Origin of the sequence: Croceibacterium mercuriale, from assembly GCF_000802385.1 — a bacterium.
Lineage (GTDB): Bacteria > Pseudomonadota > Alphaproteobacteria > Sphingomonadales > Sphingomonadaceae > Croceibacterium > Croceibacterium mercuriale.
The window spans coordinates 1,872,705-1,930,375 of the sequence record NZ_JTDN01000001.1 but is presented as its reverse complement, the minus strand read 5'-3'; the positions used below and the strand labels follow the sequence as shown (position 1 = coordinate 1,930,375).

Annotated in this window: 50 protein-coding genes (2 of these 50 cut by a window edge); 24 read left to right on the top strand and 26 right to left on the bottom strand. The window is 65.0% G+C overall.

All coding sequences use genetic code 11. The features are described 5' to 3' along the window. A protein-coding gene (locus PK98_RS09055) for a DUF2491 family protein (protein ID WP_039095891.1) crosses the window boundary here: on the bottom strand, positions 1 to 30 show its 5' end (the start). It extends 630 nt beyond the left edge of the window; 30 of the gene's 660 nt are visible here — the first part of the coding sequence; its start codon is at positions 28 to 30; its stop codon lies beyond the left edge, outside the window. A 230-nt stretch (positions 31 to 260) separates the two neighbouring features. Here PK98_RS09055 and PK98_RS09050 point away from each other — a divergent pair, with 230 nt between their 5' ends. Further along, positions 261 to 746, top strand: a complete 486-nt coding sequence (locus tag PK98_RS09050) for a DUF2170 family protein (RefSeq protein ID WP_052208250.1) — start codon at positions 261 to 263, stop codon at positions 744 to 746. Beyond that, positions 743 to 1,453, top strand: coding sequence for a PspA/IM30 family protein (locus PK98_RS09045; RefSeq protein ID WP_039095887.1), 711 nt, complete (start codon positions 743 to 745; stop codon positions 1,451 to 1,453). Before PK98_RS09050 ends, PK98_RS09045 begins: the two co-directional genes overlap by 4 nt. A 48-nt stretch (positions 1,454 to 1,501) precedes the next feature. Here the strand turns inward: PK98_RS09045 and PK98_RS09040 are convergent, their stop codons facing one another. Next, a complete protein-coding gene (locus PK98_RS09040; RefSeq protein WP_039095885.1) occupies positions 1,502 to 2,041 on the bottom strand; it encodes a hypothetical protein in 540 nt (179 codons plus the stop codon). 153 nt (positions 2,042 to 2,194) lie between these two features. Between PK98_RS09040 and PK98_RS09035 the strand changes: the two genes are divergently transcribed. Further along, the gene (locus PK98_RS09035; protein WP_039095883.1) at positions 2,195 to 3,058 is read left to right on the top strand and encodes an NmrA family NAD(P)-binding protein; all 864 of its coding nucleotides are present in this window, start codon (positions 2,195 to 2,197) and stop codon (positions 3,056 to 3,058) included. A gap of 66 nt (positions 3,059 to 3,124) precedes the next feature. On the opposite strand, the gene PK98_RS09030 is transcribed toward PK98_RS09035, so the two are convergent. Further along, positions 3,125 to 3,862 carry a LamG domain-containing protein gene (locus PK98_RS09030; RefSeq protein WP_052208452.1) on the bottom strand — a complete coding sequence of 246 codons (738 nt, stop codon included), beginning with the start codon at positions 3,860 to 3,862 and terminating at the stop codon, positions 3,125 to 3,127. A 405-nt stretch (positions 3,863 to 4,267) separates the two neighbouring features. Here PK98_RS09030 and rsgA point away from each other — a divergent pair, with 405 nt between their 5' ends. Further along, on the top strand, positions 4,268 to 5,296 hold the full coding sequence (gene rsgA / locus PK98_RS09025; RefSeq protein ID WP_235425440.1) for a ribosome small subunit-dependent GTPase A: 1,029 nt from the start codon (positions 4,268 to 4,270) through the stop codon (positions 5,294 to 5,296). Positions 5,297 to 5,299: 3 nt separating this feature from the next. Here rsgA and PK98_RS09020 read toward each other — a convergent pair whose 3' ends face one another. Both PK98_RS09020 and PK98_RS09015 read right to left on the bottom strand, forming a co-directional pair. Beyond that, a complete protein-coding gene (locus tag PK98_RS09020; RefSeq protein WP_039095882.1) occupies positions 5,300 to 6,949 on the bottom strand; it encodes an MFS transporter in 1,650 nt (549 codons plus the stop codon). A gap of 89 nt (positions 6,950 to 7,038) precedes the next feature. Next, positions 7,039 to 9,873, bottom strand: a complete 2,835-nt coding sequence (locus PK98_RS09015) for a TonB-dependent receptor (protein ID WP_039095880.1) — start codon at positions 9,871 to 9,873, stop codon at positions 7,039 to 7,041. A 277-nt stretch (positions 9,874 to 10,150) separates the two neighbouring features. On the opposite strand from PK98_RS09015, the gene PK98_RS09010 reads away from it, so the two are divergent. Next, positions 10,151 to 11,464 (top strand): MFS transporter, encoded by a 1,314-nt coding sequence (locus PK98_RS09010; RefSeq protein WP_039095878.1) that lies wholly within the window; start codon positions 10,151 to 10,153, stop codon positions 11,462 to 11,464. Then, the gene (locus PK98_RS09005; RefSeq protein ID WP_039095876.1) at positions 11,464 to 13,305 is read left to right on the top strand and encodes a hypothetical protein; all 1,842 of its coding nucleotides are present in this window, start codon (positions 11,464 to 11,466) and stop codon (positions 13,303 to 13,305) included. The genes PK98_RS09010 and PK98_RS09005 overlap by 1 nt, the downstream gene beginning before the upstream one ends. On the opposite strand, the gene PK98_RS09000 is transcribed toward PK98_RS09005, so the two are convergent. The 13 genes from PK98_RS09000 to PK98_RS08940 all read right to left on the bottom strand — a co-directional run bounded on the left by PK98_RS09000 (position 13,302) and on the right by PK98_RS08940 (position 28,040). Then, a complete protein-coding gene (locus PK98_RS09000; RefSeq protein ID WP_039095874.1) occupies positions 13,302 to 14,852 on the bottom strand; it encodes a carboxylesterase/lipase family protein in 1,551 nt (516 codons plus the stop codon). The two genes, PK98_RS09005 and PK98_RS09000, sit on opposite strands and share 4 nt — an antisense overlap. Beyond that, complete coding sequence (locus PK98_RS08995; protein WP_039095871.1) at positions 14,852 to 15,739, bottom strand: LysR substrate-binding domain-containing protein; 888 nt, start codon at positions 15,737 to 15,739, stop codon at positions 14,852 to 14,854. Before PK98_RS08995 ends, PK98_RS09000 begins: the two co-directional genes overlap by 1 nt. Before the next feature lie 79 nt (positions 15,740 to 15,818). Next, positions 15,819 to 16,757, bottom strand: coding sequence for a 5-dehydro-4-deoxyglucarate dehydratase (gene kdgD, locus PK98_RS08990; RefSeq protein ID WP_039095870.1), 939 nt, complete (start codon positions 16,755 to 16,757; stop codon positions 15,819 to 15,821). Positions 16,758 to 16,973: 216 nt separating this feature from the next. After that, positions 16,974 to 19,061 (bottom strand): AsmA family protein, encoded by a 2,088-nt coding sequence (locus PK98_RS08985; RefSeq protein WP_039095868.1) that lies wholly within the window; start codon positions 19,059 to 19,061, stop codon positions 16,974 to 16,976. Between the two features lie 120 nt (positions 19,062 to 19,181). Further along, positions 19,182 to 20,780, bottom strand: coding sequence for an ABC-F family ATP-binding cassette domain-containing protein (locus PK98_RS08980; RefSeq protein WP_039095867.1), 1,599 nt, complete (start codon positions 20,778 to 20,780; stop codon positions 19,182 to 19,184). A gap of 45 nt (positions 20,781 to 20,825) precedes the next feature. After that, a complete protein-coding gene (locus PK98_RS08975) occupies positions 20,826 to 21,449 on the bottom strand; it encodes a hypothetical protein (RefSeq protein ID WP_039095865.1) in 624 nt (207 codons plus the stop codon). Next, positions 21,449 to 21,901, bottom strand: a complete 453-nt coding sequence (locus PK98_RS15970) for a hypothetical protein (protein WP_052208246.1) — start codon at positions 21,899 to 21,901, stop codon at positions 21,449 to 21,451. The genes PK98_RS08975 and PK98_RS15970 overlap by 1 nt, the downstream gene beginning before the upstream one ends. Next, positions 21,898 to 22,287 (bottom strand): hypothetical protein, encoded by a 390-nt coding sequence (locus PK98_RS08965; protein WP_039095863.1) that lies wholly within the window; start codon positions 22,285 to 22,287, stop codon positions 21,898 to 21,900. Before PK98_RS08965 ends, PK98_RS15970 begins: the two co-directional genes overlap by 4 nt. Before the next feature lie 78 nt (positions 22,288 to 22,365). After that, positions 22,366 to 24,024, bottom strand: coding sequence for a beta strand repeat-containing protein (locus PK98_RS08960; protein ID WP_039095861.1), 1,659 nt, complete (start codon positions 24,022 to 24,024; stop codon positions 22,366 to 22,368). A gap of 461 nt (positions 24,025 to 24,485) precedes the next feature. Next, positions 24,486 to 25,514 carry a CsgG/HfaB family protein gene (locus PK98_RS08955; RefSeq protein ID WP_081996101.1) on the bottom strand — a complete coding sequence of 343 codons (1,029 nt, stop codon included), beginning with the start codon at positions 25,512 to 25,514 and terminating at the stop codon, positions 24,486 to 24,488. Between the two features lie 14 nt (positions 25,515 to 25,528). Then, on the bottom strand, positions 25,529 to 25,975 hold the full coding sequence (locus PK98_RS08950; RefSeq protein WP_081996100.1) for a curli assembly protein CsgF: 447 nt from the start codon (positions 25,973 to 25,975) through the stop codon (positions 25,529 to 25,531). Positions 25,976 to 26,176: 201 nt separating this feature from the next. Further along, a complete protein-coding gene (locus PK98_RS08945) occupies positions 26,177 to 26,821 on the bottom strand; it encodes a helix-turn-helix transcriptional regulator (protein WP_081996099.1) in 645 nt (214 codons plus the stop codon). Positions 26,822 to 27,146: 325 nt separating this feature from the next. Then, complete coding sequence (locus tag PK98_RS08940) at positions 27,147 to 28,040, bottom strand: pirin family protein (protein ID WP_039096541.1); 894 nt, start codon at positions 28,038 to 28,040, stop codon at positions 27,147 to 27,149. A gap of 114 nt (positions 28,041 to 28,154) precedes the next feature. Between PK98_RS08940 and PK98_RS08935 the strand changes: the two genes are divergently transcribed. Continuing rightward, entirely contained in the window at positions 28,155 to 29,102 is a 948-nt protein-coding gene (locus PK98_RS08935) for a DUF5996 family protein (RefSeq protein ID WP_039095858.1), read from the top strand. Between the two features lie 16 nt (positions 29,103 to 29,118). Here PK98_RS08935 and PK98_RS08930 read toward each other — a convergent pair whose 3' ends face one another. The 3 genes from PK98_RS08930 to PK98_RS08920 form a co-directional block, all read right to left on the bottom strand. Next, positions 29,119 to 29,793, bottom strand: coding sequence for a murein L,D-transpeptidase catalytic domain-containing protein (locus tag PK98_RS08930; RefSeq protein WP_039095856.1), 675 nt, complete (start codon positions 29,791 to 29,793; stop codon positions 29,119 to 29,121). A gap of 132 nt (positions 29,794 to 29,925) precedes the next feature. Beyond that, positions 29,926 to 31,404 carry a peroxidase family protein gene (locus PK98_RS08925; protein ID WP_039096539.1) on the bottom strand — a complete coding sequence of 493 codons (1,479 nt, stop codon included), beginning with the start codon at positions 31,402 to 31,404 and terminating at the stop codon, positions 29,926 to 29,928. Between the two features lie 125 nt (positions 31,405 to 31,529). Then, positions 31,530 to 32,471, bottom strand: coding sequence for an L-lactate dehydrogenase (locus tag PK98_RS08920; RefSeq protein ID WP_039095854.1), 942 nt, complete (start codon positions 32,469 to 32,471; stop codon positions 31,530 to 31,532). A gap of 133 nt (positions 32,472 to 32,604) precedes the next feature. Here PK98_RS08920 and PK98_RS08915 point away from each other — a divergent pair, with 133 nt between their 5' ends. Next, positions 32,605 to 32,814 (top strand): hypothetical protein, encoded by a 210-nt coding sequence (locus tag PK98_RS08915; protein ID WP_039095853.1) that lies wholly within the window; start codon positions 32,605 to 32,607, stop codon positions 32,812 to 32,814. Between the two features lie 79 nt (positions 32,815 to 32,893). Here PK98_RS08915 and PK98_RS08910 read toward each other — a convergent pair whose 3' ends face one another. Then, entirely contained in the window at positions 32,894 to 33,367 is a 474-nt protein-coding gene (locus PK98_RS08910; RefSeq protein ID WP_039095852.1) for an Lrp/AsnC family transcriptional regulator, read from the bottom strand. A gap of 95 nt (positions 33,368 to 33,462) precedes the next feature. Between PK98_RS08910 and phhA the strand changes: the two genes are divergently transcribed. From phhA to PK98_RS08830, 16 genes are all read left to right on the top strand, one after another. Continuing rightward, positions 33,463 to 34,329 carry a phenylalanine 4-monooxygenase gene (gene phhA / locus PK98_RS08905; RefSeq protein WP_039095850.1) on the top strand — a complete coding sequence of 289 codons (867 nt, stop codon included), beginning with the start codon at positions 33,463 to 33,465 and terminating at the stop codon, positions 34,327 to 34,329. Positions 34,330 to 34,370: 41 nt separating this feature from the next. Further along, a complete protein-coding gene (gene hppD / locus PK98_RS08900; protein ID WP_039095848.1) occupies positions 34,371 to 35,423 on the top strand; it encodes a 4-hydroxyphenylpyruvate dioxygenase in 1,053 nt (350 codons plus the stop codon). Continuing rightward, a complete protein-coding gene (gene hmgA / locus PK98_RS08895; protein WP_039095846.1) occupies positions 35,416 to 36,738 on the top strand; it encodes a homogentisate 1,2-dioxygenase in 1,323 nt (440 codons plus the stop codon). The genes hppD and hmgA overlap by 8 nt, the downstream gene beginning before the upstream one ends. After that, positions 36,735 to 38,036 (top strand): fumarylacetoacetase, encoded by a 1,302-nt coding sequence (gene fahA, locus PK98_RS08890; protein ID WP_039095844.1) that lies wholly within the window; start codon positions 36,735 to 36,737, stop codon positions 38,034 to 38,036. Before hmgA ends, fahA begins: the two co-directional genes overlap by 4 nt. Further along, positions 38,033 to 38,677, top strand: coding sequence for a maleylacetoacetate isomerase (maiA, locus tag PK98_RS08885; protein WP_039096537.1), 645 nt, complete (start codon positions 38,033 to 38,035; stop codon positions 38,675 to 38,677). The genes fahA and maiA overlap by 4 nt, the downstream gene beginning before the upstream one ends. Next, on the top strand, positions 38,674 to 39,039 hold the full coding sequence (locus PK98_RS08880) for a Rieske (2Fe-2S) protein (protein WP_039095842.1): 366 nt from the start codon (positions 38,674 to 38,676) through the stop codon (positions 39,037 to 39,039). Before maiA ends, PK98_RS08880 begins: the two co-directional genes overlap by 4 nt. Before the next feature lie 42 nt (positions 39,040 to 39,081). Continuing rightward, positions 39,082 to 39,741, top strand: coding sequence for an SDR family oxidoreductase (locus PK98_RS08875; protein WP_235425476.1), 660 nt, complete (start codon positions 39,082 to 39,084; stop codon positions 39,739 to 39,741). Next, positions 39,734 to 40,048: a 4a-hydroxytetrahydrobiopterin dehydratase gene (locus PK98_RS08870; RefSeq protein WP_152608572.1), complete on the top strand. Its 315-nt coding sequence runs from the start codon at positions 39,734 to 39,736 to the stop codon at positions 40,046 to 40,048. The genes PK98_RS08875 and PK98_RS08870 overlap by 8 nt, the downstream gene beginning before the upstream one ends. A 294-nt stretch (positions 40,049 to 40,342) precedes the next feature. After that, entirely contained in the window at positions 40,343 to 41,692 is a 1,350-nt protein-coding gene (locus PK98_RS08865) for a glycosyltransferase family 2 protein (protein ID WP_326998660.1), read from the top strand. A gap of 49 nt (positions 41,693 to 41,741) precedes the next feature. Then, entirely contained in the window at positions 41,742 to 42,503 is a 762-nt protein-coding gene (locus tag PK98_RS08860; protein WP_326998659.1) for a DUF5672 family protein, read from the top strand. Beyond that, positions 42,500 to 43,447, top strand: a complete 948-nt coding sequence (locus PK98_RS08855) for a phytanoyl-CoA dioxygenase family protein (RefSeq protein ID WP_039095836.1) — start codon at positions 42,500 to 42,502, stop codon at positions 43,445 to 43,447. Before PK98_RS08860 ends, PK98_RS08855 begins: the two co-directional genes overlap by 4 nt. Positions 43,448 to 43,577: 130 nt before the next feature. Further along, positions 43,578 to 45,401: a glutamine--fructose-6-phosphate transaminase (isomerizing) gene (gene glmS / locus PK98_RS08850; protein WP_039095834.1), complete on the top strand. Its 1,824-nt coding sequence runs from the start codon at positions 43,578 to 43,580 to the stop codon at positions 45,399 to 45,401. Positions 45,402 to 45,496: 95 nt separating this feature from the next. Next, the gene (locus PK98_RS08845; RefSeq protein ID WP_052208241.1) at positions 45,497 to 46,243 is read left to right on the top strand and encodes an FkbM family methyltransferase; all 747 of its coding nucleotides are present in this window, start codon (positions 45,497 to 45,499) and stop codon (positions 46,241 to 46,243) included. A 172-nt stretch (positions 46,244 to 46,415) separates the two neighbouring features. Further along, a complete protein-coding gene (locus tag PK98_RS08840) occupies positions 46,416 to 47,513 on the top strand; it encodes an ABC transporter substrate-binding protein (protein WP_039095833.1) in 1,098 nt (365 codons plus the stop codon). Positions 47,514 to 47,612: 99 nt separating this feature from the next. Further along, positions 47,613 to 49,985 carry a glycosyltransferase family protein gene (locus tag PK98_RS16725; RefSeq protein ID WP_152608571.1) on the top strand — a complete coding sequence of 791 codons (2,373 nt, stop codon included), beginning with the start codon at positions 47,613 to 47,615 and terminating at the stop codon, positions 49,983 to 49,985. Positions 49,986 to 50,019: 34 nt separating this feature from the next. Then, the gene (locus PK98_RS08830; RefSeq protein WP_152608570.1) at positions 50,020 to 52,380 is read left to right on the top strand and encodes a glycosyltransferase; all 2,361 of its coding nucleotides are present in this window, start codon (positions 50,020 to 50,022) and stop codon (positions 52,378 to 52,380) included. 4 nt (positions 52,381 to 52,384) lie between these two features. On the opposite strand, the gene PK98_RS08825 is transcribed toward PK98_RS08830, so the two are convergent. The 4 genes from PK98_RS08825 to PK98_RS08810 all read right to left on the bottom strand — a co-directional run. Further along, positions 52,385 to 56,029 carry a glycosyltransferase gene (locus PK98_RS08825; RefSeq protein ID WP_052208237.1) on the bottom strand — a complete coding sequence of 1,215 codons (3,645 nt, stop codon included), beginning with the start codon at positions 56,027 to 56,029 and terminating at the stop codon, positions 52,385 to 52,387. 90 nt (positions 56,030 to 56,119) lie between these two features. After that, a complete protein-coding gene (locus tag PK98_RS08820) occupies positions 56,120 to 56,767 on the bottom strand; it encodes an ABC transporter ATP-binding protein (RefSeq protein WP_039095829.1) in 648 nt (215 codons plus the stop codon). Next, positions 56,764 to 57,492, bottom strand: coding sequence for an ABC transporter permease (locus tag PK98_RS08815; protein ID WP_052208450.1), 729 nt, complete (start codon positions 57,490 to 57,492; stop codon positions 56,764 to 56,766). The genes PK98_RS08820 and PK98_RS08815 overlap by 4 nt, the downstream gene beginning before the upstream one ends. A gap of 71 nt (positions 57,493 to 57,563) precedes the next feature. Beyond that, positions 57,564 to 57,671: the end of a capsule biosynthesis protein gene (locus PK98_RS08810; protein ID WP_039095827.1), read on the bottom strand. 1,056 nt of this gene lie beyond the right edge of the window; only the last 108 of its 1,164 coding nucleotides appear in the window; its start codon lies beyond the right edge, outside the window — the gene reads right to left on this strand; the stop codon is at positions 57,564 to 57,566.

Here is a 57,671-nt window from a genome sequence, read left to right as displayed (position 1 = left end):
CCGCCGGCCACCGAACAGGTTGCGGATCATGCCGGCGCCACTGCCAGAAGTTCGCCGTAGCCTTGCAAGCGTCGTCTCCACAAACTGCCGGGCGCGGTGTCGCGTGTGCCCGGGACTGCGCCAGCCGGATGGTCGTGCCGGGCAGGGTGATTATGGCGGCCAACCTCCTGCCGGGCAAGGCCGGCGACAGGTCGCAGGCACTTTGCGCTCCGTCGGTGGCGTCCCTATAGAGGCGCTTCGCGGATCAACGAGCCGGAGGCATGCAGGTGAGAGCAGAGGATTGGCCAGTACCGGAAGGGGGCTGGGACGTTGCCAGCATGACCAGCCTGTTCGCATCGGACCCGGAGGAACTGGGCGATGTGGACGTGGACGTGGTGGAGGACAGCGAAGTCCTGGTGATCACGCTGAAGGAGCGGGGCGGCCTGTCCGTTCTGGCGGCGGCGAGCGGCGAACAGGTGCTGTGCAGCGTGCTGCTGGCAGAGGCCGCGTCGATCCCGCGGCGTGAGGCGTTCGAACGCACGCTGCTGTCGGTCCACAAGCTGATCCCGCTATCGACCTTCGGCATCACGGTGATCGATGGCGCGGAATGGTACGAGCTGTTCGGCGCATTGTCCTCCGCGTCCCCTGCGGCGGCGCTGGTCGAGGAGGTGGCCGTGCTGGCCGCCAACGCGATCGACGCGGCCGACTGGATCAGGGAATGGGTGGAAGCCGGCGGAGAGCCGGCCAGCATGGGAGATGCGGCATGAGTGTATGGGGCAAGCTGTTCACCGCCATGCGCGGCGGCGTGAACGAGAAGGCGGAAGCGGTGGCCGACAGCCAGGCGATGCGCATCCTGGATCAGGAACTGCGCGACGCCGATGCCGCCCTGCGCAAGGCACGCGGTGATCTGGCCGGCATGATGGCCACGGCCAAGCGGATCGAGAAGCGGATCGGGGATACCCGCGCCAAGGAGGAGCGGGACATCGCCAATGCCCGCGCCGCCATGGAAGCCGGCCGGGAAGACCTGGCCCGCGGACTGGCGGAGCGTGTGTCCACTGCGCGGACCGAACTGCACCGTGACGAGGCCGACCTTGTCAACATGCAGCAGCAGCAGGCGACGATGTTGCGCACCGTGCGCGAGACCGAGCAGCGGATCGGGGCGATGAAGCGCGAAGTGGAAAGCGTGAAGGCCACCGACTCCCTGCAGCGCGCGCAGAAATCGATCGCCAGCACCCATGCGGGCGTGAACTCCCGCATGGGCAGCGCCGTCGGCTCGCTGGAGCGGATCCGCGACAGGCAGGCGCACATGGCAGCGCGGCTGGAAGCCGGCGAGGAAATGGCCGCGCTGGAAAGCGGTGCCGATCTGGACCGGCAATTGCTGGAGGCAGGCATCGGTGGGCGTACCAGCAGCGCCGACGACATCCTGGCAGAACTGGCCGCCCCGCCGGCACAGAAGGCCCTGCCCGAACGGTAAGCACGATCGTCCCGGTGCAAGCCGGGACGACACGCCCCGACACGAGTATCAGCGCGCCAGCTTTTGCGCGTACAGCTTGCGCTCTTTCTCGAGCGCTTGCCCGACGACCTGCCGCTCACGCTCATGCCGCGTCTCGAGGTCGCGGCGTTCCCGGTCGAGCGCCCGCTGACGCTCCCGGATCTCAGCCAGTTCCTGCTGCTGGCGCTCCGTCGTTGCCGCCAATTCCCGTTCGGCCGCGTCCAGCCTGTCCCGCGAAGGTCGCGGTGCAGGCTTCGGCGCTGGCTCCGGCTTCGGCGGCGGTGCGCTTGTCCCCTTCGATGGTGAGCTCTTCCGCCCTGATGGATCCGCCGGAAGGGCGGCGATCTGCTCCTCGGCAGTCCCGCGCAGCCGCCGGATCACCTTGCCGGGATGCGCCAGCGGCTCGGCAGACAATGCGTCATCCGTGACCAGCTCGGCAACGCCGCGCGCAAACAGATCGGCATCGCTGCCCCACGCTGCCAGCGCGGCCTTCCTGCTCGGCGCGGCGACATAGGCATCATGAAAGCCGATCGGGGTCCGGAAGACGTTCAACTTCTGCTGGCGTGCCATGCCTCAACAACCGCCGACGTGGCCGACCGTGCCGCGCCCGCCAGGATCAGGCATTCGCCGGGCGGGATTGCGGAACAAGGATGCCACGATCCACCGCGTCGGACCCGGGATCGCACCGGGACGTTCGATTGTCGTTGTCCAAGGAGCAATGCGATGTTCGGCGTCATGGGAGCAACGGGGCACGTCGGCGCAGCCGTGGCGGACACGCTGCTGTCGATGGGCGAGGATGTCACCGTCATGACTCGTCAACCCGATCGCGCCGGTGCCTGGCGTGACAAGGGCGCGCGGGTCGTGGCCGCCGATGCCGAAGATCCCGCCTCGCTGGCGGCGGCCTTCAGGTCGGCGGATCGCGCCTTCCTGCTCAACCCGCCGGCGGACCCACGCGGAGATACGGACGCGGCCGAACGCCGCACCATTGCCAGCATCCTGTCCGCGCTGGACGGTTCCGGGCTGGAGAAGGTGGTCGCGGCCTCGACCTATGGTGCACAGCCGGGGGAGGGGCTTGGCGACCTGTCCACGCTGTGGCAGCTGGAGGAAGGATTGCGCGCCCGGCCGATCCCGGCCGCGATCAATCGCGGCGCCTACTACATGACCAACTGGCTCGGGTTCACCGATGCGGTCCGTCGGACCGGCATCCTGCCCAGCATGTTTCCGGCCGATGTCGAGATACCGATGGTTGCGCCGGCCGATCTGGGGCGGGCAGCGGCCGAGCGGCTGCTGCAACCGGTCCAAGACGAGGAAATCCTCTATGTCGAAGGCCCGGCCCGCTACACTCCGCGGGATGTCGCGGATGCCTTTGCGGGGGCGCTGGGGCGGGCAGTGCAGGTGGACGTCGCACCGCGCGAACAATGGCCGGCGATCTACCGGGATGCCGGCTTCTCGCCCGAAGCAGCCGCCGCTTATACCAGGATGACCGCAATCAGCCTGGACAGCGGCTTCGACAAGCCCGCCCGGCCGCTACGCGGTGCGACCGGCCTGAATGCCTTCATGGCCACAGTCGTGAGCCGCGATCCCTGAGGCGGATCAGTACGGTCCGCCCAACCCGGGTGGCGGACCGGTCTGCGACAATACTGCCCTGGCGAGTCAATCCACGGCCGGCTTCCGCATGAACTGCTCAGGCGTCAGCGCCGAGCGGGTGAAGCGGGCCGAAAGCACCGCCCCGTTGAAGTAGTCGCGGCGGTTGATCCGCGTGCCCACGGACGCGTAGCCGGGACCCTGCGGCTGGAACGCGATGTCCGCCTCCGCCTGCAGGACGCCATCGACATAGCTGCGATAGGTGCGCCCGTCATAGACCTGTGCGACATGGTGCCACTGCCCGATCGGGAAAGTCTTCTCCGGCACGATCAGCGCCTTGTTGTAGCCGGGACCGGTCGCGAAGGCATCGAGATACCAGCGGTCCCCGACCACGCGGATCTCGAACAGCATGCGCGGCCCGCTGGGCGGCACCGGGGAATATGTGCCGGCGGGCACATCGTCCGCCGCCTCCGCCAGATGCAGCCAGCGTTGCTCGAACGCGCCGCCATCCGGCCGGAAGATCGCCTCGATCGTGAACTCGCGCGCGCCGGCAAGTGGATGGGATTCGATGAACAGGGCATCGTCCTTGCCATCGAACTGCATCGCCGGCCCTGCTGCCGTTTGAATGACCTGCGGATCGCCCTCCACGCGCGTGGCGGCACCGCCGACGCGCCGCAGGTCATCGAACTGCCAGACGGTCGTTCCGGCAGCGGTCGGGGCGAGCTGCTTCGAAGGCGGAGCAACGCACCCGGCGAGCGCCAGCGCCAGCGCCGCACAAGACCAGAAAGAGCGTGTCAGCTTGTGCATGTCGATCCCATTGTTGCCACTGCCGGTCTCCGCGCCTGCAGGAAGCCTGCGCAGGAGCGGTGCACTCTGACACATCCATTCCCCGCATTCGAGTCCCCGAACGGCAAGCGCCTGCCCCGCTACATCGCCGCAAGCCTAGCCGCGACGAGCGGATGGGTGTAACCGGAGCGAACGCGTTTACGCCGGGCAGCCCGCCCGGGCGAAACCCGGATGGTGGAGCAACCGACATAGCACGCAAGCCGAATTACGACTTCGAACGCCGCGAGCGGGAGAGGAACAAGGCAGCCGAGGCTGCGAAGAAGGCCGCGGCCAAGGCGGAGAAGCGGGCGGCCGAGCAGGCAGCCCCTGAGGCCAAGGCCGAGCCCGATCCCGAGCGACCTGACGGATCGTGACCACGGCACAGCGATGACCGGTCTGTCAGATCCTGATCTGGCCGAACTCGGCTGGACGCCATTCTTCGGCGGACAGCTTGCTGCCGGACAGGACCGTGAAGGTCAGCCGGTCCGCGTCATGTCGGTCCATCGCGGACGAGTGACCGTGCAGGGCGAGGACTTTGCGGGCTCGATCCCCTCCACCGTGCCGGGGGGCGGGAGCGCCGAGGATCGGCCGACGGTGGGCGACTGGCTCCTTATGGACCGGGACACCAGCACGGTGGCCCGGATCCTCGACCGGACGAGCCTGTTCAAGCGGCCTGCCCCGGGCGATGATCGCCGGACCCAGCTGATCGCTGCCAATGTCGACACGCTCTTCATCGTCACCTCCTGCAACGAGGATTTCAACGTCGCGCGCATCGAACGCTATCTCGTGCTCGCGCGCGAGGTGGGCGTGCGTCCGGTGGTCGTGCTCACGAAGGCCGACCTGTCGACCGCGCCGGGTGATCTGGTCGATGCGGCACGCGCGCTGCAGGCGGGTCTGCGGGTGGAGCTGGTCGACGGGCGCGATCCGGCGAGCGCCGTCCGTCTGGCCGATTATTGCGGCCCCGGGCAGACCGTTGCGCTGGTGGGATCGTCGGGCGTCGGCAAGTCGACGCTGGTGAACACGCTGATCGGGTCGGACACCATCGCGACCCAGCCTGTGCGCGAGGAGGACGGCAAGGGACGCCATACGACCACCGTGCGGGAGATGCACCGCCTGGCAGGGGGTGGCTGGCTGGTGGACACACCGGGCATGCGGGAGTTGCAGATGTCGGAGGTGGCCGCCGGCGTGACCGAGGTGTTCGACGATGTCACGGATGTGGCGCTGGAATGCCGGTTCACGAACTGCACCCATATCGACCAGCCCGGATGCGCCATCCAGACCGCGATGGCGGCAGGGGAGCTCGATCCTGCCCGTGTCGAGCGGTGGCGCAAGCTGATGCAGGAAGATGTGGTGAACAGCGGGCTCGCCGTTGCCCGCCGCGCCCGCCAGGGCAAGGGCAGCAGCGGCCGGCGCTGAGCATCAGCTCTGCCGCGCGGTATCGGTCATGGCGTCGGCAAGCTCACGCGGGGAGGTGTCACGCATGCCCGGCAGCGACGTGGTCTGACGTTCGATCATGCGGTGGACCACCGGACCGGCGTCACCCACGTGCAGTGCAAGGATGTCGCGGGTGTTCTGCGCATCCTCCTGCGTGCGCCGCTGGTTGTGGCGCACGTAATCGAGCCAAGTCGCGACATGATAGCGTTCGACCCACAGGGCCTGCTCGCCAAGGTCGCGCAGCAGGGTCCAGTGCCGCGCCCCGTCACGCCGGCGGATGCGCCTGCGCTCGTGCATCACGTTGAGGAACTGCGGGATGTCGCCGGGTGCGATGCGATACTCGATCGTCACCACTACCGGCCCGCTACGTTCGTCGACCGAGACTGCGGTTTCCGGCTCCGCCCACTCCCGCAACGCCAGGTTGAGGTCGCGCGCGGCCGGTAGCGGGATCACCAGGCCAGCCAGGATCGTCAGCGCCTGCACGCCGGCCGCCATCAGCAGGGCGATCTGAACGCCCTGCGCATCGGCGATCGCGCCGAACAGCACCGCCCCGCCGGTCATGCCGCCGAACGCCGACATCTGGTACAGCGACAGCGCCCGCGCCACCACCCAGCGCGGGGCCGACAGCTGGACGGTCACGTTGAAGGTCGACAGCGCCAGGACCCAGCCGCCGCCTGCCAGCGCGAGTGCTGGCACTGTCAGCAGCATCGTCCCGCTGAGCCCGGCCACCACGCTGCCGGCGACCATCGCGCCGGCGGCGAGGCGGACGATCGTCTCCACGCTCATCCTGTCCCGCAGGCGGCGCACGATCAGCCCGCCGCCCACGGCGCCGATCCCGAACGCACCCAGCAGCACGCCATAGGTCAGCGAGTTGCCCACGATCACGTCCCGCGCGATCAGCGGCATCATCGCCGGCACCGCGCTGGCGCCGACACCGAAGACCAGCGCACGCACCAGCACGGTGCGGATGTCGGGCGACATGGCGACGTAGCGCACACCCGCCGTCATTGCGTGACCCAGCGTCTCGCGCGGCAGAACCCGCTCCGCCAGGACAGGCTTCCACCGGGTGAGCACGGCGATCAGTCCGACATAGCTGACGGCGTTGACGACAAAGGCCGCCGCGGCGCCTGCCGCCACGACGATGGCACCGCCAAGCGCCGGGCCGACGCTGCGCGCGATGTTGAAGCCCATGGAATTGAGCGCGACGGCACCCGGCAGAGCGGCCCGGGGCACCATGTCACCGACCGATGCCTGCCAGGCCGGGCCGTTCATCGCCGCGCCGCAGCCGATCAGGAAGGTGAAGCACAGCAGCAGCCAGGGCGTGATCCATCCCGCGAAGGCGACGGCCGCCAGGGTGATCGACACCAGCAGCATGAAACCCTGCGCGGCCAGCATGACGCGCCTGCGGTCGAGATTGTCCGCAACCGCGCCCGACCAGAGTGACAGCAGCAGGATGGGCAGTGCGGTGGAGGCCTGCACCAGGGCGACCATCTGGGATGACGGGGTAAGCGAGGTCATCAGCCACGATGCGCCGACCGACTGGATCAGGCCGCCGAAGTTGGACGCCATGCTCGCGATCCACACGGCGCGGAACACGGGAAAGGAGAGCGGGGAGTTCGGCGTAGGTTCGGCCATGCCCGGCAGATGCGCGTTCCGCCTGGCGATGCCAAGCCTGTAAGCCGCAACTGGCTCCCCGTAATCGGACGGGAAGCCAGCGGGCCGGATCACAGGGCGTAGCGGACGCCGAAGAAGAACTGCCGGCCGGTATGCGTATAGGCGTTCAGCCGGTTGCTGCTGTCGACATAGCTGTCATTGTACTGATCGGTCAGGTTCACCGCTTCGATGCTGATCTGGACGCGGTCGTTCAGATTGTACGATGCCTGAGCATCCACGTTGATCGTGCCCCGGACACCCTGGACATCATTGCTGTTCCCCGCCGGAACCGAGGTCAGATAGCCCGAGCGATAGGCGATCGATCCGCGGATGCTGAACTTGGTATCCTCGTAATACAGCGTCCCGTTCGCCGCATGGCGGGACAGGCCGACCAGCGTGGCATCCACGGTCGGCGCGCCCGGCGCGGTGGAGGTCAGGTATTCGATGCTGGAATCGACAAAGGTGTAGTTGGCCTGGACGCCGAAATTGGCCAGTGCGCCAGGCAGGAAGGTGAAGGGCTGCTGCACGTTCAGCTCCAGCCCCTTCAGCGGTCCGCCATCCGAATTGACCGGCTGAGTCACCTGGAAGACCTCATCCGGCGTGGCACCGGTGCCGGCCAGCAGCTCCAGCGGCAGGCCCAGCGTGTTGTAGGCGGCATCACGCCGCAGCGTTTGCACGAAGGTGTCGATGTCCTTGTAGAACAGGCCGATGGCAAAGATCGCGCCGCTTTGCGGATACCACTCCAGCGACAGGTCGAGATTGTTCGACTTGGTCGGGTTCAGGAAGGGGTTTCCGCTGGAATAGTTGCGGTTGGCGCCTTGCACGCTGACATTGCCGCCGGGCGACAGGCTGCCCAGGCCGGGTCGCGCGATGGTCTGCGCCGCGGCGAAGCGGGCAACCACCGTGGAGGAGACATCCGCCACCAGGTTCAGCGATGGCAGCACCATGTCGTAATTGCGCCCGATCGACACCTGTTCGAACCGGGTGCCGACCGCGGCGAAGGCAGTGCCGTCCTGCCGGGTGCGGAAATAGCGCAGGCCGACATTGCCGCGCAACGGCAGACCGGCTTCCACGTTGAAGTCGAGCTGGGCATAACCACCCCAGGTCTTCTCCTGCACGCTGTCATTGTTGCCGCGGGCCGAGCTGTTCTCCACCCCGAACAGCTGGAAGATGCCGGTGTTGCTGTAGATGTCGAACTGATCCGCGAACTTGTCCAGGTTGGGTGCCAGCCAGGACGACGGCACCCCGGCGGGCAGGTCCATGCCCCGGCCGAAGCCGGTGAACGTATAGGACAGGTCCGCCACCTGCTGCGGCGTCAGGGTCTGCACCAGCGTCTCGCTGGCGCGGCGCCGCTCCGTGGAATCGTAGCGGAAACGACGGTAATCCACACCGGCGCGCAGCGTCAGTTCCGGGATGATCTCGTACTCGCCAAAGACCTTGCCGGTCTCGAACCGGTTGCGCACCGTGCTGGGTCGGATGCGCACCTCGGATGTGCCGTTGAGGTGCGACCAGTTGGCGGGATCGGTGATGTCGAAGCCGTAGGTCAGCGTAGGCACGCGCCCGTTGCGGAAATCGTAGCTGAAGCCGTCACTGTCCACCCGGTCGAAGGTGACGGTGGTGGACACGGGCGAGCCGAACTTGCTGTCGGCATAGCCGGCGAGCGCGCCGATCTTCAGCCCGTTGCCGAAATCCTGGTCGATCGTGCCGGTGACCTGCAGGAACTCGGTGTTGAGCTCGTCGAAGCTTGTCTGGGTGCGCAGGTCGACATTGTCGAGCGCGGCAAAGACCAGGTTGTTGTCCTCGTCCACCTCGCCATCGCGGATGATGATGTTCGGCTTGCCGGTGCCGCCGCGGCTCAGGCCGATGGCCTGCAGCTGCGCTTCCTTGCGGGTGCCGTTCAGGCGCGAATAGAGCGCGTCCACGCCGACCACCATCTGATCGGTCACTTCGTATTGCAGCGCGCCGGTCACGCCGATGCGTTCGGATTCCACATCATAGCTGACATAGGAGGGGATCCGCGGATGGAAGATCGCCTCCGTCCCCCGCACAGCCAGGTCCGCACGGGTATAGCCCGGCAGCGTGGAGGCCGCGTTGAAGCCGCCATTGTCGCCGGCGGGTTCCCAGCGGGTGATGTTGGCGCCTTCCTCGATCAGGCGGCGCTTCTCGTATGCGGCGGAGACGAGCACACCCAGGCGCCCGTCCAGGAAGCGGTCGCTGGCCAGCAGCGACAGGCGCGGCGTAACCTTTTCCGCCAGGTCGTTGTAGCTCGCCTGAGCCGAAGCGACGAGGCGGGGACCGGTGAAGTCGAACGGTCGCGCGGTGCGCAGATCGACCGTCGCGCCGAGCGAGCCTTCCTCCACATCCGCGCTGGACGACTTGCGCACCACCAGCTCGTTGAAAAGGTCGGACGAGAAGATGTTGAAGTCGAAGCCGCGGCCGCGATTGGTGCCGCCGCTGTTGGCGGTGCCGCTGGAGGTGGTCAGCGCCTCCATGCCGTTGATGCGCACGCGGGTATATTCGGACCCGAGGCCGCGCACGGAGATGGAGCGGCCTTCGCCCTGCACGCGGGTGATCGCCACGCCGGGGATCCGCTGCAGCGATTCCGCCAGGTTCAGGTCGGGGAACTGGGCGATGTCCTCCGCCTTGATGGCGTCCACCACGCCGGAGCTGTTGCGCTTCAGGTTGATCGCGCTGGCCAGGCTCTGGCGGAAGCCGGTGACGACGATCTCCGCACCGGCACCGGGCGTGTCGGTCTGCGGCTGTGCATCGCTCGGCACCGCTGCGCTGCCGCTGGTCGGGCTTTCCTGGCCTGCGGCCGGGACAGTCGCCAGCAGCGTGCCCGCCAGCGCGCTTGCCAGCGCCGTGGACAGTGAAAGGATGCTCTTGTGGCGCCAATTGCCCGTCATGGCCAAACCTCTTCCGTGATGCGCGGCCTCTCTGGGGGCCGCTCCACCTTTTTGTTAGGCTGCGGGACGCCGCACTAACCAGCGCCAATCCGGCATTGATCAATGCACGCTGCGCACCGAACAGCGCGTCGCGAGGCGCCAAAGAGGAGCGTTCATGCCAAGGTTTGGCTTGATCATTCCGTTCTGGGACTTGGACGTGCGCGGTTACGGGCTCTAGCACCAGCAGATCAGGCACGACCGCGCATGACGGATCGGCCGCATCGGAGAGGTAGAGTTGATGGCGTCCACGGGCACACAGACACGAATCCGATACCGGATCATCGCCCTGATCTTCATCATCACGGTAATCAACTATGCCGACCGTGCGACCTTCTCCATCGCCGGGGAGCAGGCGTCGCAGGAGCTGGGCATCGGCGCGGTGCAGACCGGCTACATCCTGTCGGCATTCGCCTGGGCCTATGTGCTGGCGCAGATCCCCGGCGGGGCGCTGCTGGACCGGTTCGGGACCAAGCGGATCTATGCCGGGGCGATTGCCCTGTGGTCGCTGTTCACCGCCACGCAGGGCTTTGCCGGCTGGCTGCCGGGCGTGTCCGCCGTGACCATGCTGTTCGTGCTGCGCTTCATGGTGGGCGCGGCGGAGGCACCGTCATTCCCCGGCAATGCCCGGCTGGTCGCCGCCTGGTTCCCGGGTCCCGAGCGCGGCACCGCGTCGGCCATCTTCAACTCCGCGCAATATTTCAGCCTGGTGGTGTTCGCGCCGCTGATGGGCTGGCTGGCGCATGATTTCGGCTGGCGGTCGGTGTTCTTCGTCATGGGCGCACTCGGCCTGCTGGCCGCGCTGGCCTTTGCGCGGCTGATCCACTCGCCCGTGCGCCACCCGTCCATCAATGCGGCGGAGCTGGCCCATATCGAGGCGGGCGGCGGGCTGATCCGGATGGAGGATGCCCCGGCCGGATCGCGCGTGGCGACCTTCACCCGCAGGAACGTGGCGCAGCTGCTGTCCAACCGCATGATGCTGGGCATCTATCTGGGCCAGTATTCGATCAACGTGCTGACCTACTTCTTCGTCACCTGGTTCCCGATCTACCTGGTGCGCGATCGCGGCATGAGCATCCTGGAGGCCGGCTTCTCCGCCGCGGTGCCGGCGCTGTGCGGCTTCGTCGGCGGGGTCGCGGGCGGCTGGTTCTCCGACCGGCTGCTGCAGCGCACGGGATCCATCACCCTGGCGCGCAAGGCACCGCTGGTGGCGGGCATGCTGCTGGCCACGCTGATCATCGGCTGCGTCTATGCCGAGGAGGAGTGGCTGGTCATCACGCTGCTGTCGCTGGCCTTCTTCGGCAAGGGCGTGGCGTCGCTGGGCTGGGCGGTGATGTCCGACGTGGCCCCGCGCCAGCTGGCCGGGCTCGCGGGCGGCGTGTTCAACATGTTCGGCAATATCGCCGGCATCGTCACCCCCATCGTTATCGGCTACATCGTCGCGGCCACCGGATCGTTCGATGGCGCGCTGATCTTCGTGGGGGCGCACTGCCTGTTGACGATCTTCGCCTTCCTGGTGATCGTCGGCCCGATCCGCCGCCTGGAGCTTGCCTGATGCAGACCACCCGCCGCACGCTGCTGGGCACCGGCGCCGCCGCCCTGGCGCTCTCGGCCACGCCCATCCGCGCCGCGCGGCCGGAACTGCGGATCGACACGCCGATGGCGCCGCCGGACTGGGCCGTGCTGCAGCGGCGGCTGCTGGCGGACAATGCCCGTGCCTGCGCCGATTATTACCGCACCTACGTCGACGAGCGGGACTGGCTGAAGGTGTTCGTCCGCTGGGGTGCCAATGACGGGCCGGACGATGCGGCGGAGGCGACCAATGACTGGCTGCTGCTGCACGCGCTGGGTGGAGACGAGCAGATCCTGCATCTTTCGCAGCGGTTCTGGGAGGGGCATCTGCGCCAGTATGCCGCCGCCCGCACGGTGGAGACACCGGCGGCGCGCGAGGGCATGTACCATCGCGAGTTCACCACCCAGATCGACTGGCAGCATCATTCCGAAGGGCTGTCCTCCTTCAACCTGATGGGCCTGTCCGCGCCCGCCGACCGGCGGCTGCAACAGCGCACCCGGCGCTTTGCCGATTTCTACACCGGCGCCGATCCGGCCGTGCGGAACTACGATCCCCGCCATCGCGTGATCCGCAGCATGATGAATGGCAGCCGTGGGCCGATGATGCGGCCGGCGACTGCGCTCGACTGGGCGGGCGACCCGTTCGACACCACGAAATTCCACCTGGAGCATGGCGAGGGCAGCTACCAGGAGACGCTGGATCATTACCGCGAATATACCGACGTGGTCGGCGACAGTCCGCTGAACCTGCAGGCAACCACGCTGGGGCTGAACGCCTTCGCGCTGGGCGGTGGCGACCGGTTCCGGGAGTGGGCGCTGGACTATCTGGGCGCCTGGGTGGACCGGGCGCGGGCCAATGGCGATATCCTGCCCAGCAATGTGGGCCCCGATGGCGTGATCGGTTCCAGCGCGGGTGGCTGGTGGGGCGGGGTGTACGGCTGGGGTTTCTCCCCCGTCGTGCCGCAGACCGGCGTGCGGGAGGACCGCAACCGAGTGCCCCGGTCGATCACTGCCTTCATGAACGGCACGCTGCTGAGCGGCGACGCCGCCTTCATCGACCTGTGGCGGCGGCAGGTGGCGAAGCTGAACGATCTGGGCCGGGTGGTCGATGGCGAGTTTTCCACTCCCACCATGCACGGGGCGGATGGCTGGTACGGCTGGCGCCCTGGCCCCAATCGCCAGAATGCCGGCGAGATCTGGTACGTTACCCAGCGGGCAGATGACCGCGAGACGGCCGGAGCGGAGCCGTGGCTGGAATATCTCGATGGCCGCAATCCGGGGTATCCGCTGGAGGTGCTGAATGCCGATCTGGCGCGTGTCGCCGAACGTGACGCCCGCCGGCTGGCCGACGATACCAGTCCCGAAACCCGGCTGGCCGACTGGCCGCTCGACAAGAATCCGGCCAGCGTGAAGAGCCTGGTGCAGCTGATGACCGGCGGGCTGCACATCGCGCGCCCGTCATGGTCGCGCCAGTCGCCGGCACAGGGCGGCGTCGTGCTGCATTGCCGGCTGCGCTATTTCGATCCGGCCGGACGGCGCGCGGGCCTGCCCGCGGAATGTGCGGCGCTGGTCCATGCGATGCGCGATGATGCGGTGGAGGTGATACTGGTCAATCTGGGCACGCAGCCACGCTCGGTCGTGGTGCAGGGCGGGGCCTATGCCGAACACCGGCTGCAGGCCGTCACTGTCGACGGTACGCAACTGGCGGGCGGCGGGCGGGACGTGACGGTGCAGATTGCGCCCGGCTGCGGGGCCCGGCTGACCATCGCGATGCAGCGCTATGCCGACCGGCCGACCCTGTCCTTCCCGTGGGACCGGACCTAGCCGCCCGGCTTGATGTACGGCGCCACGGCGAACAGCAGCCGTTCCTCCCGGCGCGGATCGTTCTCTATCCGGCAGGTCGTGTCGAAGATCATCGTCCCGCGGCGCGCCAGATCGTAGGTCGGCCAGGTGGGCAGGGCGGGCGTGGCAGGATCGCCGGTGCGGGCAAAGGCGATGAAGCTGTCGGCCATGCGCCCCGCCAGCGCCCGCGCATCCGGCCCGTCGCCCGTCTGCCGGCCGGCAGACGCGGTGTTGTCGAACACCAGCGGGATATCCAGCGTGTGGTAGGCGCCCAGCACGCCGCCTGCCTCCGGCGAGGGCCAGTCCAGCTGGTACATCCAGGTCGGCGCACCGATGCGCGCGCGTGCCTCCGCCTGCATCAGGTGGCCGGGCCAGGATCGGCCGGCCGTACTGGCCGCCAGCAGGATCTGCCCGGGCGTGCGGTCGGGGTAGAAGGCGCGGTACCGGGCGATGACGTGATCGGGGGCGAGGTCCTTGACCATCTGGCCCATCAGCCGGTCGGGCAGGTTCTCCCACGTGGTGTCGCCGGCCAGCAGCGGCCCGCGCAGCCAGGCGCCGGTTTCGTCATGCGTGTTGCCCACGATCAGCGGAATGTGCGTCGCCTCCATCGGAGCGTCGGGCACGAAGGGGTGGCGCGGCAGCACGCCATGGTCCAGCGTGGAGACGAAGTTGATCTCCCCCTTGCCCTCCAGCGGATCGGTCGCTGCCATGGCCTCCACCAGCCGCCCGACCGGCACGGCCGCAAGTTCCGCATAATCGCTGACACCGGCCGCCGCCATGAAGGCGCGGGCGCGCCGGGTGGCGTTGTTGGGGCCGGCGGCGGTGACGTGCTGCCCGCTCATCGTGGCGACCCGGTGGATCAGCGGACGCGCCTCCGGCATGGCCATCAGCGTGATCGCCTTGCCACCGCCGCCTGACTGGCCGAACAGCATGACGCAATCCGGATCGCCGCCGAAGCCGGCGATGTTTGCCTTCACCCATTGCAGCGCCAGGACGATGTCCAGATTGCCGACATTGCCCGATTCTGCTGGCCCGCCCAGCTGCGCCAGGTAGCAGTAGCCCAAGCCCGCCAGCCGGTGGTTCAGGGTCACCACCACCACATCGCCCCGGCGCACGAGATTGCGGCCGTCGTACAGCGGGTCGGAACCCGAGCCATGGGCATGGGCGCCGCCATGCAGATAGACCATCACGGGCCGCCGTCTGCCATCCAGCGCCGGCGTCCACACGTTGAGGAACAGGCAGTCCTCCGATGTGGGCTCCGCCGCGCGGGTCTGCGGGGTAGCGGCGCCATAGTGGCGGGCGTCCGCAACATTGCTCCACGAAGCGGGCGGCACCGCCCGGCGGAACCGCGTCGCCGCGGTATCTGCGCCGTAGCGTACGCCGCGGAACACCAGCACGCCATCCTCGCGCAGGCCGCGGACACGGCCATGCACCGTGGGCGCCACCGGATCGCCACCGGAGGTGATACCTCGCTGCGCCAGCACCAGCGGAGCCGCAGCCAGCAGCCCGATCGCAGCGCGCCGGCGCATCAGCCGGCCACGCCCTCGCACAGGCGCCGCATCGGCTCCAGTGCCGGATTGGCATTGTCGCGCCGCCAGGCCATGTGCAGCTCGACCGGCTTTTCGGGCGTCGTCGCCAGGCGGCGGAACTGCACGTCCAGCATGTGCAGGCCAGCGGCCGATTCCGGCACGATCGCGGCCGCCAGCCCGGCATGGACCAGACCCAGCATGGAATGGATCTGGGTCACGTGCTGCACATAGTCCGGCATCACGCCGGCACCATCGAACAGCTGCAGCAGCATGTTGTGGAAGTAGCCGGCGCCCTGCCGGGAATACATGATCAGCGGTCGTCCGTCGAAATCGGCGGGGGCCAGGGTCGCCTGCCCCAGTCGCGCGTCGCCGGCGGGCAGCGCGGCGACCAGCGGTTCGTTGAGCACGCAGGTCGTCTCGAACTCCTGCCGGTCGACCGGCGGGCGGACGAAGCCGACATCGATCAGCCCGATCAGCAGGGCATCCACCTGATCGCCGGAGACCATCTCGCGCAGGTCCAGCTCCACATTGGGCAGCGATGCCCGCGCCTGCGCCACGATCTTGGGCACCAGATGATAGCCCGAGACGGCGGTGAAGCCGATCGATACCCGGCCCGCATCACCGCGGGCCACGCGCCGGGCCGACAAAGCGGCGCTTTCCGCCAGCCGCACGATGCGCCGCGCCTCGATCAGGAACACCTGGCCCGACGGCGTCAGGCTGACGGTGCGGCTGGTGCGTTCCAGCAGCGTGACGTTCAGGATCCGCTCGAGCAGCTGGATCTGCCGGCTGAGCGGGGACTGCGTCATGTTCAGCCGCTGCGCCGCGCGGCCGAAATGCAGTTCTTCCGCGGCGGCCACGAAACAGCGAAGCTGGCTGAGCTCGAACATCAGCCGACGCTAGGTTCACACCCGCGCCCCGGCAACGCCCTTGTCGTGCAGGGAGCTGCCTGTCGGGCGGCGGGAGGGGTCATCCGGCGGTCGCCATTACCGACGCGGTCGCCCGCTCCACCAGCGCCTGCAGTTCGGCGTGCTCTGCCTCGTCCAGATCGGTCAGCGGGGAGCGGACCGGGCCGGCATCGCGGCCGACCACGCGCATGCCCGCCTTCACGATCGACACGGCATAGCCGCGCCCGCGGTTGCGCAGGGTGATGTACGGCAGCACGAAATCGCGCAGCTGCTTCAGCACCTCCGCCCGGTCGTCCGCCCGGACCGAGCGGTAGAAGTGCAGCGCCCATTCCGGCATGAAGTTGAAGATGGCGGACGAATAGGTCGTCACGCCCATGGTCAGATACGGGGTGGCGAAGGTTTCTGCCGTCGGCAGCCCGCCGATATAGGTCAGCCGCTCGCCCATACGGGCATAGATGCGGGTCATCAGCTCGATATCACCGACGCCATCCTTGAAACCGACCAGATTGGGATTGGCATCGCACAGGCGGGCCAGTGTCTCGTCATCCACGATGGCGTTGTCGCGGTTGTAGACGATCACGCCCAGTCCGGTCGCCTTGCACACGGCATCGACGTGGCGAAACAGCCCCTCTTGCGATGCGCTCATCAGGTATGGCGGCAGCAGCAGCAGGCCATCGGCGCCGACCGCCTCGGCATCGCGCGCGATGCCGGTGGCGATGGCGGTGCCGTAGCCGCAGCCCGAGATCACCGGGATACGCCCGCCGGTTTCAGCGACGGCAGCCGCGACGACGTCGCGCACCTCGGCCGGGGTCAGCGAGAAGAACTCGCCCGTGCCGCCGGCGGCGAACAGGCCGGCCAGCTCATGCTCCAGCATCCAGGCGCAATGGGCGCGGTAAGGCCCTTCCAGGAATGCGCCATCAGCATCGAAATGGGTGACCGGGAAGGACAGCAGCCCGCCGCCGATGCGGCTGGCAATGTCGGTGTGGCTCAGATTCGGCATTGCAGCGGCTCTCCCATGATGCTGCCGGCCGGTATTCGTGCACACGGCAGCTACCCGTCGGCTATGCCGCGTCGCGCCCCGGCGCGTCCAAACCAAAGGCCGCGTCGGACGATGCAGAACTTGGCTTGATCGACCGGCGGCTGACTGCAAGCCACGCAACGGCGGGACCGATGTCTGCTGCCGAACGACGCTGCAGCCCGGCGGGTCTGGGTCTGCTCAGAAGATCCCCAGGAACTTCTTGCGGGGTGCGCGTTCGGTGGTGCCTTCATCGCCCTCGCCGACATCGTCACGACGCTCGCCATCGCGGGTGCGCTGCGCCTTGGCAGTGGCCCCGGCCAGGATCGGCCCGCACGCCGCCCCTTGCGCATCGCCAACATCGACAAAGGCCAGCAATGCCGCCGGTGGCGCGGCCAGCACTGCCAGCCCCAGGCCTACGCCCGCGCGGCCAAGAAGCTCCGGAGTTACCACCGTCAGCGCGGGCTCGGAGAAATAGCCGCCGATGCCCACTGGCGACTGGCCGGAGAACAGGCTGAACTTCTTGGCGTCGGCCCGGAAGGCCAGATCGATCTGCTCGCTACCGAAACTGAACCCGCCACGGCCGGTGATCACGTTCTTGCGGGTATCGATCAGGATCGGATCGGCTGCGGCGACGCCCCGGCGGACAGTGAAGGCGACCAGACCGCAATTGATGTTCACCGGATCCTGCAGCCGCTCCTCGAACATCTTCTGGACAAACGTTCCCAGATCAAGCTCGGACAGCTGGACATTGCGGGTCGTCAGATTGCCTTGCGGAATGACGAAGGCGATCCGCCCGCGGGAGGTCGCCAGCGAGTCATGCAGGGTGTCGCCATCGCCCTCCAGCTGCAGGCGGCCCCTGACGGTACCGCTGGTCCCCGCCTCCGCGACGCCGAAGCCGCCCAGCAGCTGCGCCATCGGCGTGGCACCCAGCCGGAAGTCGTAGGTAACGCGCGCAGGTCGCCTGCGCCAGTCGAAGCTCACATCCGACGTTACCGTGCCGCGCGCCATGGTGAACTGGAAGGGTGACAGGTTCAGCAGCCCATCGTCCAGCGCGACGGTGATTGCCACGTCGGTGACCGGCACGCTGTCCGATCGCAGTCGCGCAACCTTGTAACGGACATCGGCGTCGAACGCGCGCAGGCCTTCGGCCCGGAGCGTCGCGTCCGGCAACAGGCGCGCAGGTGCCGCACCGGTGGCCCTGGCTGCCGCGGCCACGCCGCGGCTGGCGACCAGATCGGGGTTGTAGCCGATGAAGGGCGCAACATCGACAATGTCGAGCACCTTGGTGGCGAGATCGGCATCGATATGGACGCGCTCCCCGCCATTATCGATGGTGAACGCCCCGGCGATGTCGCTGTCGCCGAAGCTGCCGGTCAGATCGCCGAAGCGGTACTGACTGTCCCGCTTCACCAGTGTCGTCTTGAGCTGGTAGGCACGGGTGCGCGGCACCACGATCCCCAGGATGCCGAGCAGTTCGGCCACGTTCCGCCCGCTTGCGGTCATCGCCAGCGGCACGCCCTCTATATCGGCAAGGCTGGGCAGCGTGCCGGACATCCTGATGCGGTTGTTGGCGGCAACCGCATCCAGGACAAGCCGGTTGCGGCCGCGTGCCACGGTCTCGTTCGGGGTCAGCAATGCGCCGCGCAGCGTGAACGGAGTCTGCCGGATCTGGCCATCGCCGGTGAAGCGCACCGCCTCGCCGATGCGGGCGTCCCGGGAACTGATAGACGAGAAATCGAGATCGGCGAGCAAGGCCAGACGCGGATCGCGGTAGCGCACCGCCGTCGACACCAGCTTCGTCCGTTCGATGATCGGCAGCTCGAACGGCTTGCCCTTGCCATCGCTGGAGAAGGTCCAGCTGTTGGTGGTGTGCGCATCGTTCCATTCCAGGTCGAGCGACGCGTCATCCAGGTCGAGCCAGCGAAGGCGCCGGCGGCCGAACAGCAGGGACAGCGGTGCGATCCGTGTGTCGATGCGACGGGCGCTGAACAGGTGCCGTTGTGTGGTCCAGCCAGGATTTCCGGCCGTCAGCCCTTCGGCGAACAGCTTGATGTCGAAAGGTGCGAAGTAGAGCTGGAAGTCACCGCGCACCTTGACCGGCCGGTCGATCAGGCTGGTCACGGTCCGCTCGAACGGGCCCTTCAGGAACCGTCCCTTCGTGATGAACAGCACCAGCCAGATCGTGGCGATGACGACAACCACGCCGATTGCGACATTGCGGGCGATCCGCAACGCCTTGCGACGCCGGGTGTCAGCGTCGCCGGCCGCGTCGGCGGGCGGCCCCATGACCTCTACCGGTTGTGCCCCGTCATCGTCGCTCACGCCGTGCACCCATCATGAAGCTGCATCCAGTCCGGGTCGATACATCGCACGACCTTGCCGTAGCATGGCCGTAACTCGCGGCGGTCAGTTGCGTGCCGCATTGTCTGCACGTCCAGGTTCGAAACATCGGTGAACGCCGATCGCCTGGAGAAAGCGTTGATCGTGACTGACGACCAGCAGCGCGCCATCGAACTCGCGCAAGGCATGTTCGAGCACCTCGATCGAGGCGATGTCCAGATGGTTGGTCGGTTCATCCAGGATCAGCAGCCATGGCGCATGCGCGCCCGCCATCACCACCGCCATGGCCGCGCGCAGGCGTTCGCCGCCGGACAGGGTGCCGACAATGCGGTCGGCATCCCGATTACGGAACGCGAAGCGGGCGCAGGCCGCATGCGCGGCTTCATCGCTCATGGCAGGATTTTGGGTACGCAGATTATCCAGCACCGTGTCCGCCGGGTCCAGCGGGCCGGCATGCTGGTCGACCATCGCGATGCGGCCGTCGGCCCGTCGCACCGTGCCGCGATCCGGTACCAGTTGTCCGGCCGCGACCTTCAGCAGCGTCGTCTTGCCCGATCCGTTCGAGCCGACCAGCGCGATCCGCTCCGGCCCGCGGATCGCCAGCGTCCACGGGCCCAGCCGGCGCTGCCCGACATTCACCTCCACCGCATCGAGCGTCAGCACATCGGCGGTCGATGGCACCCCGCTGGTCAGCAGGCTGATCGTGAGCGGAGTGAGCACCTCGACCCGGACGCGGGCATCCTGCAGCCGGTTACCCGCCTCGTCGACAAGGCGCGCGGTGATAGTGCGGGCGTGCCCGGCGCTGTTCTGGGCGCGCTCGGCTTTCATGCCTGACAGGATGCGGGGCTCCGACCCGGACGCGGCAAAGGCGCGGCCGGCCTTGTCGCGCCGGTCCTTGGCCTCCCGCGCTGCCTGTGCCGCCCGTTCGGTTGCCCGCAGAGCGGCTGCGCTGCGATCCAGCTCGGCTGTCGCCTGCATGCGCTCGGCCTCCCGCTGAGCCGTGAAGGCCGACCAGCCGCCGGTCACGATGTGCACGCCGACCGGGGTCAGTTCCACGATCCTGTCCATCCCTTCGAGCAATGCTCGGTCATGGCTGGCGATCAGCACGCCGCCGCGCCATTGTGCCACGAACTGGTGCACGGCGGCGCAGCCGGCCAGATCGAGATTGTTGGTCGGCTCGTCCAGCAGCAGCATGTCGGGCTGCTCCAGCGTCAGCCGCGCCAGCCCGACGCGCGTGCGCTCGCCGCCGGACAGCGTGCCGATCGAGCGATCAAGCGGCAGGTCGGGCAGGGCGACCTCCGCCAGCGCCTGCTCGATCCGCGGCATTAGGTTCCAGTCGGCCGAGGCGAAATCGGCGGGACTGCCGCCACCGGCCACGATCCGGTCGATCCGCGCGATCTCTTCCTCCACGCCGAGCGCCCGCGCGACGAAGTGCTCTTCCGGCCAGTGCTGCGCCAGGGTGCCGCTGGTGCCGACGCGCGCAACCGTGCCCTGCAGCGGCTCGGCCAGACCTGCGGCGATACGCAGCAGCGTCGACTTGCCCGAGCCGTTGCGTCCGACCAGGCCAACCCGCTCGGCGCCGATTGCCAGGGAAAGACCGCCGAACAGCCTGTATCCGTCAGGGGTGGCAGCCGTGATGTGGGACAAGGTCAGGAAGCTGGTCATCGGCTCAGGCTAGCACGGCAGCTTCTGTCGGGCTTGATCTGTGGATCAGCGCCCGGTGTTTTCGGCCTGCCGCAGCGCCTCTATCACTTGGTCCAGCGCGGCAGGGATCTCCGGTATCGTCGGTTCCTTCGGATGATCGACGGGCTGACCTTCGCGGCTAAGATAGATGGTGGCGAGTTCCTGATTGCTCCGCAGCTCATCATCCGTGGGACCGGTGCCAGCCATCCGCGCGCGCCGGCCGGAGCCGACGGGTTCATGCCGGGACGCCTGCGGCCGCTGGCTGGCGATGAGCGCCTGCTCCGCGCTCAGGGTCGCGGGCGCCGGGGCGGCAAAGTCACCGGCCCGCCTTTCCAGGGTATTGCGGCACTCCGCCCGGTCGGCGGATGGTTGCTGCGGATCGCAGCGGTCGGTGCCGGTGATCGGCGCCGTCGCCCGCGGTGCGCTGTCGGCGGCGCTGGAGGCCCCCACGGGCGCCGAGGAATCGCGCACCGGCACCGGTGCCGATGGGGGCAGTGGCGCAGCGTCGGGTTCCAGCTGTTCGACGCCCAGCGGCTGTGCCGATGCCGGGACCGCGAAATCGTCGATCCGCGCCGGATCGGCCCCGTCCTGTGCAGCGGCGGGGCCGGTGCAGGCGAGGGCTGCGGCAAATGACAGTGCCCGTCGCATCATCAGCGTCCCTGGGTAATCTGGATGACCTGATTGCCGGTCTGCGTGATGGCAAGATCGGCCAGATTGTCGCCGATCTGTGTCCAGCCAAGGCGGTTGTTGTCGCCGGTTTGCACCGCGCGCATGCTGTTGCCCGAGCCATGCTGTGCCAAAACCGCCTGGTTGTCCGAGCCGGACTGCTCCAGCCGCAGCACATTGCCGGTACCCGCCTGCGTGGCGAGGACTTCGTTGCCTGGCCCGGCGGCCGCCTGCTCGAGCAGCATCGTGTTGTCCGTCCCGTCCTGGCGCACGGTGGCGTCCTGCCCGGCCGAACCGCGCTGAAGCATTTCGAGCAGGTTCGCCTCCCCAGTCTGGGTGACATGCGCCCGGTTGCCGGAGTTCTGTGCCTGCGCCGTGCCGGAAGTTGCCAGCACGGCGCCGAGCAGCACCGGATGCCATGCCATGCGCGGGTTCACCGGCGGGTTCCCTGCCGTACGACCGCTCTGTTGCCAGCGCCCGATTGCGTGATTGCGGCCCGGTTGCACGGCCCGTCCTGCGTCACTTCGGCGCGCGCCGACTGGCCGCTCTGGTCGATCACCAGGCGATCGCCGGTGCCGGACTGCACCGCCACGCTGGCGTGGTCCGTGCCGGTCTGCGCGATGTGCACGGTCCCGTCGCCGGTGCGCGTCACCTCCGCCGTGTGGCCCGTGCCGCTGCGCACGATCATGGTGCTGCCGGCGGTGCGGCTGTCGGCAGCGTCGCTGCCATCCTGAGTCGTCATGCCCGGGTCCCTTTCACATGCGGTGCCGGGCGCTGTTGCCGCTGCGGCGAGCAGGGCCAGGCTGGTGAGGGCGATTGCCATTGAACGATCTCCCTTGAAAATGCCGGAAACCGGCGCCCTCCGCAAGGAGGACGCCGGTTCCGGTCAGGTATTGCCGCCTTAGTTCGCGGCGCCCTGCGTCACGACCGCATTGTTGAAGCTGCCAGTCTGGTTGATGGTGGAGCTATCGTTCGAGCCGAACTGGTTCACCGTCGCGGAGTGATCCAGGCCGGTCTGCGTCAGCAAGGACAGGTTGCCGTCGCCGAACTGGTTCACCAGAGCCAGATTGCCGGCACCATTCTGCGTCACGTCGCTTTCGTTGCCGTTGCCGTCCTGGGTGACGGTGGCGCTGTTCTCCGACGCGGCCAGTTCGATCAGCGAGTTGGTCTGACTGATGGAGCTGGTGTTGTCGTCACCCCCCTGGCTGCTGCTGGCAGTCATCAGCCGTGCGCTGTTGGTGGCATTGCCACCGAACTGGGCGATCGACGAGATGTTGTTGCTGCCACCCTGCTCGATCGTGGCGGACACCACCATCGGATCCGGGCCACCGGCCGGGTTCGGGGCGTTGTTCACCGACTGGCTGATATCGGCGGTGTTGAAGTCGCCGATCTGATCGATGAACGCGTTGGACAGCTGGCCGCCCTGGCTGACGATCGCGAGGTTGTCGCTGCCCCCCTGGGTGATGCCGGCCAGGCCGGCATTGTCGCCCGCCGAGTTGTCGAAGCCGGACTGCTCCACATCGGCGCGGTTGCGGTCGCCGGTCTGCAGCACGTTCAGGTCGCCCGAGCTGCCCGACTGGACTGCCAGCACGTCGTTGTCGTCACCATCCTGCGTGATCAGGGCCTGCTGGCCGTTGGTCTGGAAGGCGTTGCCGTTCGAACGGCCCTGCGACAGCTCGACATTATTGCCCTGGCCGGTCTGCGACAGGTCAGCGACCGAATTGACGGAGGTCTGCGTGACGGTGGCGATGTTGTCGCCACCGGCCTGCACCACTTCGGCCAGCCCGCCGGCATCGTCCTGCTGGGTCACGTCGGCCATGTTGCCCTGACCCAGCTGGTTCACGGATGCGATCGCTTCCGAGCCGTTCTGGATGATGTTGGCCGTCTGCGTGTTGCCGCTCTGGGTGATGGAGGCATCAGCGCGGCGCACCGTCTGCTGGATGCTGGCATCGTTGAACGCGCCGGACTGGTCCACGTCGGCAACCGACCGGTTGGCGCCGCCGGCGCCACCGCCAACGATTTCCTGCGTCACGATGGAGCCGTTGTTCTCGCCCACCTGATAGACATTCGCCGAAGCGAAGCTGCTCGGATCCTGATCCACGAAGGAGGTGTTGTTGTCACCGAACTGCTCCACGCCGGAGGCAGAGCTGTTCAGGGCATTGCCCACCTGCACGCTATTGCCAGCCTGCTCGATGACGGACTCGTTGCCGTCACCGGTCTGGCGGACCTCGGCGCCGGCAGCGGTGCCCGACTGGGTGACGGAGGACGTGTTGGCACCGAACTGCACGACTTCGACTTCGTTGCGATCGGCGCCGCTCTGGACGACGGTCGACACCGCGCCGTTGCCGCCCTGCGTGACACCCACGCGGTTGGCATTGGTGGCATTCACGCCGTTACCGGTCTGCGTCACCGTCGACGTCGCATCGGACCCGTTCTGGGTCGTCGCGTTCATGTTGTACTGACCGGCCTGGGTCAGCGTGCTCGTGTTGTCCTGCGCCAGCACCTGTCCGCCCGCGATCAGCGCGGCAACGGAAACGGTGGTGAGAATAAACTTCCTCATGATCAAACCCCTGCAATGTAACGATTGGTGGTGATGCGGCCCGATGGCGCCGTGCGGACGATCCGCGCGGACAGCCGAAGGCTTCGGCCTGTTGGCCAGGCTTCATTCTGACGATTTCCGGAGAGGGGTCTTGCGCCCGTTGACGCGCGCGGCCGGCCGACGAACGCGGCTTTTTGTGCGGCAGTGCGATGATCGATCACGGTTGTAAAAACCCTTCCGGAATTTCATAACCATGCCTGTCCTGCGCCAAGGCGAAGGGCAGACCTGGGTTGTGGCAAACAACTTCAGTTACCTGGCGCGTCGGAGCTGCAACTCCGGCGCGCCTTCGTCTTCATGCCCACTGGCGAAGCTGCAACTTCACCGATCGGCATGCCGGAGATGGTGGCCCCTTGCGGCGGCTGGTCCGGCACCAGCCACGCGGCCCATGGTCGCCATCCGGCGATCGAACCTGTAAATTCAGCTCAACGTGCGCCCCCTCCGCGATGGATGGCAGGGCGCCCGTTCTGCATCGGCCCCGCCGCCACCTGTTCGGCGACGACGTCCGGGCGCACGGTGCGCTGCGGTGACATGCGCGGCAGGGCGCTGAGGGCAGCAGTCATCTGCGCCTCGTCCACCTCGCCGTCACGCTCGCGCCGGAACTGGTCCAGCAAGGCGGAGCCGGCCTGCGGATCGGCGAAGTCCCATAGCTTCAGCTCGACCCCTTCCAGCACCAGCGAGTACACGGCCCGCTCGATCGCTTGCTGCAATGCCAGCTGGTCGGGTTCGTTGGTGGTGTAGCCGACCTCGGCCTGCAGCAATTCCTTATACGCGACATAGCGGAAGGCATTGGCCCCCACGGACCTGCTCGCGATCGTCTTGGATGCGGTGACCGATGATAGTACCTCGCCGGTGCGGACCGACACGGCCCGCAGATAGACGGTGACGGTATCCTGCCGGTATTCGGTGCTGCCACCGATGCCCAGGAAGGCTGCCCCGGCACCGCCGGTGACGGTGTTCGTGTCATACCCCACCACGCCGCCTTCCAGCAGCACGCCCGCGAACAGCAGCGAGGGCAGGGCCTGGGCGTTGACGGTCTGCTCCCCCAGATAACGCTGGCGCATCTCGTTGATGATCTGGCGTTCGTTCAGCAGGTTGCGCAGCGATTCGCGCTCCACCACGGTGAACCACTGCCGCTGGCCAGCATCCTGCAGCGCCTTGACCAGGATCGATCCGCCACCCTGGCTGACCGCGCGGGACAGGCTGGAGCCGACTTCGCTCGCCTTGTACTGCCCGGTCTGGTCGACGAAACCGTACACCGCGACGGCGACCGGCCGGCTGGGTGGGGGCAATTGCAGCAGCAACCGGCCTGCCTGGGTCCGTTCCGGAGTGAAGGCATCAGGCCGCGTTTCGGGAAACAGCGTCCGGCCATCATCCCCCACCGTGGAGCAGGCGCCGAGCGCCAGCAGCAGGGGGAGGGTACAGGCCCGGGCCAGGAGGGTGCGCAGGTTCATCGCCAGTCGACCGATCAGTTGATGTCCACGAAGGTCGGCACGATGATTTCGGTCGTCTCGCCCGTTTCGGTGTTGGTGATGGTCAGCGTGACCTCTGTCAGTCCGCGTACGAAGTTGATGGTCTGCCCGCCGAAGCTGATCGTGCCCTGTTCCTGCGGATTGTCGCCGAAGATGGCCGAAACGATCTGGGAGGACAGGGACGACAGCAGACGCGATTGCAGCTGGCGCGCGAAGATGTCGGCCTGCGATCCGGTGGATGAAGAGGCTGCCTTGGGATCGCGGTAGTCGTTCTGCGAATTGGCGATGCCGAGCAGATGCGCGGAATTGAATGCATTGCCGCCAAAACTGGGATCGACGGGTTCGTAGACGATGTCCTGGGAGTGTGCAGAAGAGATCGGTGCTAAGACGGCAAGTACCGCCAGCGCCGTTTTCACGGCGCAGGGCGCGATAACACGGAGCATTAGGTAACCCCCTCAAATCCTCAAGGTGACCGTGCCTGCACCTGAAGTCCTGTCCCGGCTTCATGGCCAGGTGATACTTCATCGGAGCGGAAGTCACTTTGTTAATGCGATGTTATGATTTGGTTCCAGCAGCGACCACCCACAATCTGGGGAGGTCATTCAAAAACACCAAGGTGTCCCGCAATGTGCCAGTTTATAAATTCACGCGTCACAGAACGCGCGGACCAGTTGCAGCAGCTGCATGCTGGACCGGACCCCGGTCTTGGCGTGGATCGTCTTGAAGTGGCTGCGCACCGTATGAACCGTCAATCCGAGGGATTTGGCGATGTCGCGTGGTGGCAGCATGTGGGCGAACAGGTCCAGCACCGCGCATTGTGCCGGGGTCAGGCGGAACTGCTCCGCCAGCCCGCTATGTGCCGCCTGCCGCAGCGGATGTGCCATCCGGTATGTTGTGATCAGCACCTGCTCGTCCGGCAGCTGCCGCAGCCAGCCCGCAATGATCACCCAGTTCGATCCCGAAGGATCGCCCAGTAGGATCTGGCGGCGCTCCGGCCCTTCCAGGCAAGTGCGCAGCCGGGCGACGCCGCCGCGCCAGTGCTGGTCGTCGAAACACAGCCGGCCAGCATGCAGGAACACCGGCGCCGGCGCGCGCAGCCAGCGTTCTGCTCCGGAACTGGTCCAGCGCACCTCGTTGCCTTCGCCGATCACGACCACAGGCGCATCATAAGTCTGCAGCACGTCCATTGCAGCAACGTCGGCGAAACGCTCGGGCCGAGTGGCATTCTCGCCGCTGATCATATGCCCGGCATCCGGATCGGAACACGGCAGCCCCCTGCTGTCTGGCATCCCGTTTCTTGCATCCTCTTGTTTTCTTGGCTGCCATCATCGCGAACCGAATGCAGAATTGCCAGCACCATCTGCTTCGTGCATGCCCCAATTTGGGGATTGTCTATCCACAAGTTGCTGATGCGCCATGTGCCCACACGATATGCTGCAGTGATTCTTTTCATGACTTTGCAGATGACATCGCGAGGCGACAGATCCGGTCGCCTTATTAACGGCGCCGGCTTAACTTTCAGTCAATGCGGGGACACGGGCTGAGCTGCTTTAGGCCATCCAGCCTATCCGGAGCCCGGCATCTCTCGCCTGGTGCTCCGGTCGCGATATCGGATCAGGACATTGCCGGCGGAGGCGCCGGCGGATGGTCGGGCAGGGGAATAAACTCCTGGTCGTCCGCATCGGGCAGCTTCATGCGCCCGGCCTTCCAGTCCTCGGCTGCCTGCTGCAGCCGGTCCTGGGAGGACGAGACGAAGTTCCAGTACAGGAACCGCTCGACCACGGGCTCGCCGCCCAGCACCATTACCGTTGCGGGTTCCGTCGCGCGGATCGACGAGGCGGCAGGACGCAGCACGGCCATCTGCCCGGCGACCACCCGGCGATCCCCCACCTCGATCGTGCCGCGCGCGACATAGACGGCGCGCTCCGCATGTCCGGCGGGGATTTCCGCATGGGCGCCGGCCTCCAGCTCCAGATGAGCATAGAACTGCGGCGAATGCGTTCGTGCAGCTGCGGCAAGGCCATGGGCAGCGCCGACGATGAGCTGGCCATGCACGCCCGCATCGCTCCAGGTCGGCAGGTCGGCGCCCTCGTGATGGGAGAAGGCCGGCGCGGTCTCCTCGTCCGCATCGGGCAGGGCGACCCAAGCCTGGATGCCATGCAGGTGATCACCGGTTGCGCGGGCTTTCTCGAACCGTTCGCTATGGGTGATGCCGCGCCCCGCCGTCATCCAGTTGACCTCCTGCGGACGGATCGACTGTTCGTAGCCCAGGCTGTCGCGATGCATGATCTCGCCAGAGAACAGATAGGTGACGGTCGACAGGCCGATATGCGGGTGCGGTCGCACGTCAACGCTACGGTCCACCCCGGCCTCCAGATCCATCGGCCCCATGTGATCAAAGAAGATGAAGGGGCCAACCATCCGCCGCTTGGCAAACGGCAGCACGCGTCCGACCTCCATGCCGCCGCCCAGGCTGCGGCGACGTTGTTCGATCATCATCTCGATCATGGTTTCGCCTCTCACGGTTTGCGCTCTGCTATCGTTCTGGAACTAGGCTGCCAGAGGCTGGTGGTCTAGCACATGCAGGATCGCAGACCTCCCTATCGGACAAAGGATGCCGGAATGACCCAGCAATGGCCCCGTCTCGATTACCTCGACTGGCAGGACACCTGTTCGGCTCTGCACCTGTACCTGCAGGTCGCTGGCAAGTACCGACTGGCGCATACCCCGTGGATCAACCATGCATGGCACGCGACGTTTTATGTCACGCCTGCCGGACTGACCTCCTCGCTGATACCGGATGGCCCGGGCCTGGAGATCCAGTTCGACTTCCACGAGCATCTGGTCGTCGGGATTGCCGTGGATGGCCGTCGGCGCTCGTTCGCACTGGGCCCGATGACAGTGGCCGCCTTTCGCGACCGCTTCGTCCAGCTGATCTCCGATCTGGGTGGTACGCCGCGCTTCGATGGTCGCCCGAACGAAGTGCCGGACCCGGTGCCGTTCGCGCAGGATCATCGTGATCGGCCCTATGATCGTGATGCCGTCGAACGGTTTCACCAGGCGCTGTTGGCGACGGATCGGGTGTTCAAGGCGTTCCGCACATCCTTCCTGGGCAAGGCGAGCCCGGTTCACCTGTTCTGGGGCAGCTTCGACCTGGCCGTCACACGGTTCTCGGGCCGGCGTGCACCGCTGCACGGCGGCGGCGTTCCCGCCCTGCCAAATGCGGTGGCGCAGGAAGCGTACGACCGGGAGGTTTCGTCCGCAGGGTTCTGGCCAGGCGGTGGCGGCATGGACGAGCCTGCCTTCTATGCCTACGCCTACCCGGCGCCGGATGGCTTCCGCGACGCGCCGGTCCGCCCTGATGCCGCCTTCTGGCACGAGGGCCTGTCGGAGTTCGTGCTGCCCTACGCGGCGGTGCAGGCGGCGGCGGATGGCGATGCGGCGCTGCTTGCCTTCCTTGAATCGACCTATGATGCGGCGGCAGGGCTGGGCGGATGGGACCGCGACCTGCTGGAGTGCCGACAGGGTCGGCCGGGGCAGGTGCGCCCGGCGGATGCCGAGGCGCCGTAGCAGCGCAGCCCGGTGCTCAGGCGGTGAGCTTCGCCGCGTAGAGCAGGCGGTTGGTGCCGAGATGATCGAACAGGGTGTCGATCTTCGTATCCCCGACAGCGAAGCAGCCCTGGCTGCGACCCAGCTTGCCGGTCGCGCCGACCACGTCCGGTTCGGCATACCATGCACCGTGGATCACAATCGCGCGATCCAGCGCGTTGCTGTTGCTGGCATCCAGTCCCGCCAGCCGCTGCGAACGGCCATGCTTGCCAGAATAGTAGTTCAGCGCGGCAAACGCGCCCTCGCTCGATGCGTTGGAGCCGTGATCGTTGGAGAGGCGCTTCGTCCAACCGCTGTGATCGGGATCGGAGCCGCTGCCATGCGTCACCAGCAGCGCCCGCTCGTCACCCGACAGCAGGTCCACCAGATACAGCCGCGGCTTCGAGGATGCAGCCGCGAAGTCGACCACCGCCATCCGGTCGCGCAGGATCGATGGGTCCTGCCGGTCGAGCGCCGCCTTCGCCGATGCCATCAGTTCAGGCGGCACGATCGACTGCACGGCCGGGGCCGCCGCAACCTTCGGCGGGACCGACGTGCGGAGCGCAGCCGCCGGGATCGAGCCTGATCCCTGTCCGCGCATCCCGCCTGCCAGCATGGAGGTTGCGGCAAACACGCCCCCTGCCAGCATCATCTGTCGTCTGCTGATATCCATCCGCCGGCCGGTGCCACATCATGCCGGGCTTGTCAGCGTCGGGCAGACCATGTGTGCCGCCGATGCGACGACTGGCGTCAACTATCGGATCGGAAAGGGTTTTTCTCGATCGGCCAAGGCGCCGCGCCCGGGTCATCCAACTCCGGCAAAGCGCAGCAGGTCGATCATCGTGAAGTCGTCGCCGGCTCTGACCGGATCGATCGTGGGCAGGAAAGGCTGCCAGTCGGGGTCTTGCGAGAGATAGGACGACCGATCGCCCTGCAACAGGCCGATGAACACCTCCGCCACGATGCGCGCGCCCACGGGGCCCAACCGCTCGCCATTCGCAAAGATCGCTGCCTCGCGCAGGATGTAGAACCAGAGCGGCGTGCGATCGTCGAAACCGAACGGCTTCAGATCGGCCAGATCGCCCTTCGACAGGATATCGAGCTGCATCGCCCGTGCGACACGCTGCCCGGACGGCAATGCGAAGGTGAGATGCCGCAGCAGGTTGCGCTGTGCCAGCGATGCCGGATTGCTCTTGGCGTCCGCCTTGCCGACGACTGAGCCGGGCAGGTGAAACAGGGCGGTGGACAGGGACGTGTCGATCTTCTTGTTGGGTCGCACGTTGCCGTCGCCGAAATCGAAAAAGGTCGGCCAGTCGATGAAACGCCGGGGGGCGCGGCACCCGCCCGACAGGTCGTCCGGATCAGTGGGACTGGATGGCGTGCCCTTGAAGATCATGGCGAAGAACGGCTGCCCGGCCTCACCGGTGAAGTTCAGCCGGTAGGATGGGCGCACCTGACTGTGCCCGAAGCGATAGGCAGCAACGGAGAACTCGACCGGGATGAACGGTTCGTTGTGCCACTTGTAGAACTTGCGACCGTTCTGCAGCACATCGTCCACCACGGCCCCACCGCATGTCTTGCGCAGGAATTCGTGCACCACGATCCACTGGTAATGCCAGCGGACGATACGCTGCGCCTCGGCAAAGATCTCGTGCGGGGCCTTCAGCTTGATCTTGGTGCGGGCATGATCCGCTGCCCTGTTGTGAAACTGCAGGAAGGCCAGCTGCAACTGGTTGATGATCGCGTTCTCGTCATTCCGCGGATCGGCGATCAGTGCCACGTTCTGGCTGTTGCGCGGCACGTCCCACTTGCCCGGCGTGCCCATCGGTTCGACCAGGAAGGTATAGCCGGTTGTCTGGTCGTAAAGATGCGGATGCACGCCCGGGCCCGCCCCGTAGACATTGTCGAGACCCAGGCTGGGGGTACGGAAGTTGGAGACATGTTCCGGATCCGCCTGCCGTTCCAGGCTGGAGGTCGGGTCGAAGGTCATGTCGTGATCCAGGAACTGCCCCAGGAAGGTCAGTCCCGCCGTCATCTGTGGATTGTCGGAATTCTTCTTCGAGAAAGCCGGATTGACGATGAGGTCCTTGGGCGTCTGGTCGAGATCGTCCTTCGCATCCATGATGCCACCGGCCTTGCCGATCTCCAGCAAGGCCTGGCGTACGTCCGGCGTATCGGCCGCGAAGGGGGGCAGTTCGCCGAACAGCCTGCCGAACCGCCCGGCATCGGCATATTGCGAGCGCGGGGGGACGATGTCGTGGGGATAGGTGCCGTGACGGGCCATGATCAGCTCCATGGTGGAATGGAATGCACGATACTCGACCTCGTGACGTCACGCGGGCAGACGTCTTCGAGGCTGCGGCCCTGTACGACGGATCATTACTCCGCTCACACTTAGATTGCTAGTAACTAAACGTCAGCATCTTCCTCTGTCTGCTGCAGAGTGCGACGCAGGACGTCAGCCGATGCGAGCAGAGCGTCCGTTTCAGCAGGGGTGAGTTCCGGCGTCAGGATCCGCTGGATGCCGGTGGCACCGATCAGGCAGGGAAGGCTCAGATAGATGCCATTGATGCCGTACTGCCCGGTGAGCAAGGTCGAGACCGGCAGCACCACGCGCTCGTCCCGGTGGATGGCTTCGCAGATGCGGACGATCGCGGTGGCAACTCCGTAGGACGTGAAGCCCTTGCCATGACCGATCGTGTATCCCGCGCGCATGACGTCATGCGCGACCGCTGCGCGATCGAACTCCTGGCCGGCCAGATAGGCGTCCAGATCCATGCCGCCGATGCGGACGGTCGAATAGGCCATGACCTCGCTGTCGCCATGCTCGCCCAGCACCTGCGCCGCGACCGCGCCGGGCGCGATGCCGAGCCGGTCGGCAATGCGTTTGCGGAACCGGTTGCTGTCCAGCAGCGTGCCGGTGCCGATGACGCGTTCGGCCGGCAGGCCGGACTCCGCCTGTGCCACCTGGGTCATCGCATCCGCCGGGTTCGACGCCACGACCACTACGCCATTGAAGCCCGCATGCATCGCCTGTCCCACGCAGTCCCGCACGATCACGGCACTGCGCCCCGCGACACTGGTCCGCGGTTCGCCGTCTTTCGGGGTGGCGCCGGCCGTGATGACCAGGATGGCTGCATCGCGGACGTCGCTGTAGTCACCCGCCCAGATCCGTCCAGGCCGGGCGATGGCATTGGCATCGGCGATGTCGGTGGCCTCCGCCGCGGCGTGCTCTGCCGACCGGTCGATCAGGACAATCTCCGAAACGATCCCGCGCAGCATCAGCGCGTAGGCGGCTGTCGCCCCCACATTGCCGGTCCCGATGATGGCGATACGCGATGTCACAGGCATGATCAGCTTCCTCGGTTCCGCACAACACACGCATGCGGTTCTTCCAGCCGAACGGCCGACACGAAGACACGGGTGCGGCCGGAGCCGATTTCAGCAGTCGGACGTTGTGCCACCGTACCTTGAGGAGAGTGACATGGCCGATCAAGTGAATGAAAACGGCACCGAAAAGCCGGCTGCGGGCGGTGCCGACCAGGCATCGAAGACGCAGCCAGCCGCACAGTCCGGCAATACGGGCAAGGGCGACGATGCCGAGGGCGTAACCAAAACCGACAAGGCAGAAGCCATGGAGGATGCGCAGCGGGAGGCCGCTGAGGAGCGCGAGGAAAACCGCGGCTACCAATAAGTCGCGACTTCCCTCGTTCTCAGCCGTGGTGGTCGGGAGGCGCGATCCGCTTTCCGGCCATTCCCGTAATAACGGGCGGTCAGGCGACGGGAATGGCCGTCTGGTATTTCGCGACCCGCAGCGCCAGGTGGGACGATGCGCCCGCGACCGAGGGATGCTTGACCAGCCGCTGCATCAGGAAGGTTTCGTAATCGGCAACGTCAGTTGCCACCACCCGCAACAGGTAGTCCCAATCGCCCGACATGGAGAAGCACTCCATGATCCGGGGCTCCGCCTGCACGAAGGTTTCGAACGCGGCGACGCTGTCCGCCTCGAACGTGCGCATGCGCACGTTGCACAGCATGTTCACGCCATGGCCCAGCTTTATCTGGTCGGCCAGCCGGATGGTCCGGCCAAGCACGCCAGCTTCCTCCAGCAGGCGAATCCGTCGCCAGCAGGATGGGCCGGTGCTGCCGACCCGTTCGGCCAGTTCCGCATTGCTCAGAGAGGCGTCCTGCTGGAGCAGGGTGATGATGCGCCGGTCAAGTGCATCCAGCTTGATCAATCCGTTCACTTTCCAAGCTGTTCGTGGCTTAATTTCTCATAATAGATACATGCTTAGCTTGCTTTTGAACAGCATTTTACCGCGGCTTGCCCGACAATGTCCGCATGGCACAAGTGACACACAATCCGCCGGAAGGCGCGGCGGCAGACTGGACGATCCCGCAGGACTGGTACCGCTACACGCCGCAGGAACATGCGATGTGGGATCATCTGTTCGCCCGGCAGGCGGCGATGCTCCCCGGCCGGGTCGTCCCGGAATTCATGGCCGGACTGGACATCCTGCGCATGACCCGGCCAGGCATCCCCGACTTCGCCGAACTGTCCGAGCGGCTGATGCAGGCGACTGGCTGGCAGGTTGTGGCGGTACCCGGGCTGGTGCCGGACCATGTCTTCTTCGACCATCTTGCCAACCGGCGGTTCGTTGCCGGGCGGTTCATCCGCACGCCCGAACAGATCGACTATCTGGAGGAGCCGGACATCTTCCATGATGTGTTCGGCCATGTGCCGCTGCTCGCGCATCCGGTGTTTGCCGACTACATGCAGGCCTATGGCGCGGGCGGCCTGCGCGCCAGCGGACTTGGCGCGATCGAGCGCCTGGCCCGGCTGTACTGGTACACGGTAGAGTTCGGACTGATCCGGCACGATGATGGCTTGCGACTGTTCGGCGCGGGCATCGTCTCGTCCTATGGCGAGTCGATCTTCGCGCTGGACGATCCGTCGCCCAACCGCCTGGGCTTCGATCTCAGGCGCCTGATGCGCACGCGCTATCGCATCGACGATTACCAGCAGACCTATTTCGTGATCGACAGCTTCGAGGATCTGCTGCGGCAGACCGCCGAGACCGATTTCGCGCCGATCTATGCCGAGCTGGCGGATCAGGCCGATCTCGATACGGCCACAATCGTAACCGAAGACCGCATCTACAATCGTGGAACCCAGGCCTATGCCCATGCGAAAGCAGGGACGGCCTGAATGCGCGCCGCGCAAGATAGAACAATCGAAAGGATGCCGACATGACTGACACACCGGGCCATTCGCCGGAAAATCCGCTGGGCCTGAACGGCTTCGAATTCGTCGAGTTTACCTCGCCCGATCCCGACGCCATGGCTGCACAGTTTGAACAGCTGGGCTTCGTCGCCACGCACCGGCACCCACGCAAGCAGATCACCCGGTACAAGCAGGGGCGCATCAACCTGATGCTCAACCGTGACGAAGGTGGCCGTGCCGCCGCCTTCCGTGCCGCCCACGGACCGTCCGCCAGCGCGATGGCCTTCCGCGTGGCCGACCCGGCGCAGGCGCTGGCCTGGGCACTGGAGCATGGCGCCCAGGCGACAGACGAGGACGATACCGTGATCCAGGGGATCGGCGGCTCCTCCCTCTACTTCATCCGTGATGGGGAAGACCTGTATGCCGACTGGTCCGAGATCGACGGCTGGCAGCAGGCGGAAGCGGAGAACAATGTCGGCCTCGACCTGCTGGACCACCTGACCCACAATGTCCGGCGCGGGCAGATGCAGGTCTGGAGCGCGTTCTACCGCGAGCTGTTCGGCTTCGAGGAGCAGAAGTATTTCGACATCAAGGGCCAGGCGACCGGCCTGTTCAGCCAGGCGATGATCGCGCCCGATCGGGCCATCCGCATCCCGCTGAACGAAAGCCAGGACGACCGCAGCCAGATCGAGGAGTTCATCCGGGAATATGGTGGCGAGGGTATCCAGCATCTGGCGCTGACCACCGACGACATCTTCACCACGGTGGAACAGCTGCGTGCCCGCGGCGTGAAGCTGCAGGACACGATCGAGACCTATTACGAACTGGTCGACAGCCGCGTGCCCGGTCATGGCGAGGATCTGGAACGGCTGCGGCGCAACCGGATCCTGATCGACGGCAATGTGGGGGAAGAAGGCATCCTGCTGCAGATCTTCACGGAAACCATGTTCGGGCCGATCTTCTTCGAGATTATCCAGCGCAAGGGCAATGAAGGCTTCGGCAACGGCAACTTCCAGGCGTTGTTCGAGTCCATCGAGCTCGACCAGATCCGCCGTGGCGTGATCGCCGTCGATGCCTGATCCGGTACAAGGGGCCGTGCTGGCGGGCGCCGGCAACCACCATGCGACGGAGGCGGTCGCCGGCGCCCTGCCGCAAGGGCGCAACTCGCCGCAGAAGGCGGCGTTCGGCCTTTATGCCGAGCAGTTCTCCGGCACCGCCTTCACCGCGCCCCGGGCTGAGAACCGGCGCAGCTGGCTCTACCGGATGCGCCCGACCGCGTCGCATGGGCCGTTTATGCCATATGGGCGGGACACGCTGATCCGCTCCGCCCCGTTCATGGAGGTGCCGCCATCGCCCAACCGGCTGCGCTGGGATCCGATCGCCTTGCCGGCCGATCCGGTCGACTTCATCGACGGGCTGGTGACCTGCGCCGGCAATGGCGACGTTGCCACGGGCGCGGGCTGCGCGATCCACCTTTATGCGGTGAGCGCCTCCATGGTGGACCGCGCCTTTGTCTCGACCGATGGCGAGCTGCTGATCGTGCCGCAGGAAGGCCGCCTGCGGCTGGTGACGGAGCAGGGCGTTCTCCTGGTGGAGCCGTTGCAGATCGCCCTGGTGCCGCGCGGCCTGCGGTTCAGGGTCGAACTGATCGACGGACCGGCGCGCGGCTATGTGTGCGAGAACTATGGCGCGCTCTTCCGCCTGCCCGAACTCGGCCCGATCGGCGCCAACGGTCTGGCCAGTGCACGCGATTTCGATGCGCCTGTCGCCGCGTTCGAGGATGCAGAAACGCCGTGCGAAATCGTGCAGAAGTTTCATGGCCGGCTGTGGACCACCACGCTGGATCATAGCCCGTTCGATGTGGTCGCCTGGCACGGCAACCTGGCGCCGTATCGGTATGACCTGCGGCGGTTCAACACGATCGGCACGGTCAGCTTCGACCATCCCGACCCGTCGATCTTCACCGTGCTGACCGCGCCGAGCGACACGCCGGGCACCGCCAACATAGACTTCGCGATCTTCCCGCCGCGCTGGATGGTGGCGGAGGACACGTTCCGGCCCCCGTGGTTCCACCGTAACGTCATGAGCGAGTTCATGGGCCTGATCGAGGGCGCGTACGATGCCAAGGTTGGCGGCTTTGCTCCCGGCGGTGCGTCGCTGCACAACAGCATGTCCGGCCACGGCCCGGATAAGGAAAGCCACGAACGCGCCGTTGCCGCCACCCTCTCGCCGCAGAAGATCGACGGGACCATGGCCTTCATGTTCGAGACCCGCCATGTTCTGACGCCGACCCGCTGGGCAGTGGAAACGGACCTGCTGCAGGATGATTACGACACCTGCTGGCAGGGTTTCCGCAAGGCGCAGCTGCCCGGCCGCGGAGAGGAGACGGCATGAACTGGTGGCACATGGACGAGACGCATGACCCGGCGCTGACCAGCTGGGTCCCGGATGCGGATGGCCATGCCGACTTTCCGATCCAGAACCTGCCGTTTGGAGTATTCTCGCCGGCGGATGGCCGCCCGCGCATCGGGGTGGCGATCGGTCCGATGATCCTGGATCTGGCCGCCTGTGCGCAGGCTGGTCTGCTGCCGTCCGCCACAGCGGGGCTGTGCACTGCCCATACGTTGAACGGACTTATGGCCGCGCCGGCACAGGCGCGTGTCGATCTGCGCCGGCGGCTGTCGCAGCTGTTGTCACAGCCGGGGGAGCGGGCCTCGCTCGAGAGCTGGCTCTATCCGGCCGACGGCTGCCGGCTGCATCTGCCCGCCACGATCGGCGACTATTCCGATTTCTATGTCGGCATCCATCATGCCAACAATGTCGGCCGGCAGTTCCGGCCCGACAATCCGTTGCTGCCCAACTATCGCTACGTGCCGATCGGCTATCACGGGCGCGCCTCTTCCATCCGACCTTCGGGCGAGCCGCTTGTCCGGCCTGCCGGGCAACGCAAGCCGCCCGAGGCAACAGAGCCGGTGTTCGGCCCCACGGCGCGGCTGGACTACGAGCTGGAGCTGGGCGTCTGGATCGGTGAGGGCAATCCGCTCGGCACGCCGATCCCGATCGATCGCGCCGGTGCGCATGTGGCGGGCATGTGCCTGCTGAACGACTGGTCCGCCCGGGACCTGCAGGCGTGGGAGTACCAGCCGCTCGGGCCGTTCCTCGCCAAGAACTTCCACTCCACCATTTCGCCCTGGGTAATCACGCGGGAGGCACTCGCGCCTTTCCGCATCGCCCAGCCACCGCGCCCGGCCGACGATCCCGCGCCCTTGCCCTATCTGCTCGATCCTGACGATCAGGCGCACGGCGCGTTGGCCATCATGCTGGAGGTGCTGCTGACCAGCGCCGCCATGCGCGAGGCCGGCATGGCGCCGCTGCGGCTCAGCCGCGGGCCAGCAAGCAACATGTACTGGACCGTGGGCCAGATCGTGACCCATCATGCATCGAACGGCTGCAACCTCAACCCGGGCGACCTGCTCGGCACCGGCACCATTTCCGCCGCTACCCGGGACGGGTTCGGCAGCCTGATGGAACTGAGCGTCGGCGGCAAGGAGCCGGTGGCGCTGCCGACCGGCGAGACGCGCACCTTCCTGGAAGATGGCGATGAGATTACCCTGCGGGCCAGCGCCGCGGCGGACGGGTTCGTGCCTATCGGCTTCGGCGAGTGCCGCGCACGGGTGCTGCCGGCGCCATGAGCGAGCTTGTCCTCCACGGCTACTGGCGATCAAGCGCGGCCTATCGCGTACGGATCGCGCTGAACCTCAAGAACATCCCGCACCGTCATGTCTCGCACGACCTCAGGATCGAGGCACAGCGCAGTCCGGCCTATCTGGCGATCGCGCCGCATGGCCTGATCCCGGCGGTGGAGCATGACGGGCGCACCATCATCGAAAGCGTGGCCATCCTGGAATGGCTGGAGGCGCGCTGGCCGGAACCGCCGCTGCTGCCAGACGATCCGGATGACGCTGCGATCGTCCGTGCCATGGCGGCCCTGATCGGCTGCGACATCCATCCGCTGCAGAACCTGCGCGTGCTGGATACGCTGCGCGCCGACTTCGATGCCACGACAGAAGAGGTCAGCGCATGGGCCGTGCGGTGGATCGAGGATGGCTTTGCCGCGCTAGAGACGCTGGTGGCGCAGCATGGCGGGACCTATGCTTTCGGCGATCGGCCCACCCTGGCGGACTGTTACCTGGTGCCGCAGCTGTTCAACGCGCAACGCTTCGGCGTCGATCTTGCCCCGTTCCCGCGGCTCGTGGCGGCCGGGGAGGCGACTTCCGCGCTTCCCGAAGTGGCGGCCGCGCACCCGTTGCAGCAAGCGGATGCCGACAGGTGAGCGAAGCCCGGGTGACGCCCGATGCCGTTCCCGCCGGTGTGCGGCTGTGTCCCGGTAACCAGCTGGCGGAGGGCACCGCCCGAAATTTCGTGCTGCAATTGCGGGCAGGGCGGTTCCACGGCTTTGTCGTCAGGCGTGACGGTGCGGTGCATGGCTATGTCGACCGCTGCCCGCATATGGGTCTGCCGCTGGCGCAACAGCTCGATCGGTACCTGGCTCCGGATGGCGGGCTCATCATGTGCAGCTGGCATGGAGCGCTGTTCCGCATCACCGACGGTACCTGCGTCGGCGGACCATGCGCCGGAGAGCGACTGGTGCCCTGGCCGGTCGCCATTCAGGACGACTGGATCATCACCGGCTGACGGAGTCATGGGCGAGAGGAAGGAACTCTAGCATTGCGGATCGTGATAACAGGAGCAGGCGGAGCGCTGGGCCGGGCGGTCGTTCAGGCGTTCGCCGATCGGGGCGATGCGGTGACGGCCATCGTTCGGCGGGAAGTTGCCGGCCTGCCACTTGCCGTCCGGCAGATTGCCGCCGGTGACCTGAACGATCCCGCTGGCGCGCGATCCGCGCTGGACGCCGCCGCCGCGGCCCTGGGCGGCGGCATCGACGCGCTGATCCATCTGGTCGGCGGCTTCGAATGGAGCACGGTCGAGCAGAGCCGTCCGGAGCTGTGGCGTCAGCTGTTCAGCGACAATGTGGAGACGACCCTCGGCACGATCCAGGCAGCCTTGCCGTGGATAGGCGATGGCGGTGCCATCCTGTGCGTCGGCGCAGCGTCCGCCCAGCCGGCAGGCGCGGGCATGGCACCTTATGCCACGGCGAAGTCGGGGGTCGCCCGGATCGTGGAGGCGCTGGCAGCCGAGCTGAAGCCGAGGAACATCCGCGTGAACGCCATATTGCCCGCAATCATCGACACGCCACGCAACCGCGCCGACATGCCGGATGCCGACTCCTCGGACTGGACCAGCCCGGCGGCCATCGCTGACGTCGCCCTGTTCTTGGCCAGCGCGCAGGCGCGCGCGATCAGCGGCGCACTGATCCCGGTGACGCATAATGGCTGACATCATCGCTCCCCTAACCCCCGAGCAACGCATCGCCGCACTCCACGCCATGCCGCACTGGACCTACGATCCGGACCGCCGCGCCTTTTATCGTGCGCTTAGGCTGGCGGATTTCGCTGAAGCCATCGGCCTGATGATGCGGATCGCTGTCGTGGCGGAGAAGGCAGACCATCATCCCGAATGGTTCAACGTCTACAACCGGCTGGAGATCTGGCTGACCACGCACGATGCAGGGGATGTGAGCCAGCGGGATATCGACCTGGCCCAGGCAATCGACGGCTTCGTGCCCATTGATCGGCATGGGTGATCCGGATGAACCGCATCCCGTCTGCCTTGCTCCAGAGCGAGTAATGCGCGGCTTGCCGGTGGCGATCCGCTGGCGCTAAGGCGCTGCCCGATGAAAACAGACGGCCAAGCTTCACGTACAGGATGGTTGCTGCGGCTGAGGGTCTACCTGGACGCATTCCGGCTCGCCCCGCGTCCCTTTGCCAAGGCGCTGTGGTGGCGGGTGCTGGGCAAGCGGGTGCGTGCACGTGGGCAGTTCGCACCCCTGCTAAGCGCCTCGCGCCACGCCTATGACGTCTGGATCGGGCAGGCATCCTTGCCGATCGGCAGCGATTCCGGTCCGCAGATCGTGGCGGTCGTGGGCCAGGGTCCGGGGCATGACGTAACCTGCGGCAGCTTGGCCCGGCAGGGTATTCCGGTCATCGCCGATGCCGCCGAGGCGGCTGACGGAAGCTGGTTGCTGCCCTTGACGCCCGGTGATCTGCTGGCGGATGGCGCGGCCGCAACTTACCGGGGAGCGGCGGCCACGGCTCGGGCCGACATCCTGTATGCCGATGACGATCTGCTGGACGGCAGGCGCCGGCGCACCCGGCCGCACTTCAAGCCGGACTGGAACGCTGAACTGTTCCGCCATCAGGATTTCATGAGTGGCGCCTGCATCCTGCGCTGTGATGCAGTCAGGAGATTCAGCGGCACCGTTCCTGTAGATCTGGCGAGGGCGGCGCTTGCGCTGTCGGGCCAGCCCCCGCAGCATGTGCCGCATATCCTGCATCACCGGCGCACGCGTCCGCTCACGGTCATTCCTCCGGTCGACAAGCCTGCGGCCGGCACCCCGCTGCCACCGGTCAGCGTGATCATACCGACGCGCAATCGCGCCGATCTGCTGAAGGTCTGCACCGACGGGCTGGCCCGCACCGATTACCCGTCCATGGAAATCATCATCGTCGACAACGGCAGCGACGATCCGGAAACGATTGCCTGGTTGCAAGAATGGGCTTCTCGCGCGCCCGACCGGCACCGGGTTCTGTCTGCACCGGGACCGTTCAACTATTCGGCGCTCAACAATCTTGCAGCCCGGCAGGCGACGGGCACGCTGCTGTGCCTGTTGAACAATGATATCGAGATCCTTGAGCCGAACTGGCTGGCGACCATGGTCCGGCAGGCCGTGCGCGAGGAGGTGGGCGCAGTCGGTGCCCGGCTGCTTTATCCCGATGGACGGATCCAGCATGCGGGCGTGGTGCTGGGTGTCGGCAACGCAGCCGGCCACGCGCATCGTTTCATGCGGCCGGAGGAGGAGGGCTACCACCACCGTCACTCGCTGCCGCACTTCGTTTCCGCGGTGACTGCCGCGTGCCTGGTGGTGCGGGGCGACCGCTTCGATGCTGTCGACGGCCTGGACGAAGCGAACTTCGCCGTCGCCTTCAACGATGTCGACCTGTGCCTGCGCCTGAACCGGAAGGGATGGCAGAGCCTCTACGAACCGCGCGCCACCCTGGTGCATCACGAATCCGTGTCACGCGGCCTTGATCGCGATCCGGTCGGCGCCGCGCGCTTTGCAGGCGAGATGGCCGCCTTGCAACGGATATGGGGCACGGCAACGCTGGTCGATCCCTGGCACCACCCACAGCTCAGCCGCGCGAGCGAGCGCTTCGCACTGGCCCTCTGAGATGCAGGACGATCGACGCCTTGCGCTGCCGCAAGTCACATTATGCGCGGTGAGCTCTGTCAACATCGCCGCGACGCTCGCAGCTGTCGAGGCGTGTCGCCGCCAGATCGCCTTTGCCGCGTGCAAGGTGCTGACGGACGCGAATGTCCCTGACGTCCACCGGGAGATCGAGATTGTTCCGATACCGGCGGTGAGATCATCCGCCGACTACTCCGATTTCCTGATGACCCACCTGGTCGATCATGTCGCAACACCGTTCTGCCTCGTGGTGCAATGGGACGGGCATGTGGTGGATGCCGGCCGTTGGGAGCCCGGGTTCCTCGACTACGATTATGTGGGTGCCAGCTGGCCGCAGTTCGATGACGGCCACGATGTCGGCAATGGCGGCTTCTCGCTGCGCAGCCGCCGGCTGATGGAGGCCTGCCGTGCGCCAGGCTTCGTGCCCGCACATCCGGAGGATGTGGCAATCTGCCGCAGCAATCGCGCATGGCTGGAGGGGCAAGGTCTGCGGTTCGCCCCGCGGGAGATTGCCGACCGCTTCTCGGCCGAACGGGCCGGCAACCCGGCTGCCACGTTCGGCTATCACGGCGCCTGGTTGATGCCGCGCACTCTGGGGGCGGTGCGGTTCTGGCAGCTTTATCGCACACTGGACGAAACCGGCAGCGTCGCGCATGACCGATGGGCCATCGTCGCCCAGGTGCTGCGTGGCCCAAAGGGTCTGCGCCGCGCATGGCGGATGCTGCTTGACCTGTCCGGCCGCAAGCAACGAGGTGGTGGCTGCGTCACCAACCAGGGCCTGCAAAGCGAATGAACAATCCCTTCCCCGGCGTGCCTCTGATCGAATCGCCGCTGTTTCCCCGATTGCGGGAGCAGATGGACCTGACGCCCGAAGAGGCACGGATCGCCACGGACCTGCACGATCGCGGTTACGCCGTGCTCGACTTCCCTGATCCGGAAATCGACGCACGGATGGAGCGTATCAAGGCACAGCTGGGTCCGCGCTACGGCATCGATTTTGCCGATCCCGGATCGGACAAGACAGCTGGCGAACGACGGGTGCAGGACGCCTGGAAGTTCGATGATGATGTGAGGGCCATTGCGGCCAATCAGGTGCTGCTGGACCTGCTGACCAAGCTGTATGGTCGCGCCGCCTTCCCGTTCCAGACGCTGAACTTCCCGGTCGGCACCCAGCAGGAGGCGCATACCGACGCCGTCCATTTCTCCAGCATGCCGGAACGGTTCATGTGCGGCGTGTGGCTGGCCATGGAGGATATCGCGCCCGAGGCCGGCCCGGTGTTTTACATTCCCGGATCGCACAAATGGCCGCAGCTCAGCAACGCGATGATCGCGCGCCGGGGATATGGCAGCGCGCTCAACTCCGCGCAGGATCCGTTTGCCGCAGGCTGGCGCGCCCTGGGCGAGGTGCATGGCGCGGCGGAGGAGCCATTCCTCGCGCGGAAAGGGCAGGCGCTGATCTGGACCGCCAATCTGCTGCATGGCGGCAGCCGGCAGACCGACCCGCACCTGACCCGCTGGTCGCAGGTCACGCATTACTATTTCGAAGATTGCATCTGGTACACGCCCGCTTTTTCGGACGAGGCGCTGGGTCGCCTGCAGATGCGTGAGCCGGTATCCATCGTCGATGGACGCAAGCGCACCAACAGCTGGCTGGGCGAGGAACTCGCGCCGGTACGGCCGCGTCGGCGCGGCATGCTGGGGCGGATGGCACGGCTTGCGGGGGGCAAGGCTGTCTGACGACGCCGGGTGGCGTCGAGGGCGCTAACCCTGACGAAACTTGATAAGACTAGAACTTCTGGATGGCGCTGACGGTTGGGGAAGATTAACCGACCGGCGCATGTGATTGATAAGAGGCGCGTGAAAGAGAATGTGTGGCATCATCGGTATTGTCGGCAAGGACGACGTGGCAGGCCGGTTGCTCGAAGGCCTCCGCCGGATGGAGTATCGCGGCTATGACAGTGCGGGCGTCTGCACGATCGACAACGGACAGCTCGTACGCCGTCGGGCCGAAGGCAAGCTGATCAATCTGGCAGGGGAACTCGCGAGGGAACCTGCCCCCGGTCATACCGGTATCGCCCACACCCGGTGGGCCACGCACGGCGCGCCTACAGCCGCCAACGCCCATCCGCATGCAACCGGCGAACTGGCGCTGGTGCATAACGGCATCATCGAGAATTTCAGGCCCCTGCGCGAGGCGCTCGAGACGCGCGGCCGCACGTTTGAAAGCCAGACCGACACCGAGGTTGTCGCGCACCTTGTCTCCGAAAAGGTGGAAGCGGGGGTCGCCCCCGAAGATGCGGTGAAGGCCGTGCTGCCGCAACTCCGCGGTGCCTTTGCGCTGGCGATTGCATTTCGCCGCTTCCCCGACATGCTGATCGGCGCCCGCCTCGGCTCGCCGCTGGTCGTGGGCTATGGTGAGGGGGAAACCTATCTTGGTTCCGATGCGCTGGCGCTCGCGTCGCTGACGCAGCGCATCACCTATCTGGAAGAAGGTGACTGGGTCGTCATCACGCGGGACGGTGCGCAGATCTACGACGCCACCAACAACCGGGTCGAGCGCGAGATCGTGACCTCGGGCGCATCCGCGGTGGCGATCGAGAAGGGCCACTTCCGGCATTTCATGCAGAAGGAAATCTTCGAGCAGCCCACCGTGGTCGCCCAGACGCTGCGTTCGTACCTGCGCCAGGTCGATCAGTCGCTGGCGCTGCCGCAGGTAGATTTCGATCTGTCCAGGATCAACCGCATCACCATCGTGGCCTGCGGCACCAGCTTCTATGCCGGGATGGTCGCCAAATACTGGATCGAAGCCTTCGCCCGCCTGCCGGTCGATATCGATGTCGCATCCGAGTTCCGGTATCGCAACCCTGTCCTGGAGCCGGGCGGACTCGCCCTGTTCATCTCGCAATCCGGCGAGACGGCGGACACGCTTGCCGCGCTGCGCCACTGCAAGGCGGCGGGCCAGACCATCGCCGTTGTCGTGAACGTACCGACCAGCACGATGGCGCGCGAGGCCGACCTGCTGCTGCCGACACATGCCGGACCCGAAGTCGGTGTCGCCTCCACCAAGGCATTCACGTGCCAATTGGCGGTGCTGGCTGCGCTGGCGGCGCATCTTGCCGTCAAGCGCGGCCGGATGGACCGGGAAGAGGAGATGGAGGTGGTCCAGCACCTGCTGGAGGTTCCGGCCAGCCTCAATGCCGCGCTGGAGCATGACGAAGAGATCGCCGCCATGGCGCACCACATCGCCCAGGCACGCGATGTGCTCTATCTCGGGCGCGGGCCGGACTACCCGCTGGCGCTGGAAGGCGCATTGAAGCTGAAGGAGATCAGCTACATCCATGCCGAAGGCTATGCGTCGGGCGAGATGAAGCATGGTCCCATCGCCCTCATCGACGAGGATGTGCCGGTGATTGTCCTGGCACCGTCGGGTCCGTTGTTCGAAAAGACGGTCAGCAACATGCACGAAGTCCGTGCGCGGGGTGGCAAGGTCATCCTGATCTCCGATGCGGAAGGTATCGCGGAAGCCGGCGAAGGCTGCATCGCGACAATCGAGATGTCGCAGGTCCACCCGCTGATTGCCCCGCTGGTCTATGCCGTGCCCGTGCAGTTGCTTGCCTATCACGTCGCCTGCCTGAAGGGGACGGATGTCGATCAGCCGCGTAATCTGGCCAAGAGTGTAACGGTCGAATAGGACATGCTGCTCCGATCTTCACGCGCAATGGTAACAGTGTCACGCATAGGGGGCGATGCGATACTGGATACTGATGACTCTTCCGGAGTGAAGAAATGAATGAACTCCAAGTTGATGACGTGGTTCATGAGCAGACAACACTGGACCCGAGTGTCCCTTTTCAGAAGATGCGTGGTCGGGATGATTTGCTGCGTGATATCTTCGATCAATTATGTTTGATCTGCTGTCCCAGCCTAATCTGCGACATTGGCGCCTTCAACGGAGACGAGAGCTACCGATTTGCTCACTTGATGCCAGAAAGTACTGTCTTTGCGTTTGAAGCAAGTCCACAAAACTACCAGCAATTCTACGTTGACAGTGCCAGGTTTGCGAGTGTTCCAAACTTTCACGTAAGTCACCGTGCGATAACCGATTACGATGGGGAGATCGCATTCAATGTCTTGGACGCAGACGAGGCGAACGACTGGCAGCGTGGCGCAAACTCGATTTTGCAACGTACCGATGGTGTCACGTCCAAGAGCGTGACCGTGCCCTGCTCGACGTTGGATGCGTCCTTTGGTGGCAACGTCATAGACCGCAACACGTTTGCACTCTGGATTGATGTCGAAGGTGCGTTGGACAAGGTTCTAGCAGGCGCTCAGAAGGTTCTATCCAAGACGCTATTTCTCAGGGCGGAGGTCGAGTGGAAAGAGTGCTGGGTTGGACAGAAACTTGCCTCCGAACTAAAGGAGATGATCGGTGCATATGGCTTTTCCCTGGTCGGCGACAGCCATGTTCCTCAAGCCTACGATCAGAGCGACGTCCTGTTCATCAACAACAACATTAAACACTTGCTGAGTTAACTCGGCTGGATCGGTCCTGCGCGCGATCAGATATGTTCTCTGGCAGGGCCTAGCTATGCATCAGAATCGTATGGCAGGCCAGTTACCGTCCACGTCGATACGCAAGGGTCGAGCCGTGTAGAACAAGATCATGACCTTCGATCGGCCCTAGACGTTCTTCCACGGAGTACGAATGTTTAACACCTTCAATAACCGCCCGCAGCTTTCCAAGAGCATCGAGAGGGTGCTGGCTAGGTATGATCAAAAGAGCGTCCGGCTCGTGAATGGTCATGACGGGTGGCTTTGGGATAGTCGGCAGGACGTCATGTACGCTCATCACAATGGTCCACTGGCCAATGTGCTGCACATCTTTCACAAAGAATGGCACGGAATCCGAGCCGCGGCCGGGTCACTGCCGGGGCGAAAGCTTGCAATCCCGGAGACGCGCCTCACCCAAGCCGATCTGAATGCTTTGGCGTTGGATATCCAGGATGCAAACCCCGAGCGCATCGTGCTTCATGGATTTTCCGACAATATGGCGGTTTTGATGCGGTCCTTCCGCTCCGCAGGTCTAACAGATCGGATTTTCCTAGTCTTCCACGGCTCGCCTGCTCAGTGGTGGAACGAGGCCGACCGAGCGGTCGCGTTAGAGATGATCGAAATGGCGCAAGACGGGTTCATGCGTGGTTTGCATATCATGAAGAATGGTATGGAGGTGCCGGGCGCACCCCTTTTTAGACCGCTGCTGTATAATCTGTCGCCTGTACATCGCGGCGAAATCGATGTGCCGCAGTCGGATCGTGTTTCCGCTTTTGTCCCCGGCTGGGGAACCTGGATCAAGAATGTCTTCGGCAGCGTCTACGGCGCAAGTCTGAGCGATCAGGTCGAGGAAGTGTGGGCGTTTGCTTCGGGACTCAAGCTGCCGAGCCCGCTCGACGACAAGTTAGTTATCCTGAAAGCCGGTAATCGCGAGGAGACCTTTAAACGGTATCAAACCTCTCATCTGACACTCAACGTGTCTCTGATTGACTGCCACCCGATGGTCAATGTCGAGAGTCAGTCATTGGGGCGACCCTGTGTCCGATCGAATCTCTATTTGGATCTTCTTGAAGATCACGAATATGTTAAGATTGTTAGTGTGGATCATAATAACTCGTCTTCTGCAGTAAAGGATGCAGTCGATAGAACTTTAGACGTCTCACAGGAAGAAATGTCGGATATGATCCTAGATTATCAAAGCAAGATTGATACACTTGGTGTTAAACGTTACATTGAATTTCTTGAGCTCTAAGGTATATTGCGCATGTCCAATGGAGCTATCGTCTTTGTTACGTTCGAACTATATCCCCTCACTGCGGGTGGTATCGGTCGCGCACTATATAATATGATCATGAGCGTTTCTGAGGATGAACGCAGGCGAATTGTAGTCGTTATTGTTGGTGAGAATGATTTTCCGACACGCATTCAGAATGCGTTGGATGGTGTGAAAGTCATCTTTGCCGACGTTAATGACGAGCACGGCCTTTTGGAGGGGGAGGCAGTTGCACCGCCGAGATGGGCCTATAGAAACTCCGATTGGCATTGGCGGTCCTACGTTGCCTTAAGGGTTTTGCGTGATTTACACCGGCGGAGCGGGATAGATTACATCGAGTTCACCGACTGGGGTGGTCTGGGATATTGCACGACACAGGAAAAGAAGCTTGGTCTGGGCTTTGCTGGTGTGGCTATTGCCGTCAGACTTCACGGACCGCACGGCGTGCTCCTCTGCACAGAACGCTATTCCTTGACTGAGAATGATCTTTGCATTTTTGATCTGGAGAGAAAGGCGCTTCGCGATTGCGATCTCGTCATTGCGCAAACCATGCCGTATTTCGAGAAAGTGCGCGAAGTCTTTGGGTTCGATCATGGCGAATGGTATGGGCGGCTCGTCTATTCGCCTCTGCCAGTCATTATCGATTCTGCGCCGAAGACAAGTTGGAGGTTGGGCGAGCGAACGAAGTGCATCACATTCACATCGAAGTTCCAGAACATCAAGAGGCCCGAGCTGTTTGTTCGCGGCGTTTCCCAGTTTCTTGCGTCCAAGGAAGGCGATGGTTGGGCGGCGGTGTACTGTGCGCGAATAGCTGATAGTGGATCGAAAGCGGCTGTCGTCGGTCGAACTCCGGCGGGTCTGAGATCACGTTTCGCGTTCAAGGGCGACATTCAAGGTGCAGAACGTGACGAGTTGATCGCCAGTTCTGTCGTGGTTGTCTCCAGTATTTGTGAGTCCTTCTGTTTGGCGGCCTTTGAGGCATCGCTATTAGGGGCACTGGTCATCTTGAATGAAGCCAATCCTTCCTTCGGCGATAGGACGTTGTGGAAGGATGGACATAACTGCCTCAAGTTCGACGGTACCGCGTCAGGACTTGCGGCGGCACTCAGGCGCGCATCGTCCAGCAGTGCAACTCTTCAACCTGTAGCCTTGGGCGCCTTCGAACGGCCTTGGCAGACAAGGGGGCGAACGCCTGAAGATCAGCCACAGATTGCGAAGGCTGAAGGTATTTCGGTGATAATCTATGGCGCGGATGATGTGGAGAAGCTCTTGTGCAGCATGCGAAATATCGCGGCTGTCGAACATGACCAGATCGAGTTGATTGTTGCACTGGCGGGGGAAGGTAGTGAACTGCGCGGTGTGTTGGAAGAGCAGATTACCGCGGCGAATGATCCGCTGGTTAGGCTTGTGTCGAACCCGGCAGATGACTCTCTTGGAGCAATCCTGAATCGAGCATGGGCGGAATGTTCTTCAGACCATGTGTTAATCATGCGCGCAGGTGACATGATTCATTCCAAGTTCCTGGCGAAGGTATCAGGCGCTTTCGGCGTAGATCCGTCGACCGCCGGAATCATCAGTCATATCGGCTTTTTTGATCGCGACGCCTTGCCGAACACCCAAGAGGCGATGAGCTGCTTCAAGTATCAGGTCGTGGTGGGAGAATCCTTCTTATCCGGGTATCTTAAAAACCACAGCGGCGCTGGACCGATCGCTGTCAGGAAGAGCTTACTCGGCGAAACTCCGTTTTCGGAGGAACTACAAGAGGATTTCATGTGGGCGCTCCACCACAGCCTGCGTTCCAGCGGAAGCAGGGTGGTCTGCTTGAATGACGTTTATGCATTTTGTGAAGCGACCACGGAGATTGCCGCATCGACCAGGGATATCCGGACTAAGACCCTCAGTCAGCACGAGATCATGCAGACTACTTCTTTGCCAACCGCGCGCAACGGATCTGGTTACCTAACAACAAGTTTCGCTTACGCTGTACTGGAGAATTTGGAAAGCATAAGGACGCAAGGCCAACAGCCAATAACAAGAGTTGGCAGTAACGAGCGAAATCAATTTGTGTCCCTTAAAAACAATGATCCTGATCGAACGGCGTTGCACAACCTCTTGGACAAGCCACGTTCTTTGTCGTGGAGCAACATAATCTTTTTTGGCGCAGGACTTTTTGGAAAGCGCACAAAAACGGCTGATGTTAGACTGCTCCGGAAATCTGCCGGGTTTGACGCGGGCTGGTACCTAGCGCAATATCCCGATGTGAAGGCTGCTGGCCTCGATCCGCTCGGACACTATCTGGACTTCGGCGCCGTTGAAGGGCGCCGCCCCAATCCACATTTTGACAGCGAAGCTTATCTGCAGGCCAACCCGGATGTGAGGGCGGCAGGCCTTAACCCACTGGTTCATTATATTCTTCATGGAAGGGAAGAAGCGCGTCCGCTACGCCACTAGCGCAAAAACGGTTAGTGAAACTAAGTAATCCCGTGTGCGCCGGGATATTGCTGATACGTGGAAGATTGTCCGTATGGTCAAACTGTGTCTTGTTGCCCCGGAACTCGCCCCGTTTACAGCTGGGGGGATTGGGGTGCTGCTAAGCAATCTCTTGCGCGAGTACGATATGGCCGGCGTCCAGTTTCACGTACTCGCGCTGAACGACTGGCAGGTGGATAATCGATCTTTCGAAGCCACGCTTCCGGGCGTGACATTGTGGCGCCTGGCCGATCTCGATGGCGCCATCGACCCCCTGCGGCACCCGCCCGAATGGGCGTTCACGACGCATCGGTGGCATTACCGTTCGTACCAGGTGGCGCAGGCCCTGGGCCGGCTGGCGTCACGTGGAGTCGTGTTCGATGTTGTCGAGTTCCCCGACTGGGGCGGGCTGGCGTTCTGTACCACGCAGGACAAGCTCCTCGGCAAGTGGAGCGACACGCAGATCGCGGTTCGCCTGCACAGCACGGATTCCATCCTGCGGGCCGGGCAACCGGTCGCCGGCAGCGCGGCGGCCGCGCATCTGGCCGATCTGGAGCGGAAGGCGCTGAACGACGCGGACATCATCGTCGCCCACCTCGACAGCATCGCCCAGGCGACGCGGGACCACTTCGGGTTCGATGATGCCTGGCGGGAAAAGGTCAGGATCGATGCCCCGCCGATCGCCATGAAGACGAGCGAGACTGCGATCGCCTTCGAGGAGGATACGCCGCTCTGCTTCCCGAGCAAGATCCAGACGCTGAAGCGACCGGACGTGTTCCTGAACGGCGCGATGGCGTTCCTCAACAGCACGCCGGACTATCGCGGCAACGTCGTGTTCATGGCGCATCCGGCGGATCCGCGCCTGGAACAGCATCTCCTGTCCCGCATCCCCAAGCACCTCAAGGATCGGATTTCCTTCTCCAGCAAGATGCCGCAGGCAGCCCGGGCTGCGCTGCTGGCCAAGGGGATATCCGTCTTTCCGTCCCCCTTCGAAAGCTTCTGCCTCGCCGCCTATGAGGCATCGGCCATGGGCGGCCTGGTCGCGCTGAATGGAACAAACCCTGCCTTTTCGGACCAGACCGAGTGGAAGGACGGAGAGAACTGCCTGAAGTTCGATGGCACCGCACTCAGCCTTGCCGACAGTCTCGGCCGGGCATGGCGGACGCGCCAGGTCATGCGCATGAAGCCGATGAAGCACGAGGCGACGCGGGATCCGTACTGGCGTTCGCTGAAGAAGATGCCTCAGGGCAGCCGCGGCAGAACCGATCCTGCCACGACGACAAAGATGCCGCTGGTTTCGGTGATCGTGCCTTACTTCAACATGGGTCGGTACATCGTCCGGACCCTGGAATCGATCCTAGCTTCGACGTACGTCAACCTCGAAGTCATCGTGGTGGATGATTGCTCCCCGGACGAGCACAGCCGCATGGTGCTGGAAAAGATCAAGGGCGCGGAGCGTTTCGGAACGGTGCGCGTGGTGTCCGCCCCTGCCAATGTCGGACTGTCGGGGGCGCGCAATCTGGGGATCCGGGCGGCCCGCGGCGAATACATCTTCACACTCGATTCCGACGATCTGATCCGGAGCGATTTCATCGAGCTTGGCGTCAAAGCGCTCGAGCGCAACCCGGCTTACTCCGTGGTCGTGCCGCAGACCGCCTTCATTGCCGACGAAGCATCCCCGGCCGAGATGAACATCATCGACCACGCCATCTTCATCGGCGAGGCGATGCGTGGCGGCAGTTTCGCAAACCGCTTCTCGACGGCAACCAGTCTGGGTCGCCGGGAGATATACAGCGAGTTCCCGTATGACGAGAACCTCACATCGTACGAGGACTGGGACTTCTATTCCCGCCTGGCATGGGCGGGCAAACGCTTCATCGTGACCAGCGAAATCTATTTCTATTATCGGCGGCGTGCCGGCTCGATGATCAACACCAACACTGCCGAGAAGCATCTGCGCAACCTGTCGATCCTGCGATCGAAGCAGAAGGTCGACCTTCCTGCCTTCGCGTTCGACATGAATGTCGTGACCGACGCGGAGGCCTACGCCGAGTTTCTGAGAATCCATGCGGCGCACGCGCAGGTCAGCGAAGCCTCGGTACCGAACGGGCCGGCGGCCCATCCGGTCGAACCGCGGATCAGAATGAACCCGGTCCCCCGTCCCCCGGAGAAGAAGTTTCTTGTTCTTCAGAAGCTGCGCCGGGAACGGGCCTTGCGCAAGGAGCTTCGGGAATTGCAGAGCGGACATTCGTTCGATCCGGCGTGGTACCTGGCTCACAATCCCGACGTCGCTCTGAGCGGCATGGATCCCGCCCGGCACTTCCTTGTCTTCGGTCGCTACGAAGGCCGGGCGCCGAACGGTTACGACCGCCCCTGACCTCTCATGAGGCCTCCCGGGATACTGCCCGGCAGGCCTCATGATAGAGGCGATGCAGCTGTGCGGCCTGTTCTTCGGAGCTGCGCCGTGGTGCGCTGCCTCGCACCGGCGATGCACGGTAGGTGGCGGGATCGGCGTCGATCCGGGCGAGCACCCGGATGAGAGCGCCGGCATCCGCAACATCGATGATGTGTCCGTTGCGCCCCTCATCCACGTCCTGGCCGATTGCACCGCGATCGGATGCGACCACCCACAGGCCGGCACTGAGCGCCTCGCGCGTGACCAGGCCGAAGCTTTCCGGCCATATCGATGGCGCGAGAAGCACGTCGAGCCGGCTGTAGAGCTGCGCCACCTGCGATTGCGGCACCGGCCCGACGATCGACACTGGAGTGTTGCCCCAGACCGTGTCGATCGACTGACCAGACGTCAACGCCGTGTCCATGATCGTCAGATGCAGATTGTCGAAGGCAGTCTGGCGGAGTGCCGCCTCGACCAGCGCTGCGCCCTTGTGCAAGGCGCGGCTGCCAAGATGCCCCAGGGCAATGCGCCCGTCGGCGCGCGCCTGACGCTGGACCGGTTCGATGTCAGGGGTGCCGTTCTCGATCACCTGCAACCGGGCAATACCGGCGTCGGCGTGGATCCGGGCGAACGGCGCGGAGACGCCGAGGTTCGCATGGGCATCGTTCAGCAAGGCAGCCAGACGCTGCCGCCTGGCCACCGATGCGACCGGATCGCCGGCCTCCGCGCAATCTCCGATCACGTCAGGGCCGGGCAGATGCAGGCCATCCCGATCGACAAGGAACTGATTGTCGGAGATCCACCAGGCATCGTGCAGGGTGACGATGTAAGGGATCCCCCTGCCGCGGGCGACCTCCACGATGGTTGCCGTAAGACGCTGGATGCAATGGAAATGGATCACGTCGGGGCGGAAGTGATCGAGCACCCGTTCGAACGGGTCGGCGTTCGCCGCATCGAACGGCGTCCATTCCATCGCGACGTCGCGGGCGACCGACAGGCGGTAGACCGCTATCCCGTTCTCCGCCTCCAGCCGCAGCCGCCCCGGCCTGGATGGACCTTCGTGGGAGCAGAAGACTGCGACTTCCAGGTCGGGATGATTGTGCAGGAAGTCACGCACATTGTCCTCCACCACTCTCGTCGCCCCGCCATAGCTTTGCGGGGCGAAGAACACGTTGCAGATGAGGACACGCAACCGGCGAGGCGAATGAGGCGTCGCGGTGGAGAGCGTCGGTGCAAACCGGCTGTGGAGAGTGTCGGCAGCAGCTCGCAGGCTGTAGTCCCGCAGCGCCTTGGCGCGGGCCGCGGCGCCGATCTGCTGGCGCAGCTGCGGCTGTGTGACCAGCCGGTGCAGGGCATCGTGCCACCGCGTCGGTGTCTCGGCGAACAGCCCGTCCACGTCCGGCTCGATCACCTCCTGATAGGTGCGGGTCGGGCTCATGACGGACGGCACCTGGAGGATGGCCGCCTCCAGCCATTTGATCTCGCTCTTGCAGTCGGCCATGATCCCGGGTTCGAGGACCGCAAGGTTGATGTCACAGCTGGCGAGGATCGACCAGTATGCCGCCAGATCAGGGGTGAACGGATAGGTCCGCACCCGGTCCTTCATCTCCCGAAGCGCCGGCATCAGCTGCAGATGGCCGACGATCACGAGCTCCACCTCCGGCTGAAGGTGCATCAGTTTCAGCAGGGCCGGCCCGACCAGCGTGTTGAAATCGGCATTGTGCGCCTTGGTCCCCGAACCATAGAACACGCGCACTTTCCCGGAGCGGGGCGCCGGATCGGAAGCGGCCATGCTTCGCAGCGGATGCGCGCCCATTGCGACAGCTTCGTCATTCCGGGGATCAAGGCCGTTTCGAAGGATCACGCCCGGTCCGGCCGGCTGATCCGCTTCCCGAGCCGACGAGACGACTTCCTGCATCTTCACGGCCAGCACCGTGGTTGACGCGATGTAGGAACTGCAGCTGGCAAGCGCATACCGGAACAAGGGCACACCGAACTGGAGGCCGGTATATTCGTTCAGTGAGATCTGCCCCTCGAACGTCTCGTAACGATCCGGGTAGCAGGCAGGATCGAAGATGAGATCGTCGATCTCGTAGAAGGTCTCGAGACCCATGGCATCGGCCACGAGGATCGCCTTCAGCACCTCCGGAACAGCTGCAACACGATAGAAGATCGCCGCCCGTGCGCCGACCAGGCTGTCCACGAAGCTGCCGACATCAGAATGGGAGAATATCCTGACGGGCAGTCCCGCCTGCGCGAACTGCATCGCCTTCTGCTCAACGCGGTAATGCGTGCACTGGCGAAGATCGTCATTGGCGAGAATGGCGACATGGCCGTCAGGCACTCCGCCGGTCTTCGCCGGCATGGCGCCCATCTGCAGATATGCCGTCCGGATGACGTCCAGCGCGCCGGCAAGCAGCACGTCCGCCTGCGCCCGAAGCGTCGCGCTGAATTCTTCGGCTGCAGCCTCGCGGTACAAGGCATGCGCCTGCGCGCTGGCATGCTCGAAATGAAGCTGGACCAGTTCTTCCAGCTTGTGGTCGAACGCATCCAGCTCCCGCCATCGCGGATGTGCCTTGCGGATCAAGGAAAAGGCGTCCGCGAAGTTCCGGCGCTGCGTGTGGATATCGATCGCACCCAGGAAGGCGGAGAAGGGCGCCCGCACCATGGTGCAGGCCTGGGCGTAGGCCTCCAGCGCCCGCCCTGTCTTGCCCGCCTGGCGCAGGGCGTCGCCAAGTAGGGTCAGCCGTTCGGCTGTCGGTTCGGTGAGGATGCATTGCTCCAGCAGCGGGATCGCCTTCCCATGCTGGCCTGCAGCCAACGCCCGCCGGGCGATCATCTGCAGCAGCCAGGCGGCGTCCCCGCCCAGCATCGGCTGGTCGCGAATGATGGCCTGGGCGGACTGGTCGAACAGCGCGATCAGCGCTCCGCTGCGGGTTGTTCCGCGTGGCAGGCGCGTGCGCTGCGCAAAGGTCTGCCAATCGAACGACGGCGGGAAAGGCGCGCCATGCAGATAAGGCTCCAGGTACCGTGTCTCGTTGGGCGCGATCCCCGCCGGAACGCCTTGGCAGAGCCATGTGCGGTAGACGTCCCCGTCGGGTGCATCGCGGGAGAACGGAACCAGCCGGTTCTCCCGGACGAAATCGACATCGAAGCGATAATCCAGGCTGATCGGCCACAGGCGGTCGATGCCCTCACGCTCGAACAGCTCCAGCGCCTCCGCCCGGCTGTGCGGATGGCGGTCCAGCTCGCCGCCGCACCAGGCAAGGAACTCGAGAGGCGAAAACAGCGCCTTCCACCGCTCCTCGGCGGGGATGACCTCTGCGGGCCGTCCGTTCCCCGGGAAGCGGCACGTCCGGCCTTCCTTGTGCCCATGGCGCAGATAATGATCGAAGAGATCGTCATCCGTGGTGAAGTGTTGCGCGACATCCTTGTTGAAATGGCGATAGGCCATCGCATCGAACCCGGCGCGCAGGTCGCCGGCCAGGGACTGCAGATAGGTCCATTGATTGGCGAAGCGTCCCTCGGCCTTGCCATGCCGCACATAGTGCCTGCGTGCCTGCTTGTGGGTCCTGATGCCCCTAAGATCCCCATAGTGATCCAGATAGAAATCGGGATCGAAGGCCGTCATGCGTCGGCGGCGCCTGAGGTTGCGGATCAGTATCTGGACGGTGTGCAAGAGCGCTCCCCCGCTGTCAGGGCCGTCTCCGCGGGCGGAGCGTCACAGGGCGGTGTAGATATCGACGGCAAGGTTGACGTCGTCATACGCCGTCGCCTCACCCTTGTTGATGATGACCGCACGGTTGCACAATTCGCGGACGACCTCGGTGCTGTGCGATGCTAGGACCATGGCCCGGTCGGCACGCTTCTCGAACAGCTCGTAATGGCACTTGCGGTGGAAGTTCTGATCACCGACCAAGATGATCTCGTCGATCAGGTAGCAGTCGAATTCGATCGCCAGCGACAGCGCAAAGGCAAGCCGCGCGCGCATACCCGAGGAATAGGTTTTTACCGGCATGGCCAACTGGCTGCCAAGCTCGGTAAAATCCTCCACGAAGGCACGCATATCGCCATAATCGCGCTGATAGATTCGCGAGATGAAGCGTGCATTGTCATAGCCGGTCAGGCTGCCCTGAAATCCGCCGGCGAAGCCAAGCGGCCACGACACGGACATGCCGTGGATGACCTTGCCCGATGTCGGCATCTCGACCCCGCCGATCAGCTTGATCAGCGTGCTCTTGCCCGCGCCATTCCTGCCCAGCAGCGCCACGCGTTCGCCGGGATTCACAACCAGGTTCACATCGTTGAGAACTTGCTTGCGCCTGGAGCCATGCTTGTAGCTCTTGCAGATGTTCTGGCAGGTAATCATTCGACAGTCAGCGTGCGACGGACCCGACGGCACAGAGTAAGGCCGATGAGAATAAGGATAACCGAGAAACCGATGGGATTCCAGATGTTGTAGTACGCTGTGACCTGGTTTCCCCAAATCCCCTCCCTCATCATCTCCATCCCATTTACGAACGGAGACCAGAGCAGGAACTCGCGCACACCCGGCGTCATCCATGACACCATATATGGCAGACCCGAGATCGGGATCATGATATAGGTTACCACCGGGATGAACTTTTCAAGCACCTCCGACATTTCGGACAATGGCGCAATTATCAGGCAGATTGCAAAGCAGAACAGCGAGTAGAGCGCCCAACCCGCAATGAAGAGCCCAATGTTTGCAGGTACCGGGAGCTCACCAAAACTTATCAGGACGATGGCTGCGAACAGGTAGGCCATCATGCAACCCAAGATTTCAATTGCAAACCGGGCGAGGATGAAATCCAACACCTTGATCTGGCGGTGATACAACAGGCTGCCATTCACCGTAAACGCAGCGACACTGCGGCCCACACCGTGACGAAACAAGGTGATAGGAATGTAGCCCGAAGCCACAAAGCCGATGACGCTGATCCCATGATCCTGCGGACCCTTGCCAAGACGCCACATCAGTCCGACGAGGCCGGCAAACAGTAGCGGCTCCACCATGATCCAAAGGAATCCAATGTTCTCGCGTCCGAAACGGGTGACCAGTTCGCGGATCATCAAGGCATGGATCACCCGTACCTGAACATCCCAAGCGGCACGCGCTCTGCCAAGATTAACGGAGGGCACGATCAATCCTTGGGAGCGTGCTCGAGAACGCCGATCATGAACATCCAGCCGATGAAGTAGAGGCTGAGGGCACAGGCCAGCACGACGATCACGCTGAGCAGGCGCTTGGG

Bases quoted from the DNA above. Each gene is read 5' to 3' on its own strand.
- PK98_RS08820 (WP_039095829.1), bottom strand. From the start codon at position 56,767: ATGATTACCTGCCAGAACATCTGCAAGAGCTACAAGCATGGCTCCAGG.
- PK98_RS08945 (WP_081996099.1), bottom strand. From the start codon at position 26,821: ATGCCAGACAGCAGGGGGCTGCCGTGTTCCGATCCGGATGCCGGGCAT.
- PK98_RS08915 (WP_039095853.1), top strand. From the start codon at position 32,605: ATGGCCGATCAAGTGAATGAAAACGGCACCGAAAAGCCGGCTGCGGGC.
- PK98_RS08985 (WP_039095868.1), bottom strand. From the start codon at position 19,061: ATGGGGCCGCCCGCCGACGCGGCCGGCGACGCTGACACCCGGCGTCGC.
- PK98_RS08840 (WP_039095833.1), top strand. From the start codon at position 46,416: ATGTTTAACACCTTCAATAACCGCCCGCAGCTTTCCAAGAGCATCGAG.
- PK98_RS09015 (WP_039095880.1), bottom strand. From the start codon at position 9,873: ATGACGGGCAATTGGCGCCACAAGAGCATCCTTTCACTGTCCACGGCG.
- PK98_RS08935 (WP_039095858.1), top strand. From the start codon at position 28,155: ATGACCCAGCAATGGCCCCGTCTCGATTACCTCGACTGGCAGGACACC.
- PK98_RS08965 (WP_039095863.1), bottom strand. From the start codon at position 22,287: ATGGCAATCGCCCTCACCAGCCTGGCCCTGCTCGCCGCAGCGGCAACA.
- PK98_RS08975 (WP_039095865.1), bottom strand. From the start codon at position 21,449: ATGATGCGACGGGCACTGTCATTTGCCGCAGCCCTCGCCTGCACCGGC.
- PK98_RS08980 (WP_039095867.1), bottom strand. From the start codon at position 20,780: ATGACCAGCTTCCTGACCTTGTCCCACATCACGGCTGCCACCCCTGAC.
- PK98_RS08940 (WP_039096541.1), bottom strand. From the start codon at position 28,040: ATGATCGAGATGATGATCGAACAACGTCGCCGCAGCCTGGGCGGCGGC.
- PK98_RS08950 (WP_081996100.1), bottom strand. From the start codon at position 25,975: ATGCTCCGTGTTATCGCGCCCTGCGCCGTGAAAACGGCGCTGGCGGTA.
- PK98_RS09000 (WP_039095874.1), bottom strand. From the start codon at position 14,852: ATGCGCCGGCGCGCTGCGATCGGGCTGCTGGCTGCGGCTCCGCTGGTG.
- kdgD (WP_039095870.1), bottom strand. From the start codon at position 16,757: ATGCCGAATCTGAGCCACACCGACATTGCCAGCCGCATCGGCGGCGGG.
- maiA (WP_039096537.1), top strand. From the start codon at position 38,033: ATGAGCGAGCTTGTCCTCCACGGCTACTGGCGATCAAGCGCGGCCTAT.
- hppD (WP_039095848.1), top strand. From the start codon at position 34,371: ATGACTGACACACCGGGCCATTCGCCGGAAAATCCGCTGGGCCTGAAC.
- PK98_RS08855 (WP_039095836.1), top strand. From the start codon at position 42,500: ATGAACAATCCCTTCCCCGGCGTGCCTCTGATCGAATCGCCGCTGTTT.
- PK98_RS08995 (WP_039095871.1), bottom strand. From the start codon at position 15,739: ATGTTCGAGCTCAGCCAGCTTCGCTGTTTCGTGGCCGCCGCGGAAGAA.
- PK98_RS16725 (WP_152608571.1), top strand. From the start codon at position 47,613: ATGAGCGTTTCTGAGGATGAACGCAGGCGAATTGTAGTCGTTATTGTT.
- PK98_RS09010 (WP_039095878.1), top strand. From the start codon at position 10,151: ATGGCGTCCACGGGCACACAGACACGAATCCGATACCGGATCATCGCC.
- PK98_RS08920 (WP_039095854.1), bottom strand. From the start codon at position 32,471: ATGCCTGTGACATCGCGTATCGCCATCATCGGGACCGGCAATGTGGGG.
- PK98_RS09035 (WP_039095883.1), top strand. From the start codon at position 2,195: ATGTTCGGCGTCATGGGAGCAACGGGGCACGTCGGCGCAGCCGTGGCG.
- PK98_RS09040 (WP_039095885.1), bottom strand. From the start codon at position 2,041: ATGGCACGCCAGCAGAAGTTGAACGTCTTCCGGACCCCGATCGGCTTT.
- PK98_RS09045 (WP_039095887.1), top strand. From the start codon at position 743: ATGAGTGTATGGGGCAAGCTGTTCACCGCCATGCGCGGCGGCGTGAAC.
- PK98_RS09050 (WP_052208250.1), top strand. From the start codon at position 261: ATGCAGGTGAGAGCAGAGGATTGGCCAGTACCGGAAGGGGGCTGGGAC.
- phhA (WP_039095850.1), top strand. From the start codon at position 33,463: ATGGCACAAGTGACACACAATCCGCCGGAAGGCGCGGCGGCAGACTGG.
- PK98_RS08815 (WP_052208450.1), bottom strand. From the start codon at position 57,492: ATGATCCGCGAACTGGTCACCCGTTTCGGACGCGAGAACATTGGATTC.
- PK98_RS08870 (WP_152608572.1), top strand. From the start codon at position 39,734: ATGGCTGACATCATCGCTCCCCTAACCCCCGAGCAACGCATCGCCGCA.
- PK98_RS08930 (WP_039095856.1), bottom strand. From the start codon at position 29,793: ATGGATATCAGCAGACGACAGATGATGCTGGCAGGGGGCGTGTTTGCC.
- rsgA (WP_235425440.1), top strand. From the start codon at position 4,268: ATGACCGGTCTGTCAGATCCTGATCTGGCCGAACTCGGCTGGACGCCA.
- PK98_RS08825 (WP_052208237.1), bottom strand. From the start codon at position 56,029: ATGACGGCCTTCGATCCCGATTTCTATCTGGATCACTATGGGGATCTT.
- PK98_RS09020 (WP_039095882.1), bottom strand. From the start codon at position 6,949: ATGGCCGAACCTACGCCGAACTCCCCGCTCTCCTTTCCCGTGTTCCGC.
- PK98_RS09005 (WP_039095876.1), top strand. From the start codon at position 11,464: ATGCAGACCACCCGCCGCACGCTGCTGGGCACCGGCGCCGCCGCCCTG.
- PK98_RS08955 (WP_081996101.1), bottom strand. From the start codon at position 25,514: ATGAACCTGCGCACCCTCCTGGCCCGGGCCTGTACCCTCCCCCTGCTG.
- fahA (WP_039095844.1), top strand. From the start codon at position 36,735: ATGAACTGGTGGCACATGGACGAGACGCATGACCCGGCGCTGACCAGC.
- glmS (WP_039095834.1), top strand. From the start codon at position 43,578: ATGTGTGGCATCATCGGTATTGTCGGCAAGGACGACGTGGCAGGCCGG.
- PK98_RS08960 (WP_039095861.1), bottom strand. From the start codon at position 24,024: ATGAGGAAGTTTATTCTCACCACCGTTTCCGTTGCCGCGCTGATCGCG.
- PK98_RS08845 (WP_052208241.1), top strand. From the start codon at position 45,497: ATGAATGAACTCCAAGTTGATGACGTGGTTCATGAGCAGACAACACTG.
- hmgA (WP_039095846.1), top strand. From the start codon at position 35,416: ATGCCTGATCCGGTACAAGGGGCCGTGCTGGCGGGCGCCGGCAACCAC.
- PK98_RS08925 (WP_039096539.1), bottom strand. From the start codon at position 31,404: ATGGCCCGTCACGGCACCTATCCCCACGACATCGTCCCCCCGCGCTCG.
- PK98_RS09030 (WP_052208452.1), bottom strand. From the start codon at position 3,862: ATGCACAAGCTGACACGCTCTTTCTGGTCTTGTGCGGCGCTGGCGCTG.